Origin of the sequence: Actinokineospora pegani (genome assembly GCF_009745975.1) — a bacterium.
In the GTDB taxonomy this organism is placed as follows: domain Bacteria; phylum Actinomycetota; class Actinomycetes; order Mycobacteriales; family Pseudonocardiaceae; genus Actinokineospora; species Actinokineospora pegani.
Genome location: NZ_WHOL01000002.1, coordinates 1 through 46,415 on the forward strand (window position 1 = coordinate 1; position 46,415 = coordinate 46,415).

General features: G+C 74.8%; 38 protein-coding genes and 1 pseudogene. 12 read left to right on the forward strand and 27 right to left on the reverse strand.

Annotation, left to right across the window (positions count from 1 at the left end):
- From GCL84_RS00010 to eccD, 10 genes are all read right to left on the reverse strand, one after another.
- Positions 1-1,722: WXG100-like domain-containing protein (locus GCL84_RS00010; RefSeq protein WP_456236888.1), on the reverse strand; the 1,722-nt coding region annotated here is incomplete at its 3' end.
- Between the two features lie 59 nt (positions 1,723-1,781).
- Complete coding sequence (locus tag GCL84_RS00015; RefSeq protein WP_156753225.1) at positions 1,782-2,105, reverse strand: WXG100 family type VII secretion target; 324 nt, start codon at positions 2,103-2,105, stop codon at positions 1,782-1,784.
- Positions 2,098-2,547, reverse strand: coding sequence for a YbaB/EbfC family DNA-binding protein (locus tag GCL84_RS00020; RefSeq protein WP_156753226.1), 450 nt, complete (start codon positions 2,545-2,547; stop codon positions 2,098-2,100). The genes GCL84_RS00015 and GCL84_RS00020 overlap by 8 nt, the downstream gene beginning before the upstream one ends.
- 1 nt (position 2,548) lies before the next feature.
- On the reverse strand, positions 2,549-4,222 hold the full coding sequence (locus GCL84_RS00025) for a WXG100 family type VII secretion target (protein ID WP_156753227.1): 1,674 nt from the start codon (positions 4,220-4,222) through the stop codon (positions 2,549-2,551).
- Between the two features lie 3 nt (positions 4,223-4,225).
- Positions 4,226-6,967 (reverse strand): hypothetical protein, encoded by a 2,742-nt coding sequence (locus GCL84_RS30485; protein WP_156753228.1) that lies wholly within the window; start codon positions 6,965-6,967, stop codon positions 4,226-4,228.
- A gap of 70 nt (positions 6,968-7,037) precedes the next feature.
- Positions 7,038-7,460 (reverse strand): hypothetical protein, encoded by a 423-nt coding sequence (locus GCL84_RS00035; protein ID WP_156753229.1) that lies wholly within the window; start codon positions 7,458-7,460, stop codon positions 7,038-7,040.
- An 84-nt stretch (positions 7,461-7,544) separates the two neighbouring features.
- Complete coding sequence (locus tag GCL84_RS00040; protein WP_156753230.1) at positions 7,545-7,853, reverse strand: WXG100 family type VII secretion target; 309 nt, start codon at positions 7,851-7,853, stop codon at positions 7,545-7,547.
- Between the two features lie 75 nt (positions 7,854-7,928).
- Positions 7,929-8,264, reverse strand: a complete 336-nt coding sequence (locus tag GCL84_RS00045) for a hypothetical protein (RefSeq protein ID WP_156753231.1) — start codon at positions 8,262-8,264, stop codon at positions 7,929-7,931.
- Between the two features lie 87 nt (positions 8,265-8,351).
- Positions 8,352-9,764, reverse strand: coding sequence for a type VII secretion protein EccB (gene eccB / locus GCL84_RS00050; protein ID WP_156753232.1), 1,413 nt, complete (start codon positions 9,762-9,764; stop codon positions 8,352-8,354).
- Between the two features lies 1 nt (position 9,765).
- A complete protein-coding gene (gene eccD, locus GCL84_RS00055) occupies positions 9,766-11,127 on the reverse strand; it encodes a type VII secretion integral membrane protein EccD (protein WP_235925891.1) in 1,362 nt (453 codons plus the stop codon).
- A gap of 178 nt (positions 11,128-11,305) precedes the next feature.
- Between eccD and eccCa the strand changes: the two genes are divergently transcribed.
- Positions 11,306-15,289 (forward strand): type VII secretion protein EccCa, encoded by a 3,984-nt coding sequence (gene eccCa, locus GCL84_RS00060; RefSeq protein ID WP_156753234.1) that lies wholly within the window; start codon positions 11,306-11,308, stop codon positions 15,287-15,289.
- A gap of 345 nt (positions 15,290-15,634) precedes the next feature.
- Here eccCa and mycP read toward each other — a convergent pair whose 3' ends face one another.
- The 8 genes from mycP to GCL84_RS00100 all read right to left on the reverse strand — a co-directional run bounded on the left by mycP (position 15,635) and on the right by GCL84_RS00100 (position 28,600).
- Positions 15,635-16,864, reverse strand: coding sequence for a type VII secretion-associated serine protease mycosin (mycP, locus tag GCL84_RS00065; RefSeq protein WP_156753235.1), 1,230 nt, complete (start codon positions 16,862-16,864; stop codon positions 15,635-15,637).
- Positions 16,864-19,623 carry a hypothetical protein gene (locus tag GCL84_RS00070; RefSeq protein WP_156753236.1) on the reverse strand — a complete coding sequence of 920 codons (2,760 nt, stop codon included), beginning with the start codon at positions 19,621-19,623 and terminating at the stop codon, positions 16,864-16,866. The genes mycP and GCL84_RS00070 overlap by 1 nt, the downstream gene beginning before the upstream one ends.
- A gap of 39 nt (positions 19,624-19,662) precedes the next feature.
- The gene (locus GCL84_RS00075; RefSeq protein WP_156753237.1) at positions 19,663-22,074 is read right to left on the reverse strand and encodes a right-handed parallel beta-helix repeat-containing protein; all 2,412 of its coding nucleotides are present in this window, start codon (positions 22,072-22,074) and stop codon (positions 19,663-19,665) included.
- Between the two features lie 87 nt (positions 22,075-22,161).
- Positions 22,162-22,692: a type VII secretion system-associated protein gene (locus tag GCL84_RS00080; protein WP_235925892.1), complete on the reverse strand. Its 531-nt coding sequence runs from the start codon at positions 22,690-22,692 to the stop codon at positions 22,162-22,164.
- Between the two features lie 11 nt (positions 22,693-22,703).
- Positions 22,704-24,779, reverse strand: coding sequence for a hypothetical protein (locus tag GCL84_RS30490; RefSeq protein WP_156753239.1), 2,076 nt, complete (start codon positions 24,777-24,779; stop codon positions 22,704-22,706).
- 403 nt (positions 24,780-25,182) lie between these two features.
- Positions 25,183-27,348 carry a hypothetical protein gene (locus GCL84_RS00090; RefSeq protein WP_156753240.1) on the reverse strand — a complete coding sequence of 722 codons (2,166 nt, stop codon included), beginning with the start codon at positions 27,346-27,348 and terminating at the stop codon, positions 25,183-25,185.
- A gap of 8 nt (positions 27,349-27,356) precedes the next feature.
- Positions 27,357-28,022, reverse strand: a complete 666-nt coding sequence (locus GCL84_RS00095; protein WP_156753241.1) for a response regulator transcription factor — start codon at positions 28,020-28,022, stop codon at positions 27,357-27,359.
- Positions 28,013-28,600 (reverse strand): histidine kinase, encoded by a 588-nt coding sequence (locus tag GCL84_RS00100; protein WP_197522894.1) that lies wholly within the window; start codon positions 28,598-28,600, stop codon positions 28,013-28,015. Before GCL84_RS00100 ends, GCL84_RS00095 begins: the two co-directional genes overlap by 10 nt.
- Before the next feature lie 145 nt (positions 28,601-28,745).
- On the opposite strand from GCL84_RS00100, the gene GCL84_RS00105 reads away from it, so the two are divergent.
- Entirely contained in the window at positions 28,746-30,611 is a 1,866-nt protein-coding gene (locus tag GCL84_RS00105; protein ID WP_156753243.1) for an Hsp70 family protein, read from the forward strand.
- A 32-nt stretch (positions 30,612-30,643) separates the two neighbouring features.
- A pseudogene (locus GCL84_RS31100) lies at positions 30,644-31,088 on the forward strand (hypothetical protein).
- Between the two features lie 9 nt (positions 31,089-31,097).
- On the opposite strand, the gene GCL84_RS00115 reads toward GCL84_RS31100, so the two are convergent.
- Positions 31,098-31,697 carry a hypothetical protein gene (locus tag GCL84_RS00115; RefSeq protein WP_156753244.1) on the reverse strand — a complete coding sequence of 200 codons (600 nt, stop codon included), beginning with the start codon at positions 31,695-31,697 and terminating at the stop codon, positions 31,098-31,100.
- Positions 31,698-31,974: 277 nt separating this feature from the next.
- Here GCL84_RS00115 and GCL84_RS00120 point away from each other — a divergent pair, with 277 nt between their 5' ends.
- From GCL84_RS00120 to GCL84_RS00130, 4 genes are all read left to right on the forward strand, one after another.
- Positions 31,975-32,478 (forward strand): sigma-70 family RNA polymerase sigma factor, encoded by a 504-nt coding sequence (locus tag GCL84_RS00120; RefSeq protein ID WP_156753245.1) that lies wholly within the window; start codon positions 31,975-31,977, stop codon positions 32,476-32,478.
- Positions 32,479-32,557: 79 nt separating this feature from the next.
- Positions 32,558-32,824, forward strand: coding sequence for a hypothetical protein (locus GCL84_RS00125; RefSeq protein ID WP_197522895.1), 267 nt, complete (start codon positions 32,558-32,560; stop codon positions 32,822-32,824).
- Complete coding sequence (locus GCL84_RS30495; RefSeq protein WP_268891310.1) at positions 32,821-32,955, forward strand: hypothetical protein; 135 nt, start codon at positions 32,821-32,823, stop codon at positions 32,953-32,955. The genes GCL84_RS00125 and GCL84_RS30495 overlap by 4 nt, the downstream gene beginning before the upstream one ends.
- Positions 32,949-33,611, forward strand: coding sequence for an ABC transporter permease (locus tag GCL84_RS00130; protein WP_197522896.1), 663 nt, complete (start codon positions 32,949-32,951; stop codon positions 33,609-33,611). Before GCL84_RS30495 ends, GCL84_RS00130 begins: the two co-directional genes overlap by 7 nt.
- On the opposite strand, the gene GCL84_RS00135 is transcribed toward GCL84_RS00130, so the two are convergent.
- The 6 genes from GCL84_RS00135 to GCL84_RS00160 are packed head-to-tail and all read right to left on the reverse strand — an operon-like array spanning position 33,612 to position 38,875.
- Entirely contained in the window at positions 33,612-34,043 is a 432-nt protein-coding gene (locus GCL84_RS00135) for a response regulator transcription factor (protein ID WP_156753247.1), read from the reverse strand.
- Complete coding sequence (locus tag GCL84_RS00140) at positions 33,946-35,061, reverse strand: AAA family ATPase (protein WP_156753248.1); 1,116 nt, start codon at positions 35,059-35,061, stop codon at positions 33,946-33,948. Before GCL84_RS00140 ends, GCL84_RS00135 begins: the two co-directional genes overlap by 98 nt.
- Before the next feature lie 45 nt (positions 35,062-35,106).
- Positions 35,107-36,033 carry a DUF5996 family protein gene (locus GCL84_RS00145; RefSeq protein WP_156753249.1) on the reverse strand — a complete coding sequence of 309 codons (927 nt, stop codon included), beginning with the start codon at positions 36,031-36,033 and terminating at the stop codon, positions 35,107-35,109.
- On the reverse strand, positions 36,033-36,902 hold the full coding sequence (locus GCL84_RS00150) for an NmrA family NAD(P)-binding protein (RefSeq protein WP_156753250.1): 870 nt from the start codon (positions 36,900-36,902) through the stop codon (positions 36,033-36,035). Before GCL84_RS00150 ends, GCL84_RS00145 begins: the two co-directional genes overlap by 1 nt.
- Positions 36,883-37,839: an alpha/beta hydrolase gene (locus GCL84_RS00155; RefSeq protein ID WP_156753251.1), complete on the reverse strand. Its 957-nt coding sequence runs from the start codon at positions 37,837-37,839 to the stop codon at positions 36,883-36,885. The genes GCL84_RS00150 and GCL84_RS00155 overlap by 20 nt, the downstream gene beginning before the upstream one ends.
- Before the next feature lie 55 nt (positions 37,840-37,894).
- On the reverse strand, positions 37,895-38,875 hold the full coding sequence (locus GCL84_RS00160) for an alpha/beta hydrolase (protein ID WP_156753252.1): 981 nt from the start codon (positions 38,873-38,875) through the stop codon (positions 37,895-37,897).
- Positions 38,876-38,941: 66 nt separating this feature from the next.
- Here GCL84_RS00160 and GCL84_RS00165 point away from each other — a divergent pair, with 66 nt between their 5' ends.
- The gene (locus GCL84_RS00165) at positions 38,942-41,626 is read left to right on the forward strand and encodes a helix-turn-helix transcriptional regulator (protein WP_197522898.1); all 2,685 of its coding nucleotides are present in this window, start codon (positions 38,942-38,944) and stop codon (positions 41,624-41,626) included.
- 4 nt (positions 41,627-41,630) lie between these two features.
- Here the strand turns inward: GCL84_RS00165 and GCL84_RS00170 are convergent, their stop codons facing one another.
- Positions 41,631-42,218: a helix-turn-helix domain-containing protein gene (locus tag GCL84_RS00170; RefSeq protein ID WP_156753253.1), complete on the reverse strand. Its 588-nt coding sequence runs from the start codon at positions 42,216-42,218 to the stop codon at positions 41,631-41,633.
- 65 nt (positions 42,219-42,283) lie between these two features.
- Between GCL84_RS00170 and GCL84_RS00175 the strand changes: the two genes are divergently transcribed.
- Together GCL84_RS00175 and GCL84_RS00180 are read left to right on the forward strand one after the other, a co-directional pair.
- Positions 42,284-42,880 carry a class I SAM-dependent methyltransferase gene (locus tag GCL84_RS00175; protein WP_156753254.1) on the forward strand — a complete coding sequence of 199 codons (597 nt, stop codon included), beginning with the start codon at positions 42,284-42,286 and terminating at the stop codon, positions 42,878-42,880.
- An 82-nt stretch (positions 42,881-42,962) separates the two neighbouring features.
- Positions 42,963-44,630, forward strand: a complete 1,668-nt coding sequence (locus GCL84_RS00180) for a CocE/NonD family hydrolase (protein ID WP_156753255.1) — start codon at positions 42,963-42,965, stop codon at positions 44,628-44,630.
- 46 nt (positions 44,631-44,676) lie between these two features.
- On the opposite strand, the gene GCL84_RS00185 is transcribed toward GCL84_RS00180, so the two are convergent.
- Positions 44,677-45,312, reverse strand: a complete 636-nt coding sequence (locus GCL84_RS00185) for a TetR/AcrR family transcriptional regulator (RefSeq protein ID WP_197522899.1) — start codon at positions 45,310-45,312, stop codon at positions 44,677-44,679.
- A gap of 86 nt (positions 45,313-45,398) precedes the next feature.
- Between GCL84_RS00185 and GCL84_RS00190 the strand changes: the two genes are divergently transcribed.
- Positions 45,399-45,812 carry a hypothetical protein gene (locus GCL84_RS00190; protein WP_156753257.1) on the forward strand — a complete coding sequence of 138 codons (414 nt, stop codon included), beginning with the start codon at positions 45,399-45,401 and terminating at the stop codon, positions 45,810-45,812.
- Positions 45,812-46,415, forward strand: a 604-nt coding sequence (locus tag GCL84_RS00195) for a PPE domain-containing protein (protein ID WP_156753258.1), incomplete at its 3' end; no start/stop codon positions are given. The genes GCL84_RS00190 and GCL84_RS00195, both read left to right, overlap by 1 nt.

Sequence of the window (46,415 nt, forward strand, 5' to 3'; positions counted from 1 at the left end):
CTGACCCTGGACCGGCACAGCGGACTGGTCGGAACCAGAGGTGGTCTGGCCCTGGACCGGCACTGCGGCCTGGTTGGCGCCACCCGTGACCACACCGCCCGCGTTCTCAGTGCCCACAGTGGGATCGACGGTCCTGACGTCGCGGCTCGACTGGTCGCCGTCCGCACGCCCGCCGGCGTTGGACTGGCCACCGTCCTCACCGACGGTGCCACGGTTACCGACACCCGACTGATCGCCCGCCTCGGTGGAGCCGCCACGACCGCCCGCGCCCGACTGGTCACCGACGCTCGCGCCGGCCTGCCCGCCGCCATCGCCTGCAACGGTGCGACCGCCGGTGTCCGACTGGTTGCCCGTGCCACCACCGGCCACAGCGGTGCGGCCATCGGTCTCAGCGGCGCCCGCACGGCCCCCGGTGTTGGTCTGGCCGCCCGCGGTGGCTGTCGCGGGCTGGGCCGTGTCGTCGCCCAGGGTGACCGGTTCGAGCTTGTCGTTGGTCGAGGTGGGGGATTTGCCCTCGGAGACGGTCGACGGCTTGTCCTGGGTCTCGGCGCCGCCTCGGGGCGAGGACGTGTCGCCGTTGCTCTCGGTCTTGATCTGCGGGGGGTCGAAGACGGTGCCGAGGGGGTTGCCGGTCTCGTCGACGACCGGCTGGCCCGCCCGCGGGGTGGGGCCGCCGTCCGCCTCGGTCAGCACGGGGTTGATCGGCACGCCCTTGGTGATCTTGTCGAAGACGGCGGCGAGCTTGGCGCCCGCGCCCCGGGAGTCGCCGTAGCCGGTGTACTCGTTCTTCTTGTACATGCCCTGGGCCGGGCCCATCGCGCCGAGCAGGCCGTCCCAGACGTCGCCGTCGCCGCCGGTGGCGATGTTGACCACGGGGTTGGAGGCCGCGACCATCGCGACCTGGCCGACGGCGTAGCCCATGTTGCCGCCGACCTTCAGGGCGATCATCCCGCCCTTCGACAGGCCCGCGCCGCCGTTGAGGCCCGCGACGAACTTGGGGTTGATCTGCTTGGCGATGCCCTTGGCCACACCGTGGAACACGCCCGCGGCCGCGCCGCCGATGGCGCCGCCGATGACCGCGCCCTTGACCGAGTCCCAGTCCATCTCGTCGCGGCCGCCCGCCGCGATCTGGCCCGCCTGGATGCCCGCGTCCAGGGTGAACATGAAGGCCGCGCCGAAGGCGCCCATCTTGAGGGCGTTGAGCAGGACGGTCTTGGCGACCTGCTTGATGGTCTGCTTCGCGATCTCCTGCAGCAGCAGGTTCAGGATCGCCTGCAGGCCAGCCCGGGCCGCGGCGATCACCGGGCCGGTGAACAGCGCCCCGAACAGCGAGGCCAGCAGCGCGACGATGGTGGCCAGCGCCATCGCCGCCATCGCGATGAGCATGATCTTGGCCTTCTGGATGTCGGCCGCGGCGGTCTTCGCCGTCTTCGCCAGGTCGTCGGCCTGGGCGGCCAACTCCTCCAGCGCGGTGATCATGTCCTTGTTCAGGTAGTCGACCGCGTTGGTGGCGGTGACGCCGTCCATCGCGCGGTCGACGGCGCGGGAGGCCCCGGTCACCTCGTCCTTGACCGCGCGCAGCTCCTCGGCGAACTCCGTCCAGGCGCCGCTCATGGCCTTGAGCCCGCCCTCGTGGCCCTCCGGCCACTCCATGCCCAGGGTGACCTTGAAGAACTTCTGCAAGCTGTCCGGCAGGCGGGTGACCTCGTCTGCGCCGCTCATCCGCCTGCCCTCCTGACCCGTGCTGACTGGGAACCGCCAGTGGCTGGCGGGTGGTGCGACTACTCCGGCGGCGGGGTCCGGTCGATCCTGGCCGCGTGGTCGTGGTCGACCGACTGGAAGACCTCCGAGGCCTCGTCCAGGCCCTCGGCGGTCAGGACGAGCCCGGTGCCCGCGTCCGCGCCGTAGGTGCGCACGTCGGTGGCGGGCTGGACGTAGTTGGTCGCGAAGGCCTTGCCGATGTCGTCGGTGCCCCAGCAGCCGTCGTGGTCGTCGAGGACGACGTTGAGCGCGGCCACGGCCGAGGTCAGCCGCGTGCCCGCGGCGTCGAGCTTCCTGGTGCCCGCGGCGAGGCCGTCGGGGTCGAGCCGGAACTCCTCAGCCACGGGACGTGCCCCCCTCGGCGCGGGCGCCGACCCCGAGGTCGCCCAGCAGCGGGCCGAGCAGCGAGTTGACCATCTCCATCGGGTCGACCCTGCCGCTGGCGATGCCGTCGATGTCGATGCCGGGCACCGAGGACTCGCCCATCGCCGCGCTGACCTTGGCCGCGCTCTCCGCCTTGGCGCGGGCCAGCGTCTCGACGATGACGTGGGCGAGCTGGGCGGGGGGCATGGTCTTGTGCTTGGTGCCGGTGAACGCCATCTCCAGCAGCTCGCCGCGCCCGTCGACGGTCATCGACAGCGAGCGGTCCTTGGCGTGGACGGTGGTGTGCGCCGACCACAGCTCGCCGAGCTGGCCGAGCCTGGCCCGCTCGCGGTCGAGGTCGGCCATGGCGTCGTCGGCCATCCGCCGCAGGTCCGCCTCGGACATCGAACTCCAGTTCGTCATCTCATCGCTCCCGTTCGCTCGTGCGGCCGATCATCTGCAACGCGCGCTCCCGCGCCTGGTCGAGCGGCGTCTTGTCCTGCTCGGACCGCTGGTCCCCCTCGGCGGGCTGCTCGGCGGAGTGGCTGCCCGACGACGGCGCGGACTTCTGCTCGGCGGCCACCGGCCTGCCGAGCACCGTCGCGCCGATCGGGGATTGCCACACGCCTGCCTCAGCCTCCATCGGGATCTCGGCGAAGCGCCCGTTGTCGCGCTCATCAGGACCACGGATGCCCGCCCCCATCGGGTTCATCGGTCCGTACCCGGGTGTCATGGGCACCCCCGAGTGCCCGTTGAACGTCGTCTGCGACGAGGTCCCCCCTGGCGGCGGGGCCGCGAGTGCGACCTCGGGCGCCGCCGCGGCCAGCGGACGCACCGGGGGCGGCCCGAACTGCGCCGACGCCGGGAGCGTCGTGCCGTGCTCGAGGGTGACCGGCTCGACCGCGGGCACGGAGATGGCCGGGATGGTCGAGCCCCCGCCCGCGTGCGCCACCGGGGCGGCGGACGCGGCGAGCGTGGCCGGGGCCTGGACCGGCTCGGTCACCGGCGGGGCGGAGACCGTCACCGGCAGGGTCGGGGCCACCAGCGCGATGGCGGGCTCGGCGGTGACCTTGACCGGCCGCTCCCCCGGGTCCACCTCCGGCGCCCGCTGCCGCTCGTCCGAGTCGGCGGCGCGCTTGCGCTTCGGCGCGGGGGCGGCAGAACCGGGCGCGCGGCCGAGCACCGCGGGCGGCAACCCGACGGCCCCGGCGACGACGCCGTGCGCCGGTGCGGTCGCCGCGGCCCAGGAGCCGCCCACGGCCGGGCCGCACGTGTACGCCGCCTGCACCGTGGGCTCCGGGGAGACCTCCACCGAGCGGCCCACCACCGGGGAGTCCCCGAAGCCCAGCGCCGCCACGGGAACCGCGGCCCTGCGCCGGTCGGGGGCGCCTGGACCGGAACCGCCCGCGCCGAAGCCGCCCGCGAAGAACGCGCCGGACCCGGTCCCGCCGCCCTCCCCGCCGGGAGAGCCCTCCCCGAAGCGGGGCTGGTCGCCGCTGGTGGCCGCGAGGGTGTTCGTCTGCCCGAGTGCCGATGTGGACTGCTCGGGCACGTCCCAGCCCTGCCCGCCCGGGAGCAGGGGCAGCGGGGTGAACCTGGCGCCGATGTCCCGGTAGGCGGTGCCCAGGTCGAGCACGATCTGCAGCGCCGACTCCGCGCGCTGGGCGTGCAGCACCTCCGGGGCGGGGGCGCCGTCGACCGGCGGCGCGGCGGCCTCCTCGGCCTGCTGGCCCCGCAGGTCGCGGAAGCGCTGCTGGGCTGTCGCCAGGGCGTCGCCCGCCGCGCGCAGGGTCGTCGCGTAGTCGGGGTTCCATGCGGTCTGGAGCACGGTGTCGACCGAGGAACCGAGCTGGTGCGAGACGTCGTCGAAGGCGGTCAGCGACTCGCCGCTCAACCCCTCGTGGACCACGCGGGCCTCGCGCCGGATGCCGTCGAGCACCTGCTGGAGCCTGCCGGTCGCGTCGTCGAACGCCTGGGCGAGCTGGTAGTGGACCTCGGGGTCCATGGCGAAGACGAGTTCGGCGAGCTGGTCGGCGGACATGGTCGCCAGCGCGGGGTCGTCCGGCGGGGGCGGCGGGTCCTGGTGCGCGGGGGCCATGGGTCAGCCACGTCCCAGCACGGGCGGCCGGGGGCCGTCCTTCTCGTCGTCCCACGCGCCGTCGTCGGCCTGGATCCAGATCTGCGGTTCGCGCTCCTTGTCCTGGCCGCCGCCCATCCCGCCCATGCCGCCCATCCCGCCGCCCATCGGCATCCCGCCCATGGGCATACCGCCCATGCCGGGCCCGCCATGGGAACCGAGCCCGCCCGGGCTCCCGGGGATCGCCGCCGAGGCGGTGACAGCGCCCCCGGGCACCGTCAGGCCGCGGTCCTGGGAGACGTCGGTGTCGAAGCGGGTCCCCCCGTCCACACCGCCGCCCCCGCCGAGGCCGCCGCCTCCTCCGCCACCGCCGAGCGACGGCATGCTCAAGCCGCCGCCCGCACCGCCACCGGCCCCGCCGCCGGAGGAGGTCTTGATGTCGGGCTTGTTCCCGCCGAGCGGGTTGAGGAAGCTCTCCAGCGGCGACCTGGCGCCCGGCTCCGCGCCCGCGGCGCCGATGTCGTCGATGGCCTTGCGGGCGGCCTCCTTGGCCGCTTCGAGCGCCGCGGTGCGCTCCGGGCTGTCGCCGTCCTGGGCGAGCGCGTCGATCGCCTTGTCCGAGGCCGCCTTGGCGTCCTCGACGGCCTTGGCGTACTCCGGGTCGTCGGGGTCGATGGCGCTGTCGAGGCCGTCGATGGCCTCCCGCGCGGCCTTGGCCGCCTCGTCGAGGGCCTTCTGCTGCTCCGGGGTGTCGCCGGGCCTGGCCAGCTTGTCGATGGCGGTCTCGGCGGCGTCCTTGGCGTCCTCGACGGCCTTGTGGTGCTCGGGGTCGATGAGGTTGTCGATGGCGTCTTGCGCGGCCTGCTTGGCCTGCTCCAGCGCCGCCTTCTCGGCCGGGTCCCCGGTGCCCGCGATGAGGTCGTCGAGCGCCTTGGTGGTGGCGTCCTTGGCGTCCTGGAAGGCCTCGCGGGCCTCCGGGTCGAGCGGCTCGCCGTCGGGGCCCTCGGAGGAGGTGAGGGGCTTGTCGTCGTCCGCGCCGCCGGTGATGTCGTCGATCGCCTTCTGCGCGGCCTCCTTGGCCTCCTCCAGCGCCTTCTGGCGCCCGGGGTCCTCGGTCTGGCCCGCGAGGTCGTCGATGGCCTTGCCCGCGGCGTCCTTCGCCTCGCCCAGCGCGGCCTCCTGCTCGGGGCTGAGCTCGCCGCCGCCGTCCGCGCCGCCGCCGAGACCGCCGCCCGAGCCGCCGCCCGTGATGTCGTCGATGGCCTTGTTCGCGGCGTCCTTGGCGTCCTGCAAAGCCTTCTGCCGCTTCTGCTCGGCGGGGTCCGACCCGGAGCCGGGGCCGCCGCCCACGCCCGGGCCGCCGCCCATGGCCGGGCCGCCACCGCTCGCGCCGCCGCCCGCGCCCTCCTCGCCCAGGGGATCACCACCGCCGCCGCCCATGAGACCGTCGATGGCCTTGCCCGCGGCCTCCTTGGCGTCCTGCAACGCCTGGTCGCGCTGTGCCTGCTCCGCGGCCTCCGCACCGCCGCCCGCACCGGATTCGCCCCCGCCACCCGCGCCGGTGTCACCGAGGCCGCCACCGCCGCCCTTGAGGTCGTTGATCGCGTCGTTCGCGGCAGCCTCGGCCGCACCGCTGTCGCCACCGCCGGAGCCGCCACCCGTGCCGCCGCCCGTGCCGCCACCTGTGCCGCCGCCGCTCCCACCGCCGGTCTCGTCGTCATCGCCGCCGCCCGCGCCACCGCCCGAGCCACCGTCGGTCTCGAGCTCGTCGATCGCCCCGGTGATGGCGTCCTTGGCGGCCTCGAGGGCGGCCTTCTCCTCGGGGTCGTCGGTGTTGGCGATCAGCTCGTCGATGGCGTCGAGGGCTGCTTGCTCGGCGTCGTCGAGGCCCTCCTGGTAGTCCTCGTCCTCGCTCCCGCTCCCGCCGCCGCTCCCCTCATCGTCGCCGTCCGTGTCGTCGCCGTCCGTGTCGTCGTCGCCCCCGCCGCCCGTGTCGTCGTTGTCGCCGCCGGTCGAGTCGTCGTAGCGGGGGTCCTCGGACTTGGGCAGGCCGCTGATGATCTTCAGCGGCGCGAGCTCCTGGCCGCGGGAGTCGTACTGGGTGCCCAGACCGGCCGTCAGCTCCTGCAACTCCTTGAGCAGCTTCTCCTCGGCGGCGTCGTTCATGGCCTCGACCGCCTTGGTGGTCTCCTCGGCCAGCTTGTTGATCAACTGCTGGATCTCGCCGGCGTTCACGTCATCGGACAGGTCGGCCAGCTCCTCGATGCCCGAGATGCCCGCGGCCTTGATGCGCTCGGCCTCGCTCGCGCGGTCGAACTCGGCGGCGTCGACGATCTCCCACCACTTCGCGGCGAAGGCCTGGATCGCGTGGCCGACGTTGCCGATGGTGGTGCCGTACTGCTTGGTGGAGAGCGTCTCGTGCAGCGCCTCGCTCTGGCTGAGCAGGTCCTTCGCGTAGGTCTCGAAGGCGTCGCCCGCCTCACCCTCCAACTCCGCGCGCACGTCCTTGATGTGCTTGGCGAAGTCGGTGTTGACCTGCTCGAGCCGCGTGGTGGCCGCCTTGACCGCGAACTCGAGGTCGTACCAGGTCTCCGCCGTGTTGTTGGTGGACAGGCTGCCCTCGACACCGCGGTCCCGGTGCGCGGTGTAGAGCAGGTCCTTCACCGCCGCGCTGAGGTCCTTGTAGGACTTGTAGCCCCTGGGGTCGAACGCTGGGGCGGATTCCTGGTAGACGCCCACGAACTGGGTGGCTTCATCGTCGGCCATGACTCGGCTTCCTCACCGGGAGGCGGTTGACTGGGTGTGGTCGGGGTGGGCGGCTGGCGGGCGGACCAGGTCACACGTGGTCGTTGTAGCCGTCGCCGTCGGTGTTGGTGCCCTCCGGGCCGCCGCCGAAGTTGTGCTGGGTGTTCTCGGTGTTCTCGTCCAGCGTGCTGATGCTGGTGGTGATGTCCTTCTTGAGCTGGTCGAGGCTGTCCTTGATCTTCCTGCCGTTCTCGCCGTCGGTGTCCTGGAAGTCGTTGGCGATCTTGGTGAGCGTGACCTCCATCTCCTCGAGGGCGATCTTGAGGTGCTCGGCGTGCGCGACGATGCCGTTGCGGCGGTCGTCGACGACGCGCTCGACCCACTGCGCGAGCGCGAAGCCGCCCGCGTTGGGCCAGTGCGGCTTGAGCTTGGTGAACGCGTCCATGTCGTCGAGCAGGGCGCCGAGCTTCTTGGCCGAGGCCCGGATCAGGTCCGGGTCGAACTTGGTGGACATGACTGCGACTCCTCACTGTGTGTTCGAACTGGGGCACACCAGGTCCGCGGTGTGCGGGCGCGGGGCCCGCACACCGCGGACCGGCTAGCGGCCGCCGCCTGCCATGATCTTCTTGGCCCACTCGACGTCCGCGCCGTTCATGCCCGTGGCCGCCGCCCGCAGCTCGTCCTTGAGGTCCTCGAGGTAGAGCTGGTGGTTGTCCAGGTCCTTGCCCAGGTCGAGCGACAGCGAGTTGTAGGACTCGGCGCTGTCGCCGGTCCAGCCGGACAGGAGCTGCTGGACGTCCCCGCGCAGCTTGGCGACGTCGGCCTCGATCTCCTCGGCCTTCTCCTTCATGATCCGGACGGTCTGCTCGATGAGGTCGTAGTCGTAATTCACCGTGTCGTTGCCCATGGTCCTGCCCTTTCCTTCGGTGCTGCGGGGATGTGTCGTTCGGTGCCGTGCGGTGGCGCCGGGCGCCGGGGGCTATCAGGTGCCGGAGAGGAAGCTCGCGCCCGCGGGGGACATCGTCAGGGCGGAGATCTTGTTGGCGTTCTGCCTGTCCATGTCCATCTGGCCCTCGGCGGAGCCCTTGATGGCCTGGATCATGCCGTTCATGTTGGTGATGACGCCGTTCTTCATCTGCTGGATCCAGACCTCGCACACCTCGTCGAGGGCGCGGGTCGCGGCGTTGGTGCTCTGGTCGAGGGTCTCCGAAACCCGCTGGCGCAGCGTCTTGAGGTGGACCTCCTCGAGGTTGTTGATGAAGTCCGTGTGCATCCCCGCGGTGGTGTCGATCTGCGTCTGGCTGAACTTCGTCGCCATTGCGTTCCTCCTTGGTGGTTTCCTTGCGGCCGCTTGCATCCCTGACACGGGTGGGGCCCTGCGGGCGGTTCACCCGGGTCCGGAAATCTAGGGTCCTGACACCTGCAGGGCGGTCTGCGTGCTCAGCAGCGGACCGCTGGGCAGCAGCGCGAGCAGGCTGGCCGGGACGGGCACCGCGGCGTCCTCGCCGTAGCCGAGGGCGGCCAGGGCGTCGGCGTCCGCGATGGGGTAGCGCACCCCGGTCTCGGTGATCAGGTGCAGCGCGCCCGGCGCGGCGCCGGGGGCGGGCAGGTCGCGGGCGAGCACGCCCCCGCCGGTGGGCACCGCAGTGCGGTCGGCCATCGTCCCGGCCTCGTGCGGGGCCGCCGGGACGGCCTTGGCGTCTACCTCGGCCGCGGGCAGCACCGCCACCGCCACGTCCATGTCGCCGGTGCCGTTCGGTCCATAGCGGACGCAGGCCTGGGCGCCGCGTGGCGGGGTCACCAGGTCGGGCGGTCGCGGCGGCAGGCCGCTCACCAGGTCGACGCCCGGTGAGGTCGCGATCCCCTGCAGGGCGGCGGGTCCGACCTCGATGGGGGCCACCGGCCCGCTCGGGTAGGCGCGCTTGGTGTCCGGCGCGGCGAGCAGCAGGGCGGCGGTGGTCGGGCTCAGCGGGGTGACGCCGTCGGCGCGCAGCAGGTAGAGCTGGTCGGAGTCGATCGCGGGGTTGCGCACGCGGAAGACCTGGCCCACCACGGCGGCCTCGCCGTCGATCCGCGGGCCGGTCTGGCCGGTGCCCGGTGTCGCGGGCGCCGCGATGTCGCGACCCTGCTCCAGCGGGTTGAGCCAGGCCGCGGACACCGGCAGCGGGTGGGTGTCGCCGTAGCCGAGGGTGTCGAGCACGGCGCGGTCGCCGACGCGGTGCCGCTTGCCCTGCCACACCAGGTGCGTCGACCCGTCCGGGGTGGACACCAGCAGCGCCTGGCCCTCGGTCAGGCCCGGTCGGGTCGGCCCGCCGATCAGCACGGTCACCCGCGGGCCCGCCTGCGGCGAGGCGCCGGGCGCCACGCACACCGTCCAGGGGCCGCGGTCCAGCTTGTCCGCGCCGGGGATCATGTCCGGCGCGCCCATGATACCGATGGGCTGGCCGACCGGGGTGTCGCCGAGGGAGTTGCGCGACACCGACTTCACCTCGCCCCCGCCGCCGGTCGCCAGCCGCGCCGAGGCGTAGTTGAGCACCGGGCGCAACTGGCCGCCGAGGAAGACGTAGCGGGTGCCGGTGGACTTGTCCATGACGATGGCGCCGTCCTGGCGCCAGGTGTTGTCCCCGCCCGGCTTGAACAGCCCGTAGATGCCGAAGACCGCCATCAGCACGGCCGCCAGCAGGACGCCGAACACGGTGCCGGTGTTGAGCCGCCGGTAGGGCGACTGGAGCGCGTCGGGCCTGCCGGTGGTCACCGCGGACACCAACCGCCCCACCACGAAGAAGTAGGCTTGGACCTGGTCCCTGCGCGACTGCATGTCAGCCCGCCAATCCGCGCATGGCCGCGTACACGCCCAGCACCTGCAGCAGGATCGGCACCACCGCGATGGCGGTGACCGACTCGAGGATCTCCACGGCCCGGCCCCAGTAGGGGCGCAGCCGCTTGCCGGGCAGGCGCTCCCCGGCCAGCAGGAGCAGCAGCCCGACGACGAGCACCGGCAGGAACACCACCAGCAGCCGCGTGCCGCCCGCCTGCTCGGCGCCGACGTGCAGCAGCGTGACCACGACGGGCACGAGCGCGGGCACGACGAACGCCCACCGCGCCGCCAGCCCGCTGGGGTGGCGGGACCGCAGCAGCAGCAGGAACGACATCACCAGCGACAGCACGATCGACCAGCCGTGGCCGCCGACGACCAGCAGCGGCATCAGCACCGCCTGGGCCAGGCCGAGGCCGGTGTGCAGGGCGGTGGCGTAGCCGACGGTCGCGGCGCCGCGCTCGACGACCAGCTTGTGCGGGACCGGGTCGATGTCCTCGCTGAGCTCCTCGGCGCCGGTGGGCAGCATCGGCAGGGTCAGCCCGGAGAGCCGGAACGCCGTGGAGGGCACGAACGCCCCGGCGATCAGCGTCAGCGCCAGGCCGATGGCCACCGCCTGCGGCCCGGTGACCGGGGCGAGCGAGCCGATGAGCCCGGTGACCACCATGACCGAGGTGAACAGCAGGGCGCCCGCGAACAGCAGCGCGGCGTCGGCGACCGCGACGAGACCGGCGGCCAGCACGACGACCGCGGCGGTGGCCGCGGCGCTCACCCGGACCATCGGCGCCGCCTCCGGGGCCAGCACCGCCACCAGCAGGTCGCCGCCGAGGGCCGCGTAGACCGCGGCGGCGAAGGCGAGCACCGAGGCGGGCTGCGGCTTGGCGGCGCCGCGCGCCACCAGGGCGCCCGCCCCCAGCAGCAGCACCGCGACCACCCCGGCGACCAGGGCCTGGACGCCGACCGCGCCCACCCCCGGCACCAGCAGCACCCCGAGCGCCAGCGCGGCGCCGGAGACGACGCGCAGCAGCACCCTGGTGCGGGCCGCGGTCCACGCCCCGGGGTGGTCGCGCACCTGCTCGCCGACCCCGTCGACCAGGTCGTCGAAGTCGATGGCGGCCAGCTCGTCGGCGCGCGGCCGGAAGTGCACCGTCTCCCCGTCGAGGACCTGGAGCTCGGCCAGGGTGCGGTCCTCGTCGAACGGCTGCTCGCCGACGCGCTGCACGACCCACCCCTCGTGGTCGGCGCCCTGCTCGACCCACTCCGCCCCGAACTGGGGCAGCACGGCGGGCAGCAGGTCGGTCAGCGGGACGTCGGCGGGCAGCGCCACGTCCGTCGACTTCTTCCCGAGCACGAACCGCAGCCTCACCGCGGTCCTCGTGCGTTGCTGTGTCTGCTCTTCCATCGGAGTCCGGGTCCTTTCCTGGCTGGGCACTGCGGACCACGGCCGGGGGCGGCCGGGGGGTTCACCCGCGGCCGCCGATGACCCTTTCCGGGGTCGGCGGCCGTGCAGGGGGTGACGAGCACCGACCGACCGAGGAGAGCACGTGGGCACAGTCCTGTTCGCGCGGAGGTCGCGGCGGCCCAAGCCGACCGCCCCCGACTCCGAGATCGAGATCCAGGAGCCGCCCGCCGTACCGGAGGACACCGGCGGCGGCATGAGCTCGGTGCTGATGTACGCGCCGATGGGCCTGGGCTCGATGGCCATGGTGATGATGTTCGTCCGGCCGGGCGCCGGGGCGATGGCCTACATCGGCGGCGGCATGATGGTGCTGTCGGTGGTCGGCATGCTCGTCGTGCAGCTCATGCGCAACTCCGTGACGCACAAGCAGAAGCTGCACGGGCACCGCCGCGACTACATCCGCTACCTGGCGCAGTTGCGCGGCCGGGTCCGCCGGTCGCTGCACTCCCAGCAGCGCGCGGCGCGCTGGGTGCACCCGGACCCGCGCGCGCTGTGGTCGATCGCCTTGGGCTACCGGCTCTGGGAGCGCAGGCCCGCGCACGAGGACTTCGGCGAGGTCCGCCTGGGCCTGGGCGCGCAGCGCTCCTCGCTCAAGCTGCTGCCGCCGAGCACCAAGCCGATCGAGGACCTGGAGCCGATGTCGGCGCACGCGCTGCGCCGGTTCCTGCGCGCCTACTCGACCCTGCCGGACGCGCCGATCGCGGTGTACCTGCGCGGCTTCGGGCAGATCCAGCTCAGCGGCGACGACGACGCGGTGCTCGGCCTCGTCCGCGCCCTGCTGGCCCAGTTCGCCACCGCGCACGCCCCCGGTGACGCCCGGATCGCGGTGTGCGCCTCCCCCGAGCGGGTGGACCGGTGGGACTGGGTCAAGTGGCTGCCGCACAACCAGGACCTGGACAGCCGCGACGCCGCGGGCCCCCGGCGGCTGGTGGCCGACGGCGTCGACGAGGTCGAGCTGCTGCTGGGCGGGCCGTCGTTCGCCGGCAGGCCGCGGTTCGAGGCGGACACCCCGGTCACCGCGTCGGAGCCGTTCGTGGTGCTGGTCGTCGACGGGGTGCGCGTGCCCGGCGACCACCGCGTCGCCGACGAGGGCTACCGCAACGCCGTCGTGCTCGACGTGTCCGGCTCGCTGCCCTGGCAGCAGCGCCCCGGGGTGCTGTTCCTGGAGGTGGACGCGGACGAGGCGCGCACGGTCTCCTTCGACCGGCTGGGCAAGCCGCAGACGTCCCCGCTGTGCAGGCCGGACCAGCTCAGCGCCGGGGCGGCGGACGCGCTGGCGCGCACCATGGCCCGGTTCCGGGTCGGCGAGGCCGCCGAGGACGACGAGCCGATGGCCGCCGACTACGACCTGGCCGGGCTGCTCGGCCTGGGCGACGTGGGCCGGTTCGACCCGGTCAGGTACCGCCGCGAGCGGATGACGGCCAAGCGGCGGCTGCGGGTGCCCATCGGCATCGCCGCCAACGGCACGCCGCTGGAGCTCGACATCAAGGAGGCCGCCGAGGACGGCATGGGCCCGCACGGGCTGTGCATCGGCGCCACCGGCTCCGGCAAGTCCGAGCTGCTGCGCACGCTGGTGCTGGGGCTGGCCGCCACGCACACCTCGGAGGACCTCAACTTCGTGCTGGTGGACTTCAAGGGCGGCGCGGCGTTCCTCGGCTTCGACGAGCTGCCGCACACCTCCGCGGTGATCACCAACCTGTCCGAGGAGCTGGAGCTGGTCGACCGCATGCAGGACGCGCTGGCGGGCGAGATGAACCGGCGCCAGGAGTACCTGCGCGCGTCGGGCAACTACGCCTCGCGCCGCGACTACGAGGCCGCGCGCGCCCAGGGCGTGCCGCTGGAGCCGATGCCCGCGCTGTTCATCGTCGTCGACGAGTTCTCCGAGATGCTCTCGGCCAAGCCGGACTTCATCGACCTGTTCGCCATGATCGGCCGCCTCGGCCGCTCGCTGGGCGTGCACCTGCTGCTGGCCTCGCAGCGGCTCGACGAGGGCCGCATCCACAAGATCGAGACGCACCTGTCGTACAAGATCGGCCTGCGCACCTTCTCCGCCATGGAGAGCCGCAGCATCCTGGGCGTCCCGGACGCCTACGAGCTGCCCAACAGCCCGGGCAACGGCTACCTGCGCCCGGACACCCAGACGCTGGTCCGGTTCAAGGGCGCGTTCTCCTCCTCGCCCTACCACACGAAGCCGCGGGTGCGTCCCGACGACGGCGTGGAGCAGCGGGTCGTGCCGTTCGGCACCGCCTACATCGAGCCGCCCACCGCCCCGGAGCCCGAGCCGGAGCCGGAGCCCGCCACCGGCGAGGTCACCGAGACCATGCTCGACGTGCTCATGGGCAGGCTGCGCGGGGTGGGCCCGCGGGCGCACCAGGTGTGGCTGGCGCCGCTGAAGGAGTCGGCCACGCTCGACCAGTTGCTGCCGCCGCTGGTGGACGACCCGGAGCTGGGCCTGCGCCCGGTCGGCGACCTGATGGCCTCGGAGCTGACCGTGCCGCTGGGCCTGGTCGACCTGCCCGCGCAGCAGAAGCGCGACCTGCTGGTGGCCGACCTGTCCGGCGGCAAGGGCAACGCGGCGGTGATCGGCGGCCCGCAGAGCGGCAAGTCGACGATGCTGCGCACCATCATCGCCTCGCTGGCGCTGACCCACAGCGCCGCGGAGGTGCAGTTCTACTGCCTGGACTTCGGCGGCACGCTGAGCTCGCTGGCGAAGCTGCCGCACGTGGGCAGCGTCGCCAACCGGCTCGACCGCGACCGGGTCACCCGCACCGTGCTCGAGGTCGCCAACATCATGGCCAAGCGCGAGGAGCTGTTCGCCGAGCACAACATCGACTCGATGGGCACCTACCGGCGGGCCCGCCGCTCGGGCCGCTTCCGCGACCTGGACCCCTACGGCGACGTGTTCCTGGTGGTCGACGGCTGGTACACGATCAAGCAGGACTTCGACGAGCTCGAGGAGCAGTTCACCGAGATCGCCGCGCGCGGGCTCAGCTTCGGCGTGCACCTGCTGATCTCGTCGAGCCGGTGGGCGGAGATGCGGCCGTGGCTGCGCGACGTGCTCGGCACCCGGTTCGAGCTCAAGCTCGGCGACCCGACCGACTCCGAGATCAACAGCCGGTTCGCCGCGACCGTCCCGGCCATCCCCGGCCGCGGCATCACCCCGGACCGGCTGCACTTCCTCGCCGCGCTGCCGCGCATCGACGGCCAGTCCGACACCGACGACCTCGCCGAGGCCACGGTCGAGCTGGCCGAGGCGCTGGCCGTCCCCGGCGGCCCCGCGGCCCCGAAGGTGCGCCTGCTGCCGCACACCCTGTCGGTCGCCCAGCTCCCCGCCCCCACCGCGCCGTCGAAGGCCGCCGAGGTCCGCATCCCCCTCGGCATCGATGACGTCGAGCTCGGCCCCCTGTGGCACGACTTCGACGCCAGCCCGCACCTGCTCGTCTACGGCGACGCCGAGACGGGCAAGACCAACCTGCTGCGCCACATCGCCCGCTCCATCGTCGCCCACCACGGCAACGACGAGGCCCGCATCATGTTCGGCGACTTCCGCCGCGAACTGCGCGACTGCGTCCCAGCCGACCACCAGATGGAGTACGCCGTCGGCGCCGAGGCCCTGACCAAGTCCATCGCCGGCGCCGCCACGGTCATCCAGCAGCGCGTCCCCGGCCCGGACATCCCCCCGAGCCGCCTCCCCAAGCGCGACTGGTGGCAGGGCGGCCGCCTCTACATCATCATCGACGACTTCGAGATGACCGAGGGCGCGGGCAGCGCAGGCCCCCTGGCGCCCCTCGTCCCCCTCCTCGCCGACGCCGCCGACGTGGGCGTGCACATCATCATCGCCCGCAGCACCGCGGGCGCCGGCCGCTCGATGTCGAACCAGGCGATCCGGAAGATGTGGGAGCTGGGGACGCCCGCGCTGCTGCTGTCGTGCCCGAAGCAGGAGGGGTCGTTCCTGGGCACCCTCAAGCCCCGGACGCTGCCGGTGGGGCGTGGGCAGTACATCAACCGGCGGCGGTCGGTGCGGTTGGTGCAGACGCCGTTGGTGGAGGTGCCGGAAGCCGTGGAGTAGGCCGGGGGCACACCAAAGAGGACGGTCACCGCAGGCGCGGTGACCGTCCTCTTTGGTGTGCGGGGCCTTCGGGTGGCGATCGGCGTCTGGTCCACGGCACCGGTCGCGCCGCGGTCTGACCCTCCGCCGCCCTCCGATGGCGACCCCGAGGAGTGCGCCGAGCGGTTCGGAGGCCATGTCCAAGGCGTTGGCAACGCACCTCGAGGTGCACGGGCTACCCCGGCCGCGATGGGTCTGCACCGGCACAGCGGCTCGATCACCACCCGCGCCCTGCCCGGCTGCCTGCGACGGTGGCGGCACGACAAAGCCGCCACCCGTCCTGGGTGGCGGCTTCCGGAGTCGGTGTCAGCCCTTGGCGGGCCGGGGTGGCGCGACCTGGACGGTTCTGGCGCGGCGCCACTGGCGGGTGCGGGCCGCGGACATGAGGCGGGAGCCCATGACCAGGGCGGGGATCAGCAGGACCACGGCGACCACTCCCGTGCCCGCCAGCACCGGGCCCACCTCGTCGTGCGGGGCGGGAACCGGGGGTTGGGCCGCCGGTGGGGCGACGACGGGGGCGGCGGTGGTTGATTCCCCCGGGAGGATGGCGGTGACGGCGGCCATGGGGTTGACCGTGCCCCAGCCGAGGCCGGGGTCGGGCAGGGTGGTGGCGGGGTGGTTGGCGGTGGCCTCGAGGCGGTGCTTGACCTGGGCCGCGGTCAGGTGCGGGCGGTAGGCGCGGACCAGGGCGGCGGTGCCCGCGACGAACGGGGCGGCGTAGCTGGTGCCGCTGCCCTGCCAGTGGCCGGGGCCCTTGGGGCCGAGGCTGACCACGTCCACGCCGGGGGCGACGAGGGACAGGTGGGGGCCGGTCTGGGAGAAGTCGGCGCGGGCGCCTGCGACGTCGACGGCGCCGACGGCGATCACGCTGGGGTAGGACGCCGGGAACGGTGTGGTCGCGCCGTCGCGGGCGCCGTTGGAGGCGGAGGCGACCACGACGACGTCGTTGGCCTCGGCGTGGTCGACCGCGGCGGCGAGGTCGGGTGAGTCGATGGCGGTGCTGGCCGAGATGTTGACCACCCGGGCGCCCGCGTCGACCGCCGCGCGGATGCCCTGGGCCATGCTCGCGGGCGTCAGGGCGCCGGGCTTGCCCTCCCCGACCGCGGTCGCGACGCGGATCGGCAGGATCGTGGCGTCCGGGGCCACGCCCACGAACGCCGTGCCCTCCCCCGCGCCCGCGGCGATGATGCCCGCGAGGAACGTGCCGTGCCCGTAGCAGTCGCTGTCGGCCCGGGCGCCGGGCGCGATCACGTCGATGCCGGGCAGCACCCGGCCGCCCGCGAGCTGCGGGACGCTCGAGTCCACCCCGGTGTCGACGACGGCGACGACGACGCCCGCGCCGCGGCTGACCGGCCAGACCCGGTGCGGCGCGAGCTGCTTCTGCGCCCAGGGCACCTCCGTGGCGCTGCCCTGCGGAGCGGGCAGGCAGGCGTCGTTCGACGTGGGCAAGCCGGGCACGGACTGCTGGGCGGCGGCCGTGGGCGCCAAGACGACGGTGGCCGCCGCGGTGGCGAGGACGAATCGCAGCGCGCGCATCAGGCACCCACCGCGGTGCGCTCGGCGCCCACGTGCTGCCAGCGCACGAGGGACGAGGTCAGCCGGGTGGCCGCCTCCTGGTCGTCGACCAGCCGGAGCGTGGCGCGCTGCCTGCGGGCGAGCACGCGGTCGAGTTTGGCGAGCACGGCGAGGTCCTGTTCGTCGAGGTCGGTGGTGGTCGGCAGCTCGCCGGGCGCGAGCTCGCGGAACAGCGCGGCCACCCTGGGCGGCGGCCCCTCGCGGTCGGGGTCCTCCTCCCCCTCGGCGGTGCGCACGGCCAAGGCCTTGAACCGCCCCGCGGCGCCGAACACCGCCTCCCGCACCGGGCTGCTGATCACCAGCTCGGAGGTCCGCCGCGCGGTCGTCGGCCAGATCAGCACGTCGAGGTCCGCACCGGAGACGACGACGTCGAGGTCCATGCTGGCGCTGAGGAACCCCGGCTCGGTCAGCACCGCGCCGGGGGGCGCGCTGTGCTCGGCGGAGCCCAGCTTGCCCTGGCGCAGCACCGCTCGGCGGTGCACGGGCAGCCTGCGGATCCCGGAGACCAGGCAGGGCAGCAGATCCGCGACCCCGGCCCCGTCCCCCGCCCGCACGGCTTGGTTCAGCTCGGCCCCGGCCATGGCCCCCCGCCCCAGGTAGAGGCACACCGCGACGTAATCGGCCTTGATCCCGGCGGAGTCCCCCTGCCGCAACGCCGGCCACGTCGCCAACGCGGCGTTGACCGTCGCCAGCGCCTCCCCGAACACCTCGCCCGTCGACGCCGTGAACCGAGCCTGCTCCGCCGCCGTGCTCACCCGGTCCGCCAGCGCCAACGGCTCCGCCTGAACAGGTTCGGGCGCCACACCACCAGGCGTCGCCGACGACGTGGTAACGACCGCGGGCCCACCCGACAGCGACTCGGCAGGCAGCCGGGCGGCGCCCGCCGCGGGGGCGGTGCTGGGCGGGGTGACCGGACTGAACCGGATGGTCGCCTCACCCCCGGCGGCAGGCTCCACGGCCGGGCGCTCGGCGATCGGGCCGGGGCCCGAGGCGAGGTCCGAACCAGCCGCCCGCGCCCGCGGTGGACGCTCAGCGCCGCCCGAACCGGAAACCGGCCCCAACTCCGTCTCCACGGGCGAATGCCCAGCGGCCACCGACGCCAGGCGCGACCGCTCGACGGCGGACAGGCCAGACCCAACCGGCACAGGCGCCGCCGCAGCCGGCGATCGCCCACCAGGCACCGCGACCGGCACAACCTCAGCCGCGACCGGACCGGAAGCAGCAGACCCAACCGGCACAGGCGCCGCCCCCACCGGCAAACCCCCACCAGCCACCACGACCGGCACAACCTCAGCCCCAACCGGACCGGAACCAGCAGACCCAACCGGCACAACCGCCGAGCGAGCCGCGCTCTCCACGGGCGACCCGCCGGAAGCGCCCGAGGCAGGACGAACCAGCTCGAGGCTCGACGCCGAGGGCGGGCGCCCGGCGGGGCCAGGGGCCAATGGCCGAGGCTCAGCCGCGAACGGCTCGCGAACTGGTCGGGGCGGCGCGGAGTCCACGCCGGGCGTCGATTCCAGAGCGGGCCGCTCGGCCGCGAGCGGCAGCGGGGGGTGGGTTCGGGAGCGGGAGAGGGTGGCTTCGGCCTGGGGATCGAGGTCGCCGAGGACCTCCACCCGGACGGTGGCCCGCAGGCGGGGGTCCAGGGCGCCCAGGAGGGTGTCGGCGGCGGCGAGGGTGGGCAGGTCGACCGGTTCTCCCGGGTTTCCCAGGTACAGGTGCCACCTGGTGGGGTCGAAGGGGCGCGGGGTGGGCGCGGCGGTGGTGGTCGGCGGGTGCAGGACCAGGCCGGAGGGCACGACCTCGGCGAGCAGGTTGTCGTTGTCCAGTGGGCGGTAGGCGCGGACCCCGTGGCGGGCCCAGCCCCGGGGGGCGGGGGCGATCTCGACGACCTGTTGGGCGCCGTTCACGTGCTGGCGCAACCGGGTCGGGAACGGGGGGAAGGCGGCGTCCGCGGGGGTCGTGGTGAACAGGACGTCCGTGCCCGCGTGGGTGGCCAGGGCGTGTTGCCAGCCGTGCGCGCAGATCTCCGCCACCGCCGGGACCACCAGGGCGCCGGGGCGCAGCCTGGCCAGCACCGGGGCGACCGACGCGGGGGTGGGGGCGGGGCCGCCGCCGATGAGGACCTGGGGGAAGCGGGGGTCGGCGGTGGTGGTGCGGGCGGCGCCGGGCAGGGGGGTGGTCGCGTCCGCTCGGACGAGGATGCCCGCGGGCACCGGTTCCACGGCCAGGCCGCCCACGGAGACCGGGGTTGTGGGCAGCAGGGACTCCCAGGGCGCAGCGGGCCAGCGGGCGCAGGCGAAGGCCACCTCGTCGCCGACGCGCCACCAGCCGGTGCCCCCGGTGCCGTGGCCCGCGTAGAGCACGGCGCCCGGGCCGGTGACCACCGGACCGTCCGGCGCGAACAGGTCGACCGCGAACTCCCGGGCCAGCCACCGCGCCGCCGGGTCCCGGGCCAGGCCGGGCAGCCCGAGCCACAGCGCCCGCGCCCCGACGTCGGCGAGCACCGGGCGCAGCAGGGCGGGCAGCGAGCCGACCAGGGACCTGTCCCCCTGGGCCCGCTCGGACACCAGCACGAGCAGCTCACCGGTCACGGCGGGCACCCTGGCGGCCGGGTGGTGGCCGTGGGCGGCCTCGTTGCGGTGGCGGACCAGCACGTGCGCGCCGATCGGCTCGGCGACGAGCGCCTCGATCACGTCCTGGGCGAAAAGCCGGTGCATCATCACTCCCGCTGCGTTGGGTTCCTGCGCGGCACCGGCCTACTGGGGCACGGGCTGGGCGGCGATCTCCAGGTCGTCGACCGTGAGCAGGGTCAGGTCGGCGGCGTCGACGGTGGCGTTGGCGGCCAGCCGGGACGCCTGCCGGTCGGTCATCCGCTCGAAGACGCGCCTGGCCGTGCGGCCGTTGCCGAAGGTGCCGTCCTTCGGGATCTCCTCGAAGTGGCGCAGCAGCGCGTCGGCGGCCGCCTCGTCGAGGCGGTAGTCGTGCCGGGCGCACTGGGACTCGACGATGGTCACCAGCTCCTCGGCGGTGTAGTTGGCGAAGTCGATGGTGCGGCTGAACCGCGACTCCATGCCGGGGTTGGCCGCGAGGAAGCCCGCCATCTCCTTGGAGTAGCCCGCGGCGATGACCACCACCTCGTCGCGGCGGTCCTCCATCAGCTTGACCAGGGTGTCGATGGCCTCGCGGCCGAAGTCCGGGCCGGTGCCGCCGCCGCCCTGGCTGAGCGTGTAGGCCTCGTCGATGAACAGCACGCCGCCCAGGGCGCTGGTGAACGCCTCGGTGGTCTTGATCGCGGTGCCGCCGATGATCTGCGCGACCAGGTCGGCGCGGGCCACCTCGACCAGGTGCCCCTTGGCGAGCACGCCGAGCTGGGCGAGGATCTGGCCGTAGAGGCGGGCGACGGTGGTCTTGCCGGTGCCCGGGGCGCCCGCGAACACCAGGTGCCTGGCCATCGGCGGGGCGGACAGGCCCGCGTCCCTGCGGCGCTTGGCCATCTTGTTCAGGTTGACCAGCGAGGTGACGTCGCCCTTGACCCCGGCGAGGCCGACCAGGCCCTGCAGCTCCAGCAACGGGTCCGACCCGGCGGCGACGCGCTCCCTGGGCTCCTCGGGGGCGGCCGGGCCCGCGTCGGCGGTGGCCGCGGTGCCGAAGGCGTCGGCGACCCGGTTGCCGCTGGTGATCAGGTCGATGACCTCGATGGCCGAGCCGGGCCGGGTCTGGCGGACGCCGCTGCCCGCGTTGTCGCGCACGGTGCAGCCCGACACCCGCACCGACTCCCCGGTGTCGATCCGGATGCCGTCGGCTGAGCCGGAGGAGAACTCCGAGCCCGTCACCGACCCCGAGGACCCCTCGGCGAACAGCAGACCCGGGCCCGTGCTGCCGTGCACGCGGCACCGCAGCACGGACACGTCCGCCCCGGCGCCCGCGTGCAGGCCCTCGGCCCCCGCGGCCTCGACCGCGGAGTCGACCAGCGTCAGCGCCGCCTCGACCACGCGGACCCCGGCCGCGGCGGTGTTGCGCACGCCCAGCCCGCTGACCGAGGGCCGCGCGCCGCCGGACACCACGAGCCCGCCCGCGCGGCCGCCGTCGACCTCGACGTTCTCCAGGGTGCCCCGGGCCGAGCCCGCCACCTCGATGGCGTCGCCGTCGCAGCCGATGACGCGCAGGCGGCGCAGCAGCGGGTCGGCGCCGTCGTCGAGCAGGACGCCGGTGCCGCAGCCGGAGACGGTGGTCCGGTCGAACTCGGTGACGCTGCGGCCGCCGACCGCGAGGCCGACGCCGTCGACGTCGGCCACCGCGCAGTCGGACACGGTGCCGCCCGCCCGGCCGCCGAAGAACACACCGCGACCGCGCGCGCCGCGCACGGACAGACCGCGCAGCACCGGCGCGCAGCCCTCGGCGACGAACACGCCCTCGCCGCCCGAGCGCTCCACCGAGCAGTCCTCCAGGACGACCTGGTCGCTGCTGGCCAGGTAGAAGCCGATGGCCCCGACGTCGGACACCGCGAGCCGCGACGCGGTCAGCGCCGCCTGCTGCTCGATGGCGATGGCGGGCTTGCCCGTGCGGGACACCGCGGTGTCCTCGACGGTGAGCCTGCCGCGGCCGTTGAGGCAGATGCCGTTGCCCCCGGCGCCGTCCAGCGAGCACGCGCGCATCAGCAGGGCGCCGTCGTCGGCGACGACCACCGCGGAGGTGCCCAGTTCGACGAAGCGGCAGTTGTCCAGCACCCCCCCGCGCGGCGAGGTGACCACGACCCCCGCCCCGACCTCGTTGCGGACCTCGCAGTCGCGCATCACCACGCTGCCGTCGTCACGGGCGAACACGGTGGTCCAGCTCGACGCCGTCAGCGAGCACTCGGTCAGGCCGAGCTGCCCGGCGCCCACGAGCACGGCGGGGCTGTCGGCGTCGGCGGCCACCACGACCAGCCCGGACAGGGCGGCGGAGTCGGCGGTCAGCGCCACGGCCACACCGGAGGCGGCCACCAGGCGCACCGTGCCGGGGCCGTCCTCGGCGGTGATGGTGACGGGGCGGGTGATGACCAGGTTCTCGCTGTAGCGGCCGGGGCCGACGAGGATGACCGCGCCATCGGGCGCGCCCGCCACGGCGTCGCCGATGCTGCGGTGCCCGCGGCCAGGGGTCTGGGAGACCTGCACGACGTTGCGGCTCACGGTCGGTTCCTCTCCTCATTCGGTCCACTGTCAGCCGTCCCGTCACCGGGCAGGCAACACCTGCACGCGCCGCCGCGCGGGTTTGGTTCACCCGGCCGGGGCCACCGCCGCGATCGACCGGACGACCTCGGCCGGGACGCGCATGGCGGCGGGTCCACCGAGGTTGAGCACCACGTCGATCCCCCGCTCGGGCAGCGCCTCGGCGAGCCACCGCACGTCGACCCGGAGCCAGCCCGCGGCGTCCACCGGCGCGCGGTGGCCCGCCGCGGTGGTCACCAGGACCGAGGGCACGCCGTCGGGCGCCGCGCCGACGAGCACGTCCCCCTCCTCGTCCACCGCGACCCCCAGCACGGCGTCGCGCAGCAGCACGGGCAGCTCGTCGGCGGACTCGCCGCGGGCCGCCGCGCGCAGCACCGCGTCGACCGGGTCCAGCGGCGAGTCGGGCGAGGACGGCGTGTAGACGGGGTTGGGCTGGAACCCGCCGCGCACCCCGTCGGTGACCGGCCAGGCGCCGAGCACGGCGGACACCGGCGGGTCGGGCTCGGCGTCGGTGGACTCCCAGGCGATGTCGATGAGCAGGAGCAGGCCGTCCGTCTCCGGCTCGGGTGCGCTCGTCACGGGACTTCCTCTCATGGCAGCAGGCGGAATTGGTGCGCGACGGCGGCGGGAACGCGCTCGCGCGGCTCATCACGCGCCCAGCGCTCGACCGCGCGTTCCAACGACGTGCGGGCGAAGCGGTCCAGCGACGCCTTGTTCGGGTCGGCGGCGCCGTCGGCGTCGACCTCCAGCGGGGAGAGCTCGCGCAGCACGACGCGGCCGCGCCCGTCCCCTGTGGGCTCGCTGAGGTCGAGGACCTTGAAGTGGGTCCCGGGGAGGAACAGGACCCGGTCGGCCACCGCGCCGTCCGCGGGTTCCAGCGCAGCCGAACGGCGGCCGGTCATCGACCACACCAGGAGGTCGACCTCACCCCGCTGCGTGGCGCAGGGGGCGGCCAACAGGTGCAGGAGAGTCGGCTTGGACAGCACGTCCCGCTCGCGGAAGAGGTCCCACTGCGCGGGCGTCGGGGAGAAGGTGGTGAGGGTGCCGCCCCGGTGGACGGGCAGGCGCGCGGCGGCGGAGGCCGCGCGGCGGTCGAGCTCGGCGTCGCCGGGGAGGCCCTGGAGGTGGAGCTGGAGGGCGATGGCGTCGGTGAGCGAGTCCTCTGGCGCGGCGGGGTCGGTGAGCTTGGGGTGCCCGGCCAGGACGGAGGCCACGGGCTCGCTGGCGGCGGCGAACTCGGCGGGCCAGGTGGCGCGCACGTGCTCTTGGTCGCTCTGCCTGCTCGGCTCGGTGTCGTCGGCCGACTCCCACACCTCGTCGGCGGCGGGGTCCAGCTCCGGTTCCGGGAGGGGGATGGTGGTGAACGCGCCACGGAGGGCCTGGGAGATGAGGGAATCGTTGCTGTCCAGGGGCGCGGGGGTGGTGTGGATGAGCTGCGCGAGCCACGGCAGGGATACCTCGGCCGCCGGGGGCCGGGGTGCGGTCCGGGGCGGCGCAGGCAGGTGGGTCGGGGCGGGGACCACGCGGTTGACCAGGCGGACCTGGACGTCGAGGCGGGTGGCGAGGGCGTGGGCCAGGTCGCGCATCCGCTCGCCCGGGTCGTGGAAGAGGTGGTGGGTGGCCGGGTTGGCGGGGGCGGCGCGGACCGTGGGGGCGTGCGCGGGCTCCTTCGGCGAGCGGACCCAGAGCCCCGCGCGGACGACCTCCACGACGGCGTCCAGCTCCCAGCCGTAGACGCCGGGGGCGACCTCCTCGAGCCCGGCCGCCGGCGGGCGGTGTCCGCGGAGGCGGGGGGCCGCCGGGGCGGCGCCGGGCTCGTGCGGGCGGTGGGAGTAGAGCTGCGCGAAGGTGTTCCAGCCGAGCGAGCCGTTCGACTGGACGGTGTGGACACCCGCGCTCGTGGGCAGGCCGTTGTAGCAGGCGACCTCCTCGCCGAGCACGTCGGCGAGCGCCTGGCCCAGGTCGTGCCCGGGCAGCCGCACGCGGCCGTAGCGGGCGAAGCGGGCCCGGGCGCGGTCGGCGGGGGCCAGGGTGGACCAGAAGCGCGCGACGGTGTCCAGGGTGAGCGGGGGCAGGTGCTGGCCGCCGAGGACCAGGGTCAGCGTGCCGGGCAGGTCCGGCACCGCCGCCAACTCAGCCCGGTTGACCGCCATCCACCGCGGCTCGCCGTCGGGCCGCAGCCACACCCCGGCAGGCAGCGGCTCGACCGTCTCAGGCTCCCCCGGGGCCCGCCCACCCGCGACGACCCACGCGAACCCAGCCGACCGGGGAAACCCCACCCACCCACCCTCGCGACTCGCACCCAGGAGCAGCACCGCACGCGCCCCCCGCGGCAACGGCTCCACCGCCACCTCCACCGACCGGTCGAACCGGGTGGCCAGGTCGGCCGGGGGCTCCACGGTGGTCCCGGTGATCACCAGCCGGATGCCGCGCGGTCCCCGCGGGAGCGCGGCGGCGAGCGCGCCCCAGGCGGCCGCGGTCGGGTCGCCGGGCAGATCGGCGACCACCAACTCCCGCTGGGTGTCGGCGGGCAGACAGGGGGCCAGCGCCCGCGCGGTCTCACCCATGCCCCCGGGGCCGTGCAGCACCAGCGCGTGCCCGACCGGGGTCGCGGCGAAGTCGACGTGCCCCTGGTGCCGGGTGCGGAGTCTGGCCAGCAGCGACATCGAATCCCTTCCGATCGGACCCCGGCGGGCGGGGTGGCTCTACCTCCTCCACGGGCGGGGTCTTCCTGGGGGTTCACCGTTCGGCGCACCAAGCCCGACTGGGCGGCCTCCGTGGCCACGGCCGTCAGCGGCGCCATCCGCGAAGCGGTTCCATGGGCCTTCCGGAAGGTCCGCAAGGACCGGAGGGGCAGGCCGGTTCTCCGCGCCGAGACCGCACGACCTCGAACAGGCCGGCGGCTGTGGCCCCCCATCCCCTGTCTAGGCCGTGTTTCGGAAGTTCGTTCGATGAGAGTCGTGATCGGTGGGGCTCGGTGGCGGTGCGGGGTGGAGGTGCCGGTACCGGTGTTCCGTCAGGGGCCGCATCCGGCGCGGCTATCGCGGACAGCGGCCTTCGAAACACGGCCTAGGCGCGGCCGAGGCCTTCGCAGGTGCGGATGGCGATTTCGCAGGCGTGGCGGGCGCGGGGGCCGGTGGCCGGGTGGGCGGCCAGGGCGCGCCAGCGGTCGGCCGCGGTCGCGGCGGCGGCGTGGACCTGGTCGTCGGGGGTGCTGGGGGGCAGGCCGAGGCGGGTGCGGGGGTCCGGGCCCTTGGCGCCCAGGAGGCGGGTCAGCTCTGTCCAGTCGTCGTGGGCGGGGAAGGTGGCTCGGTCCAGCTCGTCGAGGAGGTCCAGTTCGGTGATGTCGTGGGATTCGAGGCGGAGGCGCTCGGTGGCCCAGCGGATGGGGTGATCGGCGGGGAGGGCGCGCACGGCGCTGTCGACGGCGGTGAGGGCGCGGCGGGCGGTGATGAGGTCGGCGCGGTTGAGGAGTTCGTCGGCGATGGTGCGGCGCAGGGCGGTCAGGCCGCTCTGGTTGGCCAGGGCGGCGGCGAGGGCGGCTGGTTCCTGTTCGGCCACTCCCCTGGCCACGGCGATGGCGGTGGGGCGTTCGGTGGGCGGCACGCGTTCCAGGCCGGGAGACATCGGGTCGCCCAGGCGCAGCGCTCGGAACTCGTCTTCGCGCAGCGTGGCGGCGACGAGGGCGAGGCGGGGGCGCAGGGTGGTGTTGGGTTGCAGCACGGCCACGCGGTGCGGGCAGGCGCGCAGGGCCGCGCGGAAACCCGGCAGGGGCCGCGACAGGCACAGCACGGCGTCGACGGCGGGCGCCGAGCCCTCGACCCGCGCGCACAGCGCGTCCGCGAGCGGGGCGTCCGGCGCTCCCGGGAAGTCCACAATGGTCAGTCCATTGAGGATGTCCACGGGCAGCCGGACCACCGCGCGGCCGTCCGGCTCGGTGCTGGTCCCCGGCTCGCCGAAGGCGTACCAGGTGGGCTGGGCGGCCTCGGGGACCTCGACGCCCAGCAGGGCGCCCACGACGGGCGCCCGCGCGGCGCCGACGACGGCCAGGCGCACCGGCCTGCCGAGGCGGTCGGCGGCGGCGGTCCAGCGCGCGCGTTCCGCCTCGTCGCGCGCCGACTGCCAGCCCTGGGCCAGCAGGTCGCGGATGCCCTCCAGCAGCACGGCGCGGGTGTCGGCCGCGGCGGCGGGCGGGCTGAGCCGTTCGGGAAGCAGCACGGTGATCACCGTGTCACCGCCGGACTCGACGCAGGTCAGGGAGCCGCCCAGGACGGTGAGGCGCTCGGTGTCGTCGGCCAGCGCGGTGGCCAGGTCGGCGGCGCGGCGGGACCGGGCGGTGCTGGCCGCGACGCGCAGGACGCCGTCCGCCCTGGCCAGCTCGACCGACACCGGGGTCGGCGCGGACCCGGAGGCGACGAGGCCGAGCACGGCCGCGGCGGCGTGGTAGAGCCCGGACTCGACCTCCCAGCCGACCCGGCCGCCGAAGGACCCGGTGAAGCGGACCGGCCGGGGCAGGGTCGCGGCCAGCTCCTCCAGTGCCGCCTGCGGCCCGCGCTCGGGCAGCATCGCCGGGTGGACGTCGCGCACCACGGCGCGGAAGGTGTCGATCAGCTCGTCGAGCGCGTCGCGCACCCCCTCGACCGCCAGCACCGCGGCCGCGGTGTCCACCTCGCCGTCGACGGCGGAGCGCAGCTCGCCCGCGCGGGCCCGCACGTCGGCGAACTCGCGGGTGGTCACCGCCGTGATCGACCCGACGAGCCTGCGCCGCTCCAGGTCGCGGACCTGGGCCAGCCGCTCGCGGGCGGCGGCCAGGTCGGCGTCGAGGCCCGCGGCGCGGCGGGCGGCCAGGTCGCGGGCGGCGCGCGTGCGCTCGAGCCGCGCGGCGAGCCCGAGCCAGGCGGCCGTCTGGCGCAGCGCGGCGCTGTCCGAACCGGTGACCCGGCCCGGCTTGGCGATGAGCACGGCCCCGCCGCCCGGCACCGCCTCGACCGCGGCCACGCCGGGCAGGTCGGCGACCTCGGCCAGGTCGGCGCCCAGCCGCTCCCCCGGGGGCGATCCCGCCCGCGCGGGCCAGCTCGCCGCCGTGGCCAGGCCGTCGGAACCGGGCAGCGCGAACACGGCCTCGCCGGAGACCAGGTCGGCGAGGTTGTGCACCAGGGCGGAGACCAGCAGGGCGGCGGGCGCGTCGGCCGCCACCTCGTGCGGTGCGCGTCCGCGCGCACGCCACCCAGCCACCAGCGGCCCTACCCGTCGATCCGGCGGGCCTGCAGGTACGCCAGCACCGCCAGCACCCTGCGGTGGTGCACGGAGGGGTCGCCGGAGAGGTCGAGCTTGGTGAAGATGGCGGCGATGTTCTTCTCCACCGCCTTCACCGAGATGAACAGCTCCCCCGCGATGGCGTTGTTGGTGCGGCCCTCGGCCATCAGCCGCAGCACGTCGTGCTCGCGCTCGGTCAGCTTGTCCAGCGCGCCGCCGTCGCGGCCCGCGGGGGTCTGCACCAGGCGCTTGGCCAGCACCGGCTCGATGACGATCTCGCCGTCGCAGATGCGGTCGAGGGTGTCGTTGAGGACCTGGACGCCCGCGACGCGCTCCTTGAGCCGGTAGCCGATGCGCTCGGTGCCGATCTCCAGCACGCGCATGAGGTAGTGGGTCTCGGCGTAGTGCGACAGCAGCAGCAGACCGGTCTGCGGCCGCATGGCGCGGATGCGCTCCGCGGTGACCAGGCCGCCGTCGGGCTCGGGGGGCATGCGGATGTCGAGGATGGCGACGTCGACCTGCTCGGTGGCGATCAGCGCCAGCAGCCGGTCGCCGTCGTCGACGCAGCCGACGACCTGGTGGCCCGCGGCCTCCAGCAGCAGGACCAGGCCCTCGCGGAACAGGGCGCCGTCCTCGGCGATCGCTACGCGCACCGGACCACCGCCCAGTGCCTGCGCCCGGACCCGGCCTCGGAGATGCCGACGCGCACGTACCGCTTGCCCGCGCGCACCCGGACCGCCACCGCGGCGCCCTCGGCGAGGGTGCGCAGGTGGTCGGCGATGAGCAGGCAGGTCCGGGCGCGGGCGCCGGGTTCCAGGTCGGGCGCGCTGAGGTCGAGGTCGAGGGTGATGCCCTGGCGCTCGGCCACCGACCGCAGCGCTGGCTCGATGCCCGCGCCGGTCAGCACCGGCGGGTAGAGCGCCTCCCCGACCCGGCGCAGGTCGTCGAGCACGAGGTGGACTGCGTCCTGGGCGGCGTCCACGCGGTCGCGCACGCAGGGGTCTGTTGCGGTCACGGCGAGCAAGCCTAGCTCCAGGGACAGGGCCGACACGCGCAGCGCCGGTCCGTCGTGCACGAGCTGCTCCAGCCGGTGCCGCAGCTCGGTCGTGCCGGGCGACGGCGGGCGGAGCCGGGTGGGCAGGGCGCCCAGCCGGCTCAGCAGCAGGCCGTGCAGCCGTCCGAACACCACCCCAGCGTGGTCGAACGGGGTGCCGGTAACAAGGGGGAACACCCCGTGTCTGGTAGGGATGTCCCCATATCGCCGAAGACACGATTACGATCCGGATCGTTTCCCTGGGTGAGCGGGACGAGCAAGGCGCCGACGGGATAATGGGCCGGGAACACGTGCAGGGAACGCAACGCAGGGGAGTGCGGCAGTGGGTTACGGGCTCGGCATAGATCTCGGCACGACGTTCACCGCCGCCGCGGTCGCCCGGGATTCGGGCACGCGGATGGTGCCGCTGGGCGATGAGGTGATCATTCCCTCGGTCGTGTACTCGACCGCGAAGGGCGCGCTGCTGACCGGCAACGCCGCGGAGGTGGTCGGGGCCAAGGACCCGGCGCGGCTGTCGCGCGGCTACAAGCGCAGGCTCGGCGACCCGACGCCGCTGGTCATCGGCGGCGTGGCCTACTCCCCCGCCGCGCTGCTGGCCGCGCAGCTCGAGGAGGTGGTCGCCTACGTGACCGCCGTGGAGGGCGGCGGCCCGGACTCGGTCGTGCTGACCTGCCCGGCGGTGTGGGGCCCCTACCGGCGCGAGCACTTCGACGAGGTGCCGAGGCTGGCCGGGCTGCCCGGGGCGCGGATCGTGACCGAGCCGGAGGCGGCGGCCACGCACTACTCGATGGAGCGCAGGCTCGGCGAGGGCGAGCTGGTCGCGGTCTACGACCTCGGCGGCGGCACGTTCGACACCACGATCCTGCGCGCCCGCGACGGCGGCATGGAGATCCTGGGCACGCCGGAGGGCGTGGAGCGGCTGGGCGGCATGGACTTCGACGAGGCGCTGATGGCGCACGTCAACTCCCGCCTCGACGGCGCGGTGACCGCGCTGGACCCGGCGGACCCGGACTCGGCGCAGGCGCTGGCGGCCATCCGCGCGCTGTGCGTGAAGGCCAAGGAGGAGCTGTCCTCCGAGCCGGACGTGACGCTGCGGGTCCCGCTGCCCAGCGGCGAGCGCGAGCTGCTGGTGTCCCGGGTCGAGTTCAACGAGATGATCAAGCCCTCGGTGGAGCTGACCACCGAGGCGCTCAACCGCACCATCGCCTCGGCCGGGCTGCGCCCCGACGACCTCGCGGCCGTGCTGCTGGCGGGCGGGTCGTCGCGCATCCCGCTGGTGGCGCAGATGGTGTCCGACGCGTTCGGCAGGCCGGTCCGCGTGGGCCTGCACCCCAAGTACACCGTCGCCCTGGGCGCGGCCGCGGTCTCGCGGACGCCCGCGATCGCCCAGCTCGACCCCACGGTCACCCCGCCGTCCGGCCAGCGGCTGCCCACGGGCGGCCCGGGCTCGCCGCCGTCGCTGCCCGGTCCGTCCAGCGGCAGGCCGAAGTGGCTGGTGCCGGTGGCCGCGGCGGCGTCGGTGCTGCTGGTGGCCGCCATCGCCACCGCGTTCCTCACCAGCGGCGGGGACGACGCCCCGGGCGGGGAGGTCACCCCGGCCGCGGGCGGTACGGACGCCTCGGACATCTCGGAGGTCAAGATCTACGACCGCGCCGACGTCGCCCCGTTCAAGAGCATCATCGGCTCCGCGCAGAACTGGAGCGGCACCTACCTCGGCGGCGCGCGGACCGCCGAGCACGCCGAGATCAAGGTGGAGCCGGGCAAGGTCGGCGACGAGGACGGCCTGCACGCCACGTGGGCGGGCCAGGGCCCGGCCCAGCTCTACTTCCAGGACACCCGCGGCGGCCGGGACATGAGCGCCTACCTGACCGCCGAGACCGCGCTGGTGTTCGACGCGGTCGTGACCACCCCGCCCGCCTCGAACGTCTCCATCGGCGTGCACTGCGAGTACCCGTGCGGCGGCCACGTGGACGCGACAGCGCTGTTCAACAGCCTGCCGCCGGGCGAGAAGTCGACTGTGCGCATCCCGCTCTCGTGCTTCGTCGCGGACGGGCTCGACGCCGAGGAGGTCGACACGTTCCTGCTGATCTACTCCGAGGCCGCGCTGGACCTGTCGGTGGCGAACGTGCGGTGGACGCCGCAGGCGGCGACCGAGCCGGGCGCCCTCAACTGCGACGGCAGCAGCTAGACGAGTAATGCGCGAGTCAGGGCGGTGACCGCCTGGCCGGTGGTCGGCGTATGGGCAGGCCACCGAAGCTGCCCGATTCCGAACTGGTCACCCTGGCGGTGGCCCAGGCGTTGTTGGGGTTCGCCTCCGAGGCCCGCTGGTTGTGGGCGGTGCCGGTGCGCTTCCCGGGGGCGTTTCGGCAGCTGCCCGGCCAGTCCGGCTACAACCGCCGCCTGCGGCCCTCGGCCTTGACCCGGTCACCTGGGCGTTGGCCGACCCCAAGATCGACGAGCGGCAAGTGCTCATGACCCTCTGCGACCCCGAACCCCACCTGCTCGACCAGTGCCCTGGACTGTTGATCATCGCCGACAAGGGCTACGTCTCCCGCGAACTCGACCACTTCCTGCACCACGCCTCCTCGCGTTGACCGCCGCCATCTGGCACAACCACGTCACCGGACAACCCGTCACCCGATCCCTGACCGCCTACGACCACTGACCGACTTGTCTAGCTGGCCTGCGACAGCGGCGCGGGGGCGGGCGCCGAGCGGTGGCGGTCCAGGTGGGTCAGGGTCGCCATCGGGGCGGGGACCGGGTCGACCGCCTCGTCGCCGAGGTAGTCCAGCAGGTGCTGGCGCTCGTCGACCTCGGTGATCAGGTCGTGGGCGATGGTGTCGGACCACAGGAGCGTGGCGGCCAGCAGGGCGGCCTCGTGGTAGTCGGGCAGCGGTGTGGACGGGCCGAAGACCTCGACGCGCGGGACGCTCTCCCCCGCAGACTCCAGCGCGCGCTGCACCGCGGCGGTGACGGCGGGCAGGTCGGCGGCTGCCGCGGTCCGGACGAGGTGGACCGGGTCGCGCGCGTCCCGCAGGGCGACCCAGCAGGCCGTGACCGGCAGGTGCGCGAGCGCCTCGACGACGGCCGCGTCCGTCTCCGCCGGAGCGGCCGGGGCGAAGTCCGGGACGCGGGGGACCTCGTCGGTGAGCAGCGCGAGCAGTGCGCTCATCCGCTCGGTCTCGCCGTCGGCCAGCGCCTCGCGGGCGACGACCAGCAAGCTGTCGGGCGCCGCGCCCGCCAGGGCGAGCAGCCGCGTGTGCGGTGTGGGCATCGGAGCCGTCCGATCTCCTCGGGGCCAGGACGACCGGCACACGGGCCCCCACCCGCCGTGGGTTCACCCCGGCCCGGCCGCCCGCGCGGGCCCGGCGCCGGGCCGGCCCCGCCTGACCTCGGGCGTTCGGGATATCCCTACCCCGGGGCCGGGGCCACCCCTGGGGACATCGGCGGGCCCACCCCCGGGGGTGGAGGGCTCAGCCCACCGATTCCGCCCGCGATCTCCGCGAGTCTTTCCCCAACGCCGAAACGGCCGGAGACCAGGGGAGACCGAGATGACCACCAGCACCCACCTCGACGACATCGTCCGCGCCCACGGCCCCGCCCTGCTCGCCTACGCCACCCGCGTCACCGGTGGCGACCGGCACCGCGCCGAGGACGTCGTCCAGGAGACCTGGCTGCGCGCCTGGCGCAACCTCGCCCGCCTCACCGACGACCAGGGCTCGGTCCGCGGCTGGCTCAAGCGCGTGGCCCACAACATCGCCGTCGACCAGCACCGCGCCCGCGCCGCCCGGCCCGCCGAGGTCGAGATGCCCGACACCGACCCGACGACCGCCCCGGAGCGCGCCGACGAGGTCGTCGACCGCCTCTTCGTCGAGGACGTCCTCCAAGCCCTGCCCACCACCCACCGGGCCACCCTGGCGGAGGTCTACCTGGCCGACCGCACCACCGCCGCCGCGGCCGTGGTGCTGCAGGTCCCGGTGGGCACCGTGAAGAGCCGCGTCCACAACGCCCTGCGCACCCTGCGCACGACCGTGCCCGCCCTGGAAGCCGCCTGAGCGCTGCCTCCTGAGTGGTCGCCGCTCACGCCTGCCGGGGCTTGCCCGGGGTGAAGGCGATGGGCAGGTGGCGCAGGGCGTGGATCTCGCCGCTGTCGGCGAAGCGCTCGCCCGGGGCGGTGATGGCGTGCGGGCGGCGGCCACGGTGCTCGGCTCGGTCGCCCTCACCCCGCCGCGCGCGGCGGACGACGGGCGCGGGGTGTCCGTACAGCTCCCGGACGGGCTCGGCGCGGTCGCCGCGGCCGCGACCGCGCTGGACGCGGCCGGGATCGCGGTGTCGGAGTTCGCGCTGCGCCAGCCCTCGCTCGACGACGTGTTCCACGACCTGACCGGGAGGAAGTCGTGAACGGCGTGCTCGGCGACACCGCCGCGCTCATCGGCAGGCACCTGCTGCACCTGCGGCGGACGCCGACCAGGGGCCTCGGCGTCACGCTGACGCCGCTGACGATGGTCCTGGTGCTGGGGGCTACATGCTGAACAACGCGATCTCCGTGCGCGGGGGCGACTACCTGGACTACATGATGGCCGGGGTCGGCGCGCAGGTCGCGCTCGCGTGCGTGGGCAGCATCGCCATCGGCACGGCCACCAGCCTGCGCAACGGCCTGGTCGACCGGTTCCGGTCGCTGCCCACCTCGCGCGGGGTGATCCTGTTCGCGCACACGGTGTCCGACCTGGGCCTGGCGGTGATCGGCATCGGCATCGCCTCGGTCGTCGGCGTGCTGCTGGGCTGGCGGCCGGACACCGGCGCGCTGTCGATCGCGGCGGGTTTCGGCCTGCTGGTGCTGTTCACCTTCGTGATGCTGTGGTTCGGCGTGCTGCTGGGCCTGCTGGTGCGCAGCCCGGAGGCGCTGGGGGCGCTGTCGGGGCTGGTGCTGGTGTGCGGGTCGTTCCTGTCCAACGCCTTCGTGCCGCTCGACGGCCTGCCCGCGTGGCTGCGGACGCTGTCGGAGTGGAACCCGATCAGCGCGGTGACCACCGCGTGCCGCGAGCTGTGGGGCGGGCCGGGTTCGGCGAGCACCGGCAGCGTCGTCTCCGAGCACCCGCTGGCCACCGCGCTGGTGGTGCTCGCCGTCATCGCGGCCGTGACCGTGCCGCTGAGCTGCCGCGCCTACGGCAAGGCCGAGCACCGGTAGTCACCAGTCGTCGTCCGCGTTGACGACGTCGATCAGTTGGGACCGCTCGGTCAGGCCGAGCTTGCGGTAGCTGTTGGTGAGGTGGAACTCCACGGTCCGCCGCGCCACGAACAGCGATTGCGCGATCTCCTCGTTGCTGCTGCCCTGCGCGGCGAGGGCCACGACCTGGCGTTCGGCGGGGGTGAGCGCGTCGAGCCCGTGCAGGCGGTCGCGGCGCGGCCTGCCGCCCGCGGCGACCAGTTCGGCGCGCGCGCGGGCGACCAGCGCCGACGCGCCGCACCCGGCGGCGAGGTCGAGGCCGCGGCGCAATGCCCTGCGCGCGGCCTCGTCGTCGTCACCGCGGTGGGCGACGCCGAGTTCGACCAGCGTCTTCGCCAGTTCCAGCCGCGCCGGGGACTTCTCGCCGTGGGTCACCGCGTCGTGCAACAGCATGGTGTCGCCCTCGACCACCCCGAGGGTGCGCAGCGCAGACCCGACAAGACCGTCGGTGCCCCACCGCGCCGCCAGGTCGAGGGCCGCCCGCGCCAGCAGGCTGGCCGCCTCCGCCTCCCCGAGCCGGTGGTGCAGCAGCGCGGCCCGGCCCCGCCAGGGGAAGTACGCCTCGCCTTCGATGTCCCACCGGGCCAGCGCCCGACCGCAGGTCAGGACCTGCTCGAGCGCGCCCCGCAGGTCCCCCCGCGCCTCGAGCACCTCCGCGCGCCACCAGCAGCCAGCACCAGCGGTAGGACCGCTCCGCGTCGCGCGGGACCGCGGAGCGCACGAGGTCGGCCGCCTCGTCGTAGGCGACCGGCTCGACCTCCCCGGCGCCGTCGATCTGCAGGATCAGCGCGCCGGGGACGGCCAGCAGGACGGGCGAGTGGGTGGCGATGAGGAACTGGCAGCCCCGCCCCGCGAGCTCGACGACCCGGGACACCAGGGCGAGGCAGCCCCGCACCGACAGCGCGGCCTCCGGTTCGTCGAGGACGTAGAGGCCGTCCGGACCGAAGCGGTGCGCCACCACGTCGAGGAAGGACTCGCCGTGGGAGCGTTCGTGCGGGGACACCCCGCCGTAGGACGAGAGCAGCCCGCCGCCTTCCCGGTGCAGGCGCTCGATCTCGGTCGCCACGTTGTAGAACGACTCGGCGCGCAGGAAGAACCCGGTCCGCGGCTTGCGCACGCCCCAGCGCAGCACCACGTGGTCGCCGAGGCTGGACTCGCTGGCGCGGGTGGCGAAGCGGAAGGACTGCGAGCCGCCCTCGGGGTTGAACCCGGCGGCGACGGCGATCGCCTCCACCAGGGTGGACTTGCCGCTGCCGTTGTCACCGACCAGGAAGGTCACGGCCGGGTCCAGGTCCAGTCCGCCCGCCGCGGCCAGCCACCGCACCACCGGCAGCGTGAACGGGTAGCCGCCCGGGGTGTCGTGCGCGTCCAGCCGGACCTGCCGCAGGAACCCCCCTGGACGCGCGCGCACGACCCCCACCCCAGACCTCGTCGCAACCGCACCCAGCGTAGCGGGTCAGCCGAGCGCCACCACCGGGTCCGTGGTGCCGTTGGCGCAGGCGAGGGCGTCGACGTCCCAGCCCGCCAGGGTGGCGCCCGCGCGGTAGGCCGCCTCGAAGAAGTCGAGGACCGCCTGACGCGGGCCCGGGGCCGTCCTGGCCGCCTCGTAGGGCAGGACGGCCAGGTGGCTGTCCTTGCGGGGCAGCCAGGTCGCGCCCTCGGGGAGGGGGTGGTCGGCCAGGCCCTCGGGCTCCGGGGCGGTGTAGGAGTAGAACGCGGGGGCCGGGTAGTCCGGGTCGCCGAACCAGAAGCCGGAGCTGACGACCTCGCGGGAGTAGGCCTCCCTGGTCACCGGGTCGGTGCTGGGGGGCTGGTCGACCGGGGTGTCGGCGAAGCGGGTGACGGCGATGTCGAAGGTGTGCCAGAAGTGGTGCACGGGGCTGGTCTTGCCGGAGAAGCGTGCCGCGAACTCCTCCAGGACCAGGTTGACCTGGCTGAGCACCTGCCAGTAGCGGGTGACGGCGTCGGGGTCGTAGGTGGCGTGCTCGGTGTCCTCGGCGAACGGGCGGTCGGCGTCGGGCAGGTCGAACGGGCGGGCCCGGGAGATGTCGAGGTCGACGCCGACGGCGCGCAGGGTCTCGGTCAGGTGGGCGTGGAAGGTGGCGACCGAGTTGCCCGGCAGCGCGAACGACGACGTGCGGCCGTCGGTCGCGGTGGCGGTGAGGGTGTGCGCGAGGAAGTCGAAGTCCACGGCGAACGTCGGCGCCAGGCCCATCGGGCGGGTGGTGATGCCGCGGCCGGTCAGGTGGAAGGGCACGTTCCACCAGTGGTTGCGGCGCACGCTCGCGGCGAGGCGGACCTTGCCGACGAGCTGCGCGTACCGCTGCAGCGTGGGGATGGTGTCCGACCAGCCCTCGTACGGGATCGACGGGAACAGCTCCATCAGGCGGTACCTCCGGGGAACGCGCGGTGGGCCCAGGCGTCGAATGACGTCCAGCCCACGGCGGGGTGGTCGCGGCGCAGGGCGGCGATGTCGACCTGGTAGCCGTCCGCGGACAGGAAGCGCCACATCGCGGACATGTCGGCGCCGCGGATCGACTCGAGCGGGACCGGCTCGTGCCGGACCGGCCGGTCGAGGGCGGCGCCGAGCGCGGCGGCCATGGCGGCGGGCGTGGGCGCGTCGCCCGCCAGCTCGTACCGGGCGCCGAGGTGCTGCCCGGGCGCGGCCAGCACCTCGGCGACGAACCGGCCGAGGTCGTCGCGGTCGAGCTGCTGCAACGGCTTGTCGGCGGCCAGCGGCAGCGCGAGGACGCCCGCGCGGATGTCGTCGGCCCCGCCCAGGGCGTTGTCGTAGAAGTACGCGGGCGCGACGATCGTGTGCGGGAGGTCCCCGCCCACCAGCTCGCGCTCCACCACGGCCTTGCTCTCGAAGTGCGGCACGCCCGTGCCCGCGGTGGCGCCCGCGACCGAGGCGAACACCAGGTGCGGCAACCGGGCGTCGGCGGCGGCGCCGAGGATGGCCCGGCCTTGCGCCAGCTCAGCGTCCACACCGGACTCGAACGGGGTGGTCAGCGCGAACGCCGCCGCCGCCCCGGTCATGGCGGTGGCGAGGGCCGCCCGGTCGGTGAACCCGCCCTGGGCCAGTTCGACCCCCTGGGCGGCCAGGCGGGCGGCGGAGGCCGACGCGGTGTCGCGGACCAGGGCCCGCACCGGACGGCCCGCGGCCAGGAGGGCGCGCAGGACCGCGCCACCCTGTCCGCCGGTCGCCCCGAGCACGAGGACCGGCGCGGTCTCAGCCGTGGAGCGCGTCATGCAGGAACTCCCCAGCCTGTCGGGTCGCGGCGCGCGCGGCGCGCGTGTCGCGCAGCGCGTCGAGCATCACGAAGTCGTGGATGATCCCCTGGTAGCGCACGGCCGTGGTCGGCACGCCCGCCGCGCGCAGCTTGGCGGCGTAGGCCTCGCCCTCGTCGCGCAGCACGTCGGCCTCGGCGACGATCACCAGGGCCTGCGGCAGCCCGGCGAGCTGGTCGGTGGTGGCGCGCAGCGGGGACGCGGTGACCTCCGCGCGCTGGGCCGGGTCGGTGGTGTACTGGTCCCAGAACCAGCGCATGCCCTCGCGGGACAGGAAGTAGCCGGTCTCGAACTGGTCGTAGGACGCGGTGTCGAACGCGGCGTCGGTCACCGGGTAGAACAGCACCTGCGCGGCCAGGGCCGGGCCGCCGCGCTCCTTGGCCAGCAGGGTCGTCGCGGCGGTCATGTTCCCGCCGACGGAGTCGCCCGCCACCGCGATCCGGCCCGCGTCGAGGTCGTGCTCGGCGCCGTGCTCGGCGATCCAGGTCAGCGCGGCGTAGACCTCCTCGACGGCCACCGGGTAGCGGGCCTCGGGCGAGAGGCTGTAGTTGGTGAACACCACGGCGGCGTCGGCGCGCACGGCCAGCTCGCGGACCAGGCGGTCGTGGGTGTGCGCGTTGCCGAAGACCCAGCCCGCGCCGTGGGTGTAGAGGACCACCGGCAGCACGGCGGTCGAGCCCGCCGGGCGGACGATGGTGAGCGAGACCTCCCCGGTCGGTCCGCCCGCGACGGTCAGCTCGGTGACGTCGGCGTCCGGCCGCTCGACGCCCGCGCCCGCCTGCACCTCGTCGACGGTCTTGCGCCCCTCGACGGGGCCGAGGTCGTGCAGGAACGGGGGTTTGCTCGTGGCGTCGGCGAATTCCTGGGCGGCGGGTTCGAGCACGGGTTCGGCGGTCATGCCCCCACCCTCGTCCCCCGGGGCGGTCCCGCGCATCGGTCGATCGACGCAAGTGTCACCCGGTCAGCGCCTCGGCGAGGAAGGCCGCGCCCTGGGCGACCGCGGCCTTGGTGGCGGGGATGTCGCGCAGGGCCCGCAGGGAGACGAAGTCGTGGGTCGTGCCCAGGTAGCGGGTGGCGGTGACCGGGACGCCCGCGGCCAGCAGGCGGCGCGCGTACTGCTCGCCCTCGTCGCGCGCGACGTCGGCCTCGGCGGTGACCACCAGCGCGGGCGGCAGCCCGGCGAGCTGGTCGAGGGAGGCCAGCAGCGGGGCGGCGGTGGGTTCGGCCAGGTCCGCCGAGCGGTCGGCGTACTCGCGCCAGTACCAGGTGGCCTGCTCGCTGGTCAGCAGGTAGCCGTCGGCGAACCGCTCGTGCGACCCGCTGGCGCAGCGCGGGTCGGTCAGCGGGTAGTAGAGCACCTGCGCGCGGACCCGCGGGCCGCCGCGCTGTTTGGTGAGCATGGTGAGCGCGGTCGCGATGGTCGCCCCCGCGCAGTCGCCCGCCACCGCCAGCCGGGAGCCGTCCAGGTCGAGCCCGGCCGGGCCCGTCGCGGCCCAGGTCAACAGCGAGTAGCACTCCTCGATGGCGACCGGGAAGCGCGCCTCCGGGGTGCGGGTGTACTCGGGGACGAGGAAGACCGCGCCCGAGGCCAGCACGAGTTCGCGGACGAGCCGGGCGTGCGTGCGCGCGTCGCCGAGCATCCAGCGCCCGCCGTGGACGTAGACGACGGCGGGCAGCGGCCCGGGGACGTGCGCGGGCCGGAACACCGCGTAGCCGACCAGCCCGGCCGGGCCCTCCGGCACCACCCCGAACCGCACGTCGACCCGGTCGTCGCCGTTGTCCTCCTGCGACTCCACCAGGGCGAGCCTGCCGTCGTCCGGGCCGAGTTGCTGCAGGTACGGCGGCGCGGAGGAGGCCGCGACCAGCCGGGCCACCCGCGGGTCGAGCACGATCGGCGCCTCATCCGGCGAACCGCTGCCCACGTCCGATCCCATCCGCCTCACCTCTGGCCTGATCGTACAGTTGGGGCAGAGTGGGGTTGGGCTTCCTGGGAGGGCGCGGTGGACCTCATCGGTCGCGACGAGGAGGCGGCCGCCGTGAGCGCGGTCGTCGACGCGGCCGCGCCGGGTCCGCGCGCGCTGCTGCTGCTGGGCGAGGCGGGCGCGGGCAAGACGGCGCTGCTGGCGTTCGCGCGGGCGGCGGGCGGGCGGCGGGTGTTGGCCGCGCAGGGCTGCCCCGCCGAGGCCGAGCAGCCCTTGTCCGGCCTGCACCAGTTGCTGCGCCCGCTGCTCGACGACCTCGACGGCCTCGCCGCGCACCTGCGCGCGGCCGTGCTGGGCGCGTTCGGGTTGGCGGGCTCCCCCGAGCCGGCCGCCCTGCGGGTGGCGGTGCTCACCCTGCTGGCCCAGGTGTCGGAACGCACGCCGCTGCTGCTGCTCGTCGACGACGTGGCGCTCATGGACCGCGATTCCCTCGACGTGCTGACGTTCGTCCTGCGCAGGCTCACCACCGAGCGGGTGGCCGTGCTGCTGGCCGCGCGCGGCTCGGTGCGCCCACCGGGCCTCGACTCGACCGTCCCGGTGCTGGTGCTGGGGCCGCTGACCGAGCAGGCCGCCGCCCGGCTGCTCGACGGCCTGCCCGGCTCCCCCACCGGCCGGGCCAGGCTGGACGTGCTGCGCGAGGCGGCGGGCAGCCCGCTGGCGCTGGTCGAGTTGGCGCGCGCCGCGGCGGCGGTCCCGCCCGGCGGGGACTCGCCGCGCGGTGTGCGCATCCAGGAGATGTTCGCCGACCGGCTGCGCGACCTGCCCGCCGCGACCCGGCGGCTGCTGGTCTACGCGGCCGCCGCCGAGCACGAGGACCTGGCGGCCACGATGGCCGCCGCCGGGGTCGACGACCTGGCGGCCTGGGCGCCCGCGGAACGGGCGGGCCTGTTGTCGATCGCCGACGGCCGTGTCCACTTCCCACACCCGCTGGCGCGCCGCGCCGCCTACGCGGGCGCGCCCGCGGGCGACCGCGCCCAGGTCCACTCCGACCTCGCCGCCGCGCTCACCGACGACCCGGCCCGCCGGGCCTGGCACCTGGCCGAAGCGGCGGTGGGACCGGACGAGGCGGTCGCGGCGGCGTTGGAGGAGACCGTGGAGCGGGCCAGGCGCCGGGACGGGGTCCACGCGGCGGCGCGGGCGCTGGAACGGGCCGCCGAGCGCACGCCGGACCCGGTGCGGCGCGCCCGCCGGTACGCGAAGGCGCTCACCGCCGCCGCCGACCTGGGCGACCCGGCGTGGGTCAGGGAGCTGCACGGGCACGTCACCCGGCTGACCGACGACCCGGCCGTGCTCGGCGTGGCCGCCGCGGGCGCCGGGCACGCGTTGTCCCTCTCCGGCAGACAGCGAGAGGCGTTCTCCTTGCTGCACAACGCTTTGCGTCGACCACACGACGACGGCACCACGCTGGCGCTCGCCGAGGCACTGGCGGCGGTGTCCATCCAATCCGGACTCCCCGAGCACCGGGCGCCGCTGGCCGCCCTGCTGGACCGGCTCGACGCGATCGGGGCGCGCGCCGCGTTCCGGGAGAACCTCGAGGTGCAGAGCGACCCGGTGGCGCACGCGGTGCGGGTGGCGAGGTCACCCTCCGCGGCCGTGCACCGGGTTCTGACCGGGGAGGCGGAGGTCTCCCGGTTGCTGAGCCTGGGGTCGGTGGCCTGGTTCGCCGACGAGTCCGACACGGCCGTCGCCGCGTTCCGGCAGGCGCTGGGCCAGTCGCACGACCCGCACGCGATCGGCGGGGTGGTGGGGTGCGTCCCGGCGCTGGCCTCCGCGCTGATCGCCACGGGCCACTGGTCCGACGCCGACGACCTCCTGGCGGAGTACGCCGCGATCGCCGCCGTGCACCGGCTGTCCCCCCTGGCCGTCGACGTCGCGGCGCTGGCCGCGGAGCTGGCGGCCGCTCGCGGGACCGGCCCCCGCGCGCTGCCGTGTGACCGCGTCCCCCTCGACGAGAACCTCGCCACCCACGCCCGTCTCCTGCGCGCGGCGGGCGTCACAGCCCTGTCCGAGGGCGACGGCGAATCCGCCTACCGGCACCTCCGCGCCCTCTTCGACGACGACGGCGCACCCCTGCACTTCGTCCTCTCCGACCGCTCGGTCGCCGACCTGGCCGCCGCCGCCCGGCTCGCGGGCAGGCCCGAGGCCGCCGCGGCCGTCGTCTCGGCCGTCCGCGCCCGCCACGGCGACCAGCCCACGACCCGGATGCGCCTGCTGCTCCACCACGCCGTCGCCCTGGCGGGCGAGGGCACAGCCCTCTCAGCCGAGACCGAGCGCGAGCACCGCCTGGCCGTGATCGACCCCGAGGCCGAGCAGTGGCCCCTGGACCGGGCCCGGGCCCGCCTGGACTACGCCCGCTGGCTGCGTCGACGACGCCGCGCGCTGGAGGCCCGCCCCCTGCTCGGCGCGGCCCTGGACACCTTCACCCGCCTGGGCGCGACCCCGTTGGCCGCCGCGGCCGCCACCGAACTGCGGGCCAGCGGCGCGGCGGTCACCGCCGCACCGCGCCCGGCCGCCGACCCGCTGGGGGACCTGACCCCGCAACAACGCGAGATCGTCCGCCTGGCCGCCCAGGGCCTGCGCAACCGCGAGATCGCCGAACAGCTCTTCCTCTCCCCCCGCACCGTCGGCTCCCACCTGCACAACGCCTACCCCAAGCTCGGGATCAGCGGCCGCCACCAACTCCGCGACGTCCTGGGCGGCTGACCGCTCACCCCGAGCGCGGCGCGACGCGGATGTGGGCCCGTTCGCCCTGCCTGCCGATGAGGCTGAGGAACTCGACGGGGCCCGCGCTGGTGGCGCCGAACCAGTGCGGGGTGCGGGTGTCGAACTCGGCGGCCTCGCCGGGGGTGAGCATCAGGTCGTCCTCTCCGAGGACCAGGCGGAGGGTTCCGTTGAGGACGTAGACCCAGTCGTGGCCCTCGTGGGTGCGCAGGTCCGGTTCGCGGTCGTCGGGGGCGGCGGGGAGGACGAACTTGTAGGCCTGGATGCCGCCCGGCCTGCGGGTCAGGGGCAGGACGGTCGAGCCGTCGCCCCCGGCGACGGGGCGCAGGTTGACGCGGGGGTCGCCGGTCAGCGGGGCGTCGACGAGTTCGTCGATGGTGACGCCGTGGGCGCGGGCGAGCGGGAGGAGCTGTTCGAGCGTGGGGCGGCGCAGGCCCGCCTCCAGCCTGGACAGCGTACTGGTGGAGATGCCGGTCTCGGCCGAGAGCTCGGTGAGCGTGGTCCCCCGGCGGGTCCGGAGGTGCTTCAGCCTCGGTCCGACGGCGTCGAGCGTGCGATCCAGGTCCCCTGCCATGCCCCGATTTTGCCATTCGGCAATTTTCTTTGCAGATCCGCGGCCCCGCCGGCCACGATGGACCCATGACGCACGGATTCGACAAGGACTACTGGGACCAGCACTGGCAGCAGGCGCACGCGGGCGGCCCCGGCGGCGCGGCGCACCCGTACCTCGCCGAGGAGACCAGCGGCCTGACGCCGGGCACCGCGCTGGACGCGGGCTGCGGCACCGGCGCCGAGGCGGTCTGGCTGGCCGCGCACGGCTGGCAGGTCACCGCCGTGGACATCGCCGCCGAGGCGCTCGCCCGCGCCGCGCGCCTGTCCGACCGCGTGCGCTGGGTCGAGGCAGACCTGACCACGTGGTCCCCCGGCACCCGGTTCGACCTGGTCACGACGCACTACGCGCACCCAGCCATGCCACAACTGGCCTTCTACGACCGCATCTCCGAGTGGGTCGCGCCCGGCGGCACCCTGCTGCTCGTCGGCCACCTGCACACCCATGGCGGGCACACCCCCGCCGAGGCCTCGGTCACCCTCGCCGACATCACCTCGGGCCTGGACGACACCCGCTGGGAGATCACCACCGCCCACGAGCGCCTGCGCCGGGTCACCGGCAAGCCGGACCCGCTGCACGACGTCGTCGTGCGCGCCACCCGCCGCGCCGACGCCCCTGCGCCGTGAGCCAGGTCACCGCGACGCGGGGTTGAGTGTGCCGCAGCGGCCAGGTGTCCCCTGGACCCCACCAGCCACCCAGGAGGACACCGTGACCGGAACTCGAGCGACAGCTTCGGCGTTCGCCGCCCTCACCCTCGCGGGCCTGCTCGCCGTCCCCGCCGCCGCGCAGCAGGCGGCCTCGGCCGCCATCACGCACGAGGAGAACGACCGCGTCCCCGAGGGGGCGGCGTGGACGCAGCACTACTTCCCGTCCTCGGACGGCTCCGACACCGAGTTGCACGCCGACGTCCTGCTGCCGGAGGGGCGGGCCCCGGACGAGAGGCTGCCGGTGATCCTCTCGGTCGGCGCCTACTTCGGGCACGCCGGGCAGTCCGCGCCGGAGGACTGGTCGCACACCGGCCCGTCCAACCGCTTCCAGGACCTCGTCGAGGGCGCCGACCTGTTCGACCGGGGCTACGCGCTCGTCCTGGTCGACCTGCGCGGGTTCGGCGGCTCCTCCGGGTGCCTGGACTTCGTCGGGGAGGGCGAGCAGGCCGACGTCAGGGCCGCGATCGACTGGGCCGCGAGCCAGCCGTGGTCCACCGGCGCGGTGGGCATGTACGGCAAGTCCTACGACGCCATCACCGGCCTGGTGGGCAACAACCTCGACCAGGACGCGCTCAAGGCCGTCGTCGCCCAGGAGCCCATCTGGGACCTGTACCGCAACTTCCGCTCCAACGGCGTCCCCCGCACGACCATCGCCAACGTGGCGACCAGCTACGCCAGGATCGCCACGATGCCCCCGCTGCCGGATGCCGACGAGCGCTACCGGGCCAACGCGGAGTACGAGAAGGCGCACCCGGAGTGCCTGGCGCGCAACGAGTCCGGCTACCGGATCGCGGACCCGGAGTCCGAGTACTGGAAGACGCGCGACCTGGCGGCGCGGGCCGAGGGCACCGACACACCGCTGTTGGTCACCCAGGGCCTCCTGGAGTGGAACACCGAGCCCGAGGCCATCCAGGAGTTCCTGGACAACCACGAGGGCCCGCAGCGCGGGTGGATCGGCCCGTGGGACCACGTGCGCGGCAACGACCGCGTCGCCGACGGGCGGCTGGCCATGGGCCGCGCGGGCTGGTTCGAGGAGACCATGTCCTTCTTCGACGAGCACCTCAAGGGGGTCGAGCCGCCGGTCGACCACCCGGACTTCGCCATCCAGGACAACACCGGCGCGTGGCGGGCGCAGGACACGTGGCCGGTCGTGGAGGAGTCGACGACCGTCGAGTTCGGCGGCGGCTCCTATGTGGACCACGGCGGCGAGGACGACCAGACGCCCAGCTTCACCGCCCGGTCCCAACCGCTCGCGAAGGCCACCAGGATCACCGGCACCCCCCGCGTGTCCCTGACCGCCGAGGGGCGCGGCAACGTCATGGTCAACCTCTACGACGTCGCCCCCGACGGCACCGCCGTCATGTTCGACGAGCAGGTGTCCCTGCTCAAGCCGGGTGCCACCGCCTTCGACCTCAAGTCCACCGAGTGGACCCTGGCCGCGGGCCACTCCCTCGCCGTGGAGGTCGGCACCGTCCAACCGGGCGGCGACTGGATCGACACCCCCACCCACGACACGATCACCGTCACGGCCGCCGGCCTCGACCTGGCCTTGGACGACCCGGCCGACGACACCCCCACCCAGGGTGACCGGGCCCCGTACCTCGACCTCTACCTGGCGGGCTACACCCGCCCCCTGCCCGCGGGGCCGGTCACGTTCACCCTGCCCTGACCTGGGACGACCGCTTGCCCCGGCCGCTCGGCCGGGGCAAGCGGTCTCAGTCGGCGCGCGGGGTGAGCAGGCGCATGGCGAGGTCGCCGTAGAGGGTGGGGCGGACGGCACCGGGGGCTATCCAGCGGAACAGGCCCAGGCCGACGGCCAGCCCGTAGAGGCCCAGGGCCAGTTCGCCCGGGTCCACGTCGTCGGCCGCGTCCGAGGTCGCCTCGATCAGGGAGCGGATCGTCTTGGGCAGGTGGGCGACGCGGGCGAGGAAGCCTGCCCGCAGCTCGGGGTCGCGGGCGGCGAGCACGGCGAACTCGACGTGCAGCAGGAAGCGGTCGGAGTCCTCGGCGAGCAGGGCCTCGCTCAGCCGCGTCAGGGCGCGGACCCGGTCGACCGGGGCGCCGGGGGTGGCGGCGTGCTCGTCGGACAGGGCGGTGGCGAGGTCGCGGACGCGCTGTTCGAACAGCTCGAGGAACAGCTCCTGCTTGCCGGAGAAGTGCGTGTAGAGGGCGCCGTGGGTGTAGCCGGCCTCCTCGGCGATCTCGGCGACCGACGCGGCGGCGTACCCGCGGCGGGCGAAGACGCGGCCCGCCGCGGCCAGGACGTCCTGCTTGGTCTGCGCGGCGCGTTCGACGCGACTGGGACGCGGCAACGCGACCTCGCTCTGGCCGGGGACGGGGATTTCCGACACTAACCCACGATCCGGCCCGACACCCGGAGCGATAGATTATGCTCCCAATTCAGATTGCAGTCACCATCTCAAGGTGAGGGGTCGGCATGATCGAGTCGGGGGCGCGTGGGCCGGGGCTGGGCGACGAACGCCTGGTCGGCGGGTTGGACGAGGTCGAGCGCCGGTGGCTGGCAGGCGGCGTGGCGGTGGAACCGGACGCGGCCCGGCGGGCCGCCGCGGCGTGCCGCAGCCAGCTCGCCAGGATCGACGAGGCCCTGGCGACCGCGCGCGGGCTGGCCCAGGAGAGCCGCTTCGGCGACTGCGCGGTCGGCACGGCCCTGCGCGACAAGTTCGCCGCGAAGGCCACCGGCGGCCCCGCCTCCCTGGTGGCGCTGCTCAGCCGCAGCCGCGACCTGCTGGCGGTCATGGCCGAGCGCTACGACCGGACCGCCGAGGGCTACTCCGACGTCGAGGAGCAGACCGCCGACCGGATGCGGTCGCTGACCGGGCGGGTGGGCTGATGGACGCCGTGGAGCGCGCGCTGCTGCCGGTGCTGGAGATCCAGTCCGCGCTGGTCGGCACGGACGGCCCGACCGCCCGCGCGGCCAGGGAGCAGGCCGCGGCGGCGCGGACCGCCTGCGGCGGGGCCGTGCACGAGGACCTGTCCCGGCTGGGCGACCGGCGGGCCGACGCGGCGGGCGCGGGCTACGACGCGCCGTCGATCACCGACCTGGACGACTGGCGGGCGTGGGAGCTGGAGGAGCTGCACGCCATGGTCGACGGCGTCAGCGCCGAGGCGCTCGACGCCGAGGGCGAGCGCTGGCAGGCGCTCGGCGCGGCGCTGGCCGACGGGTTCGGCGCGTTCGCCAGGGAGATCACCGAGGCCGTCGACGAGCGGTGGGATGGCGCGGCCGCCGCGGCGGCGGCGACCACCACCGCGGCCTTCGCCGAGTGGGGCGCGCGGCTGGGCGCCGCGGTCGACGGGACCGGGGCGCGCATCCGGCAGGCGGCGACGGCGGTCGAGATGACCAAGCTCAACCTGCCGCGGCCGCAGGAGTTCAACTGGCAGCGGATGCTGGTGGTGGCGGGCGAGGGCGCGCTGGTCGGCGGGGTGGCCGGGGCGG

Coding starts and splice junctions, on each gene's coding strand:
- eccB (WP_156753232.1), bottom strand. CDS start 9,764: ATGCAGTCGCGCAGGGACCAGGTCCAAGCCTACTTCTTCGTGGTGGGG.
- GCL84_RS00045 (WP_156753231.1), bottom strand. CDS start 8,264: ATGGCGACGAAGTTCAGCCAGACGCAGATCGACACCACCGCGGGGATG.
- GCL84_RS00145 (WP_156753249.1), bottom strand. CDS start 36,033: ATGGAGCTGTTCCCGTCGATCCCGTACGAGGGCTGGTCGGACACCATC.
- GCL84_RS00170 (WP_156753253.1), bottom strand. CDS start 42,218: ATGGCAGGGGACCTGGATCGCACGCTCGACGCCGTCGGACCGAGGCTG.
- GCL84_RS00120 (WP_156753245.1), top strand. CDS start 31,975: ATGACCACCAGCACCCACCTCGACGACATCGTCCGCGCCCACGGCCCC.
- GCL84_RS00025 (WP_156753227.1), bottom strand. CDS start 4,222: ATGGCCCCCGCGCACCAGGACCCGCCGCCCCCGCCGGACGACCCCGCG.
- GCL84_RS00155 (WP_156753251.1), bottom strand. CDS start 37,839: ATGACCGCCGAACCCGTGCTCGAACCCGCCGCCCAGGAATTCGCCGAC.
- GCL84_RS00150 (WP_156753250.1), bottom strand. CDS start 36,902: ATGACGCGCTCCACGGCTGAGACCGCGCCGGTCCTCGTGCTCGGGGCG.
- GCL84_RS00135 (WP_156753247.1), bottom strand. CDS start 34,043: ATGCTGTTGCACGACGCGGTGACCCACGGCGAGAAGTCCCCGGCGCGG.
- mycP (WP_156753235.1), bottom strand. CDS start 16,864: ATGCGCGCGCTGCGATTCGTCCTCGCCACCGCGGCGGCCACCGTCGTC.
- GCL84_RS00130 (WP_197522896.1), top strand. CDS start 32,949: ATGCTGAACAACGCGATCTCCGTGCGCGGGGGCGACTACCTGGACTAC.
- GCL84_RS00035 (WP_156753229.1), bottom strand. CDS start 7,460: ATGTCCACCAAGTTCGACCCGGACCTGATCCGGGCCTCGGCCAAGAAG.
- GCL84_RS00070 (WP_156753236.1), bottom strand. CDS start 19,623: ATGCACCGGCTTTTCGCCCAGGACGTGATCGAGGCGCTCGTCGCCGAG.
- GCL84_RS00115 (WP_156753244.1), bottom strand. CDS start 31,697: ATGCCCACACCGCACACGCGGCTGCTCGCCCTGGCGGGCGCGGCGCCC.
- GCL84_RS00175 (WP_156753254.1), top strand. CDS start 42,284: ATGACGCACGGATTCGACAAGGACTACTGGGACCAGCACTGGCAGCAG.
- GCL84_RS00160 (WP_156753252.1), bottom strand. CDS start 38,875: ATGGGATCGGACGTGGGCAGCGGTTCGCCGGATGAGGCGCCGATCGTG.
- GCL84_RS00190 (WP_156753257.1), top strand. CDS start 45,399: ATGATCGAGTCGGGGGCGCGTGGGCCGGGGCTGGGCGACGAACGCCTG.
- GCL84_RS00020 (WP_156753226.1), bottom strand. CDS start 2,547: ATGACGAACTGGAGTTCGATGTCCGAGGCGGACCTGCGGCGGATGGCC.
- GCL84_RS00040 (WP_156753230.1), bottom strand. CDS start 7,853: ATGGGCAACGACACGGTGAATTACGACTACGACCTCATCGAGCAGACC.
- GCL84_RS30490 (WP_156753239.1), bottom strand. CDS start 24,779: ATGTCGCTGCTGGCCAGACTCCGCACCCGGCACCAGGGGCACGTCGAC.
- GCL84_RS30485 (WP_156753228.1), bottom strand. CDS start 6,967: ATGGCCGACGATGAAGCCACCCAGTTCGTGGGCGTCTACCAGGAATCC.